General features: G+C 71.7%; 47 protein-coding genes and 2 pseudogenes. 16 read left to right on the top strand and 33 right to left on the bottom strand.

The annotated features are described in order from the left end of the window. Nucleotides 1-205: 205 nt before the first annotated feature. Genes ACZ573_RS04890 through ureA form a run of 4 tightly spaced genes read right to left on the bottom strand, consistent with a single transcriptional unit; the run spans nucleotide 206 to nucleotide 4,376 of the window. Nucleotides 206-826, bottom strand: coding sequence for a TetR/AcrR family transcriptional regulator (locus tag ACZ573_RS04890; RefSeq protein ID WP_301366306.1), 621 nt, complete (start codon nucleotides 824-826; stop codon nucleotides 206-208). Between the two features lie 29 nt (nucleotides 827-855). Further along, entirely contained in the window at nucleotides 856-1,905 is a 1,050-nt protein-coding gene (locus tag ACZ573_RS04885) for an agmatine deiminase family protein (RefSeq protein WP_471298952.1), read from the bottom strand. Between the two features lie 30 nt (nucleotides 1,906-1,935). Continuing rightward, a complete protein-coding gene (locus ACZ573_RS04880) occupies nucleotides 1,936-3,669 on the bottom strand; it encodes an urease subunit alpha (RefSeq protein WP_471298950.1) in 1,734 nt (577 codons plus the stop codon). Then, nucleotides 3,666-4,376 carry an urease subunit gamma gene (gene ureA / locus ACZ573_RS04875; protein ID WP_471298947.1) on the bottom strand — a complete coding sequence of 237 codons (711 nt, stop codon included), beginning with the start codon at nucleotides 4,374-4,376 and terminating at the stop codon, nucleotides 3,666-3,668. The genes ACZ573_RS04880 and ureA overlap by 4 nt, the downstream gene beginning before the upstream one ends. Before the next feature lie 155 nt (nucleotides 4,377-4,531). On the opposite strand from ureA, the gene ACZ573_RS04870 reads away from it, so the two are divergent. Then, complete coding sequence (locus ACZ573_RS04870; RefSeq protein ID WP_471298944.1) at nucleotides 4,532-5,959, top strand: cytosine permease; 1,428 nt, start codon at nucleotides 4,532-4,534, stop codon at nucleotides 5,957-5,959. A gap of 284 nt (nucleotides 5,960-6,243) precedes the next feature. Next, nucleotides 6,244-7,014 (top strand): cytochrome c biogenesis CcdA family protein, encoded by a 771-nt coding sequence (locus ACZ573_RS04865; protein WP_471299100.1) that lies wholly within the window; start codon nucleotides 6,244-6,246, stop codon nucleotides 7,012-7,014. Between the two features lie 167 nt (nucleotides 7,015-7,181). Here the strand turns inward: ACZ573_RS04865 and ACZ573_RS04860 are convergent, their stop codons facing one another. The 4 genes from ACZ573_RS04860 to ACZ573_RS04845 form a co-directional block, all read right to left on the bottom strand. Then, complete coding sequence (locus tag ACZ573_RS04860) at nucleotides 7,182-8,267, bottom strand: branched-chain amino acid aminotransferase (protein ID WP_109781535.1); 1,086 nt, start codon at nucleotides 8,265-8,267, stop codon at nucleotides 7,182-7,184. A gap of 223 nt (nucleotides 8,268-8,490) precedes the next feature. After that, nucleotides 8,491-9,531 (bottom strand): 3-isopropylmalate dehydrogenase, encoded by a 1,041-nt coding sequence (locus ACZ573_RS04855; protein ID WP_471298941.1) that lies wholly within the window; start codon nucleotides 9,529-9,531, stop codon nucleotides 8,491-8,493. A 90-nt stretch (nucleotides 9,532-9,621) separates the two neighbouring features. Next, nucleotides 9,622-9,750 (bottom strand): hypothetical protein, encoded by a 129-nt coding sequence (locus tag ACZ573_RS04850; protein WP_266379422.1) that lies wholly within the window; start codon nucleotides 9,748-9,750, stop codon nucleotides 9,622-9,624. A gap of 260 nt (nucleotides 9,751-10,010) precedes the next feature. Next, a complete protein-coding gene (locus ACZ573_RS04845; RefSeq protein ID WP_471299097.1) occupies nucleotides 10,011-10,418 on the bottom strand; it encodes a LysR substrate-binding domain-containing protein in 408 nt (135 codons plus the stop codon). On the opposite strand from ACZ573_RS04845, the pseudogene ACZ573_RS04840 reads away from it, so the two are divergent. Beyond that, nucleotides 10,299-10,934 (top strand): annotated as a pseudogene (locus ACZ573_RS04840) (zinc-binding dehydrogenase); the annotation flags it as partial. The gene ACZ573_RS04845 and the pseudogene ACZ573_RS04840 overlap by 120 nt on opposite strands. 119 nt (nucleotides 10,935-11,053) lie before the next feature. Continuing rightward, a complete protein-coding gene (locus ACZ573_RS04835) occupies nucleotides 11,054-13,084 on the top strand; it encodes a phosphocholine-specific phospholipase C (protein ID WP_471298937.1) in 2,031 nt (676 codons plus the stop codon). Nucleotides 13,085-13,134: 50 nt separating this feature from the next. Here ACZ573_RS04835 and ACZ573_RS04830 read toward each other — a convergent pair whose 3' ends face one another. Next, entirely contained in the window at nucleotides 13,135-13,674 is a 540-nt protein-coding gene (locus ACZ573_RS04830; protein WP_471298934.1) for a GNAT family N-acetyltransferase, read from the bottom strand. Between the two features lie 467 nt (nucleotides 13,675-14,141). Between ACZ573_RS04830 and ACZ573_RS04825 the strand changes: the two genes are divergently transcribed. Continuing rightward, entirely contained in the window at nucleotides 14,142-14,879 is a 738-nt protein-coding gene (locus ACZ573_RS04825) for a nitroreductase family protein (protein ID WP_471298930.1), read from the top strand. Here the strand turns inward: ACZ573_RS04825 and ACZ573_RS04820 are convergent. The 4 genes from ACZ573_RS04820 to ACZ573_RS04805 form a co-directional block, all read right to left on the bottom strand. Next, the gene (locus ACZ573_RS04820; RefSeq protein ID WP_390170485.1) at nucleotides 14,863-15,078 is read right to left on the bottom strand and encodes a hypothetical protein; all 216 of its coding nucleotides are present in this window, start codon (nucleotides 15,076-15,078) and stop codon (nucleotides 14,863-14,865) included. The genes ACZ573_RS04825 and ACZ573_RS04820 overlap by 17 nt on opposite strands. After that, the gene (locus ACZ573_RS04815) at nucleotides 15,072-15,929 is read right to left on the bottom strand and encodes a hypothetical protein (RefSeq protein ID WP_471298927.1); all 858 of its coding nucleotides are present in this window, start codon (nucleotides 15,927-15,929) and stop codon (nucleotides 15,072-15,074) included. Before ACZ573_RS04815 ends, ACZ573_RS04820 begins: the two co-directional genes overlap by 7 nt. 251 nt (nucleotides 15,930-16,180) lie before the next feature. Then, a complete protein-coding gene (gene pruA / locus ACZ573_RS04810; RefSeq protein WP_471298924.1) occupies nucleotides 16,181-17,812 on the bottom strand; it encodes an L-glutamate gamma-semialdehyde dehydrogenase in 1,632 nt (543 codons plus the stop codon). A 32-nt stretch (nucleotides 17,813-17,844) separates the two neighbouring features. Continuing rightward, nucleotides 17,845-18,771, bottom strand: coding sequence for a proline dehydrogenase family protein (locus ACZ573_RS04805; RefSeq protein ID WP_471298922.1), 927 nt, complete (start codon nucleotides 18,769-18,771; stop codon nucleotides 17,845-17,847). Nucleotides 18,772-18,930: 159 nt separating this feature from the next. Here ACZ573_RS04805 and ACZ573_RS04800 point away from each other — a divergent pair, with 159 nt between their 5' ends. Beyond that, nucleotides 18,931-20,199: a PucR family transcriptional regulator gene (locus ACZ573_RS04800; protein WP_471298920.1), complete on the top strand. Its 1,269-nt coding sequence runs from the start codon at nucleotides 18,931-18,933 to the stop codon at nucleotides 20,197-20,199. 149 nt (nucleotides 20,200-20,348) lie between these two features. Here ACZ573_RS04800 and ACZ573_RS04795 read toward each other — a convergent pair whose 3' ends face one another. Then, entirely contained in the window at nucleotides 20,349-20,930 is a 582-nt protein-coding gene (locus ACZ573_RS04795) for a TetR/AcrR family transcriptional regulator (protein WP_471298917.1), read from the bottom strand. Between the two features lie 89 nt (nucleotides 20,931-21,019). Here ACZ573_RS04795 and ACZ573_RS04790 point away from each other — a divergent pair, with 89 nt between their 5' ends. Then, on the top strand, nucleotides 21,020-22,576 hold the full coding sequence (locus ACZ573_RS04790; protein ID WP_471298914.1) for an MFS transporter: 1,557 nt from the start codon (nucleotides 21,020-21,022) through the stop codon (nucleotides 22,574-22,576). 89 nt (nucleotides 22,577-22,665) lie between these two features. On the opposite strand, the gene serA is transcribed toward ACZ573_RS04790, so the two are convergent. From serA to ACZ573_RS04760, 6 genes are all read right to left on the bottom strand, one after another. Then, nucleotides 22,666-24,255: a phosphoglycerate dehydrogenase gene (gene serA / locus ACZ573_RS04785; protein WP_471298912.1), complete on the bottom strand. Its 1,590-nt coding sequence runs from the start codon at nucleotides 24,253-24,255 to the stop codon at nucleotides 22,666-22,668. A gap of 318 nt (nucleotides 24,256-24,573) precedes the next feature. Next, complete coding sequence (gene ilvC / locus ACZ573_RS04780; RefSeq protein ID WP_471298909.1) at nucleotides 24,574-25,575, bottom strand: ketol-acid reductoisomerase; 1,002 nt, start codon at nucleotides 25,573-25,575, stop codon at nucleotides 24,574-24,576. A 128-nt stretch (nucleotides 25,576-25,703) separates the two neighbouring features. Further along, complete coding sequence (gene ilvN / locus ACZ573_RS04775; RefSeq protein ID WP_030010002.1) at nucleotides 25,704-26,228, bottom strand: acetolactate synthase small subunit; 525 nt, start codon at nucleotides 26,226-26,228, stop codon at nucleotides 25,704-25,706. Nucleotides 26,229-26,259: 31 nt separating this feature from the next. Then, nucleotides 26,260-28,146, bottom strand: a complete 1,887-nt coding sequence (locus tag ACZ573_RS04770; RefSeq protein ID WP_266379460.1) for an acetolactate synthase large subunit — start codon at nucleotides 28,144-28,146, stop codon at nucleotides 26,260-26,262. A gap of 204 nt (nucleotides 28,147-28,350) precedes the next feature. Next, a complete protein-coding gene (locus ACZ573_RS04765) occupies nucleotides 28,351-31,257 on the bottom strand; it encodes an EAL domain-containing protein (protein WP_471298906.1) in 2,907 nt (968 codons plus the stop codon). Between the two features lie 289 nt (nucleotides 31,258-31,546). After that, complete coding sequence (locus ACZ573_RS04760; RefSeq protein WP_471298903.1) at nucleotides 31,547-32,494, bottom strand: 2-hydroxyacid dehydrogenase; 948 nt, start codon at nucleotides 32,492-32,494, stop codon at nucleotides 31,547-31,549. Between the two features lie 73 nt (nucleotides 32,495-32,567). On the opposite strand from ACZ573_RS04760, the gene ACZ573_RS04755 reads away from it, so the two are divergent. The 3 genes from ACZ573_RS04755 (at nucleotide 32,568) to ACZ573_RS04745 (ending at nucleotide 35,203) form a co-directional block, all read left to right on the top strand. Beyond that, nucleotides 32,568-33,575: an aldo/keto reductase gene (locus tag ACZ573_RS04755; RefSeq protein WP_471298901.1), complete on the top strand. Its 1,008-nt coding sequence runs from the start codon at nucleotides 32,568-32,570 to the stop codon at nucleotides 33,573-33,575. A gap of 170 nt (nucleotides 33,576-33,745) precedes the next feature. After that, nucleotides 33,746-34,981 carry a PQQ-dependent sugar dehydrogenase gene (locus tag ACZ573_RS04750; RefSeq protein WP_471298898.1) on the top strand — a complete coding sequence of 412 codons (1,236 nt, stop codon included), beginning with the start codon at nucleotides 33,746-33,748 and terminating at the stop codon, nucleotides 34,979-34,981. A 42-nt stretch (nucleotides 34,982-35,023) separates the two neighbouring features. Then, nucleotides 35,024-35,203, top strand: coding sequence for a DUF6191 domain-containing protein (locus ACZ573_RS04745; protein WP_266353457.1), 180 nt, complete (start codon nucleotides 35,024-35,026; stop codon nucleotides 35,201-35,203). Here ACZ573_RS04745 and ACZ573_RS04740 read toward each other — a convergent pair. The 6 genes and pseudogenes from ACZ573_RS04740 to ACZ573_RS04715 all read right to left on the bottom strand — a co-directional run. After that, nucleotides 35,166-38,234: a helix-turn-helix transcriptional regulator gene (locus ACZ573_RS04740; RefSeq protein ID WP_471299094.1), complete on the bottom strand. Its 3,069-nt coding sequence runs from the start codon at nucleotides 38,232-38,234 to the stop codon at nucleotides 35,166-35,168. The genes ACZ573_RS04745 and ACZ573_RS04740 overlap by 38 nt on opposite strands. Nucleotides 38,235-38,293: 59 nt before the next feature. Beyond that, nucleotides 38,294-38,533, bottom strand: a complete 240-nt coding sequence (locus ACZ573_RS04735; RefSeq protein WP_471298895.1) for a hypothetical protein — start codon at nucleotides 38,531-38,533, stop codon at nucleotides 38,294-38,296. 136 nt (nucleotides 38,534-38,669) lie between these two features. Then, on the bottom strand, nucleotides 38,670-39,254 hold the full coding sequence (locus ACZ573_RS04730; RefSeq protein ID WP_471298892.1) for a hypothetical protein: 585 nt from the start codon (nucleotides 39,252-39,254) through the stop codon (nucleotides 38,670-38,672). A 121-nt stretch (nucleotides 39,255-39,375) separates the two neighbouring features. Beyond that, entirely contained in the window at nucleotides 39,376-39,930 is a 555-nt protein-coding gene (locus ACZ573_RS04725) for a GNAT family N-acetyltransferase (RefSeq protein ID WP_471298889.1), read from the bottom strand. Nucleotides 39,931-39,969: 39 nt separating this feature from the next. Further along, nucleotides 39,970-42,219, bottom strand: a complete 2,250-nt coding sequence (locus ACZ573_RS04720; RefSeq protein ID WP_471298886.1) for an MMPL family transporter — start codon at nucleotides 42,217-42,219, stop codon at nucleotides 39,970-39,972. A 237-nt stretch (nucleotides 42,220-42,456) separates the two neighbouring features. Further along, a pseudogene (locus tag ACZ573_RS04715) lies at nucleotides 42,457-42,825 on the bottom strand (cupin domain-containing protein); the annotation flags it as partial. A gap of 54 nt (nucleotides 42,826-42,879) precedes the next feature. On the opposite strand from ACZ573_RS04715, the gene ACZ573_RS04710 reads away from it, so the two are divergent. The 3 genes from ACZ573_RS04710 to ACZ573_RS04700 all read left to right on the top strand — a co-directional run bounded on the left by ACZ573_RS04710 (nucleotide 42,880) and on the right by ACZ573_RS04700 (nucleotide 44,722). Next, the gene (locus ACZ573_RS04710) at nucleotides 42,880-43,686 is read left to right on the top strand and encodes a GNAT family N-acetyltransferase (protein WP_471298884.1); all 807 of its coding nucleotides are present in this window, start codon (nucleotides 42,880-42,882) and stop codon (nucleotides 43,684-43,686) included. A gap of 55 nt (nucleotides 43,687-43,741) precedes the next feature. Then, a complete protein-coding gene (locus ACZ573_RS04705; protein WP_301366336.1) occupies nucleotides 43,742-44,242 on the top strand; it encodes a DinB family protein in 501 nt (166 codons plus the stop codon). A 207-nt stretch (nucleotides 44,243-44,449) separates the two neighbouring features. After that, nucleotides 44,450-44,722: a hypothetical protein gene (locus ACZ573_RS04700; protein WP_471298881.1), complete on the top strand. Its 273-nt coding sequence runs from the start codon at nucleotides 44,450-44,452 to the stop codon at nucleotides 44,720-44,722. 137 nt (nucleotides 44,723-44,859) lie between these two features. Here ACZ573_RS04700 and ACZ573_RS04695 read toward each other — a convergent pair whose 3' ends face one another. Further along, nucleotides 44,860-45,594, bottom strand: coding sequence for a siderophore-interacting protein (locus ACZ573_RS04695; protein WP_471298879.1), 735 nt, complete (start codon nucleotides 45,592-45,594; stop codon nucleotides 44,860-44,862). Between the two features lie 154 nt (nucleotides 45,595-45,748). On the opposite strand from ACZ573_RS04695, the gene ACZ573_RS04690 reads away from it, so the two are divergent. The 3 genes from ACZ573_RS04690 to ACZ573_RS04680 all read left to right on the top strand — a co-directional run bounded on the left by ACZ573_RS04690 (nucleotide 45,749) and on the right by ACZ573_RS04680 (nucleotide 50,492). Beyond that, nucleotides 45,749-47,875, top strand: coding sequence for a penicillin acylase family protein (locus ACZ573_RS04690; RefSeq protein ID WP_471299092.1), 2,127 nt, complete (start codon nucleotides 45,749-45,751; stop codon nucleotides 47,873-47,875). Then, nucleotides 47,872-48,483, top strand: a complete 612-nt coding sequence (locus tag ACZ573_RS04685; RefSeq protein WP_471298877.1) for a GNAT family N-acetyltransferase — start codon at nucleotides 47,872-47,874, stop codon at nucleotides 48,481-48,483. Before ACZ573_RS04690 ends, ACZ573_RS04685 begins: the two co-directional genes overlap by 4 nt. Nucleotides 48,484-48,614: 131 nt before the next feature. Then, nucleotides 48,615-50,492 carry a protein kinase domain-containing protein gene (locus ACZ573_RS04680; RefSeq protein ID WP_471298875.1) on the top strand — a complete coding sequence of 626 codons (1,878 nt, stop codon included), beginning with the start codon at nucleotides 48,615-48,617 and terminating at the stop codon, nucleotides 50,490-50,492. A gap of 37 nt (nucleotides 50,493-50,529) precedes the next feature. On the opposite strand, the gene ACZ573_RS04675 is transcribed toward ACZ573_RS04680, so the two are convergent. The 6 genes from ACZ573_RS04675 to ACZ573_RS04650 all read right to left on the bottom strand — a co-directional run bounded on the left by ACZ573_RS04675 (nucleotide 50,530) and on the right by ACZ573_RS04650 (nucleotide 57,155). After that, nucleotides 50,530-51,045 carry a hypothetical protein gene (locus tag ACZ573_RS04675; protein WP_471298871.1) on the bottom strand — a complete coding sequence of 172 codons (516 nt, stop codon included), beginning with the start codon at nucleotides 51,043-51,045 and terminating at the stop codon, nucleotides 50,530-50,532. A 124-nt stretch (nucleotides 51,046-51,169) separates the two neighbouring features. After that, a complete protein-coding gene (gene gatB, locus ACZ573_RS04670; RefSeq protein WP_471299088.1) occupies nucleotides 51,170-52,660 on the bottom strand; it encodes an Asp-tRNA(Asn)/Glu-tRNA(Gln) amidotransferase subunit GatB in 1,491 nt (496 codons plus the stop codon). Nucleotides 52,661-52,697: 37 nt separating this feature from the next. After that, entirely contained in the window at nucleotides 52,698-52,943 is a 246-nt protein-coding gene (locus tag ACZ573_RS04665; RefSeq protein ID WP_360903907.1) for a hypothetical protein, read from the bottom strand. Continuing rightward, nucleotides 52,940-54,433, bottom strand: a complete 1,494-nt coding sequence (gene gatA, locus ACZ573_RS04660) for an Asp-tRNA(Asn)/Glu-tRNA(Gln) amidotransferase subunit GatA (protein WP_266379515.1) — start codon at nucleotides 54,431-54,433, stop codon at nucleotides 52,940-52,942. Before gatA ends, ACZ573_RS04665 begins: the two co-directional genes overlap by 4 nt. 5 nt (nucleotides 54,434-54,438) lie before the next feature. Further along, the gene (gatC, locus tag ACZ573_RS04655; protein ID WP_030010586.1) at nucleotides 54,439-54,735 is read right to left on the bottom strand and encodes an Asp-tRNA(Asn)/Glu-tRNA(Gln) amidotransferase subunit GatC; all 297 of its coding nucleotides are present in this window, start codon (nucleotides 54,733-54,735) and stop codon (nucleotides 54,439-54,441) included. A gap of 230 nt (nucleotides 54,736-54,965) precedes the next feature. Then, the gene (locus tag ACZ573_RS04650) at nucleotides 54,966-57,155 is read right to left on the bottom strand and encodes a putative bifunctional diguanylate cyclase/phosphodiesterase (protein ID WP_471298866.1); all 2,190 of its coding nucleotides are present in this window, start codon (nucleotides 57,153-57,155) and stop codon (nucleotides 54,966-54,968) included. Nucleotides 57,156-57,216 lie beyond the last annotated feature (61 nt).

Here is a 57,216-nt window from a genome sequence, read left to right as displayed (position 1 = left end):
GCCGGCAGTCTGCCACAACGCCCGCGGTGGATGGACAGGCATCTCAGCATGCGGGCAGGCCCGCGCGCGGGCAGCCCCCGGCCGAAATGCCCGGGGCTCGGATCGCGCCCGGCCCGTCGGAAGTGACCGGCCGTGTGGTCCCGCTGCTCCGGACGGCCGACCCCGCAAGACCCAGCCCCGTCAACAACGCTCGTGCTCAATACACCTAGGAGCGTGGGGAGAGGGTCTCCGTCAGGAATTCCCTCACGTGGGTGAGGATCGCCGTGCGGTCCAGCGTCGGCAGGCCCACCGCCAGCTGGATGCTGAATCCGTCGAGCAGGGCCCGGACGCGGGTCGCCACGCGCTCGGCGTCCACCGGGCGGAACTCCCCGCGCGAGATGCCCTCGGCGAGCAGCGCGACCAGGTCGCGGTGCCAGGCGCCCTCGATGGCCGCCTGCCGGTCGCGCTCCTGGGGGCCGGCGTTCTGGGAGCGGTTCCAGACCTCCAGCCACAGCGTCCAGTGCGGGTCCCGGGCACGGGTGGGGACGTACAGGTCCACGTAGGCCTGCAGGCGCTCGCTCACCGGACCGCGGCGGGCGAGCAGAGCCCGCCGCTCGCCGCCCAGCTCCGCCTCGCTCCACTCCAGGGTCTGCAGCAGGAGCTCGTCCTTGCTGCGGAAGTAGTAGAGGAGGTGGCCGCTGCTCATGCCGACCTCGCGGCCCAGTCCGGCCATGGTCAGGCCTTCCAGGCCGCGCTCGGCGATCGTGGCCATGGCGGCGACGAGTACGTCCTCGCGCGGGGGCGCGTTCTTGCGCGCCGCCCGTACCGGTACTCCACCCGCCACCATGGGCCCACTCCTCGTCCGTGTCCCGAAGGTCAGACCTTCGGCTGCTGCTGGGTGATGCAGTGGATACCGCCACCCCCGGCGAAAATCGTACGTGCGTCAACGAGGGTCACGGTCCGCTCGGGGAACAGTCCGCGGAAGATCTCGGCGGCCTCCTCGTCGCGCGGGTCGTCGAACGCGCACAGCACGACACCGCCGTTGCACAGGTAGTGGTTGATGTACGAGTAGTCCACCCACTCCCCGTCCTCCTCCAGCACCGTCGGCGCCGGGACCTCCACGACCTCCAGCCGCCGGCCGCGGGCGTCGGTGGACGCGCGCAGGATGGCCGCGATGGTCTTGCAGCGCTCGTGGTCCGGGTGGGCCGGGTCGGGCTGGGTGTGGACCATGACGACGCCGGGGCGGGCGAAGGCGGCGACGATGTCGACGTGGCCCTGGGTGCCGTAGGTGCCGTAGTCGCCGGCCAGGCCGTACGGCAGCCAGATCGCCTTGCTGGTGCCGAGGTGGGCGTGGATCTCGGCCTCCACCTGCTGGCGGGTCCAGCCGGGGTTGCGGCCCTCCCCCAGCTGGACCGTGTCGGTGAGGAGTACGGTGCCCTCGCCGTCGACGTGGATGGCGCCGCCCTCGTTGACGAGCTCGGTGCTGTACGTGCGGGTGCCGGCCACGTCCGAGACGTGCCGGGCGATCTTCGAGTCGTGGTCCCAGCGGGCCCACTCCTGGGCGCCCCAGCCGTTGAACGTCCAGTCGACGGCGGCGAGCTCGCCGGCGTCGTTGGTGACGAAGGTCGGGCCGATGTCACGCATCCAGGCGTCGTCGAGCTCTTGCTCGACCAGCTGTACGTCGTCGCCGACGATCGCCCGGGCGCTGTCGGCGTCGCCGGGCGAGACCACGAGGGTCACCGGCTCGTACGCGCGGACCGCGCGGGCGACGGTGCCCCAGGCGGCGCGGGCCTCGGCGAGCTCCTGCTCGTTGGTGAAGGTCGAGTTGGGGCTGGGCCAGGCCATCCAGGTGCGCTCGTGGGGCGTCCACTCGGCGGGCATCCGGAACCCGGCGTCGACCGGCTTGGCGGTGTGATGGGCGGTCATGGCAGGCAGGTCCTTACGGGCTGTGCTGACTTACAGGAAGTACAGGCGGTTGAGGGAGACCGATTCGGCGGCTTCGGAGCGCAGCGGTGCCCCGTCGAGGGAGACCAGTCCGCTGCGCGCGTCCACATCGACCGCGCCCACCCGGGAGTTGAGCAGGAGGTCCTTGGGGCCGATACCCCGGGTGCCGCGGACCGCGACGCGGCGCCTGCGGGTCGGCATCTCGTCGCTGCCGAGGGCCGCGGCCGCGGCGGATACGAAGGCGACGGAGATGTCGGCGGCCGTGGCCCCGTACGAGCCGAACTGCGGGCCGAGGACGAGCGGTTCGCAGGTGTCGGTGGCGGCGTTCGGATCGCCGGTGACGCCGTAGGCGGGGAAGCCGGACTTCAGTACGAGCTGGGGCTTGGCGCCGAAGAACTCAGGGCGCCAGAGCACGATGTCGGCGAGCTTGCCGACCTCGATGGAGCCGATCTCGTGGGCGAGTCCATGGGCGATGGCCGGGTTGATGGTGAGTTTGGCGATGTAGCGCAGGACGCGGGCGTTGTCGTCGCCCTCGCCGTCGCCGTCCATCGGGCCGAGCTCGCCCTTCATCTTGGCGGCCATGGCGAAGGTCCGGCGGATGGTCTCGCCCGCACGGCCCATGCCCTGGGCGTCGGAGGAGGTGATGCCGATCGCGCCGAGGTCGTGGAGGACGTCCTCGGCACCCATCGTCCCGGCCCGGATGCGGTCGCGGGCCATGGCGGCGTCGCCGGGCAGGTCGGGCTTGAGGTCGTGGACGGAGACGATCATGCCGTAGTGCTCGGCGACCGCGTCCCGGCCGAAGGGCAGCGTGGGATTGGTCGAGGAGCCGATGACGTTCGGCACGCCGGCCATCTTCAGGACGTTGGGGACGTGTCCGCCGCCGCAGCCCTCGATGTGGAAGGCATGGATGGTCCGGCCGTCCAGGACCCGCAGGGTGTCCTCGACGGAAAGGCACTCGTTGAGGCCGTCGCTGTGCAGGGCGACCTGCACGTCATGCTCCTCGGCCACCCGCAGCGCCGTGTCCAGGGCCCGGGTATGGGCGCCCATGTCCTCGTGCACCTTGAAGCCGGACGCGCCGCCCTCGGCGAGCGCCTCGACCAGCGGGGCGGCGTCCGAGGAGGAGCCGCGGGCGAGGAAGCCGATGTTGACGGGCCAGGCGTCGAAGGCGTTGAAGGCGTGCTTCAGCGCCCATGGGGAGTTGACGCCGACGCCCCACACGGGGCCGAACTCCTGGCCGATGATCGTGGTGACACCCGCGGCGAGCGAGGCCTCCATGATCCGCGGGGAGAGCAGGTGGACATGGGTGTCGACGGCCCCGGCGGTGGCGATCAGGCCTTCGCCCGACACGATCGAGGTGCCGGTGCCGACGACCACGTCGACGCCGTCGAGGGTGTCGGGGTTGCCGGCCCGGCCGATCGCGTGGATCCGGCCTTCGCGGATACCGATCGACACCTTGCGGATACCGAGAACGGCATCGATGACCAGCACGTTGCTGATCACCACGTCGCAGGTCTCCCGGACGGCGGCGGCCTTCAGGTGCAGGCCGTCACGGGCCGTCTTGCCGAAACCCGCCAGGAACTCGTCGCCCGGCTTCTGCGCGTCGTACTCCACCCGGACGGTCAGCCCGGAGTCACCGAGCCTCACCCGGTCCCCGGCTCGGGGGCCGAAGACCGACGCGTACTCGTGCGGATCGATGTGCCGGCTGCCCGGCGCACAGTGGTCGCTGTGCGGGGTCTTCTTGCTCACGCCCGGTCTCCGTCCTCGTGTTCGGCACTGACGCCGAGGTAGCCGCAGGCCGCCGCGCGGCGCAGGGCCTCGTCCTTGGCCCCGGGAGCGTCCAGCGGCCCGTCGACCAGGCCCGCGAAACCGATCGCGATCCGGTCCCCGCCGATGGGGACGAGGCCGACCTCGCCCTCGCCGTGGGGGTCGAACCGTACGGACGAGCCCGCCGGCACGCACAGCCGCATCCCGTAGGCCGCGGCACGGTCGAAGTCGAGCCGCGGGTTCGCCTCGAAGAAGTGGAAGTGCGAGGTCACGCTCACCGGCACGGCGGCGGTGTTGCGCACGTGCAGGTGCAGGACCGGCTCCGGCTGGGGGGCGCCGGGTCCGGGAACGACCGCGCCCGGGGCGTCGTCGCCGAGCGGGATCGCGCCCTGGATGGGGGACGAGACCACCGCGAGGCGGGATCCGTCGTCGAAGACGGCCTCCACGTGCACCTCGGCGACCACGTCGGCGACGCCCGGCAGGACATCGGCCGGGCCCAGCACGCTGCGGGCCTCCTCGATGGCCTCCGCGAGCCGCTTGCCGTCGCGCGCCGCCTCGCAGACCGTGTCCGCGATCAGAGCGGTGGCCTCCGGGACGTTCAGTTTCAGGCCACGGGCCCGCCGGGCCCTGGCCAGCTCCGCAGCGCTGCGGAGCAGCAGCCGGTCGCGCTCCGTAGGGGTCAGCCGCACGCCGATCCACCACCTCTTGAGTCGATGGGTTAGAGCATCACTCTAACTCTTCATTTCGAAGGAGGGAATCATTGACCTGAGGGCAAGCCTTGAGTCACATTGAGTGTCGCTCAAACAAAGCGCAACCACCCCCCGCCCTGCCAAGGGAGTCCCCCATGCCCATCGAACAGCGCGGCGTCGACACCATCCCCGAGGACGAGCGGACGAGCGGTCCCCGTGACCTGATCTCGATCCTTCTCGGCTCCAACCTCTGCCTCGGTGTGATCGTCTTCGGCTGGCTGCCCCCGTCCTTCGGACTGGGCCTGTGGCCCTCGGTCACCGCCATCGTGACCGGCACGCTCGTCGGTATCGCCTTCACCGCGCCGCTGGCGCTCGTCTCCTTGCGCACCGCGACCAACCTCTCGACGTCCAGCGGCGCACAGTTCGGCGTCCGCGGCCGGCTCGTGGGTTCGGTGGTGGGTCTGCTGCTCTCGCTCGGCTACACCGCGCTCACCCTGTGGATCGGCGGCGACGTGATGGTCGGCGTCCTCTCGCGGCTCACCGGGCTGCCGGACACCGGTGCCACGCGCGGCCTGATGTACGGCGCGCTCGCCGCGTGTACCGTCGTGGCGGCCGTCTTCGGCTACCGGCTGCTGCTGCGCATGAGCAAGATCCTCGCCATCGGCATGGTGGTGCTGCTGGCCGTCGGCGTCTTCGCCTACTCCGGGGACTTCACCACCGCCGCCCCGCCGGACACCGCGTACCTGCTCGGCTCGTTCTGGCCGACCTGGATCCTGGCCGCCGTCGCCGCCGGGCTCAGCGGCCCGGTCGCCTTCATCACCCTGCTCGGCGACTACACCCGCTACATCTCCCCGCACCGGCACAGCTCCCGCAAGGTGCTCTGGGCCACCGGGTTCGGACTGCTCTTCGGCCTCCTGATCCCGCAGCTGTTCGGCACCTTCACGGCGCTCGCCGCCCGGGCCGGGGCCGAGTACGCCGGCCCGCTGGTGGCGGCCTCGCCCGTCTGGTACCTGATCCCGCTGCTCGCCGCCGCCGCGGCCGGCTCGGTCGGCAACGCCGGGCTGATGCTCTACTCGATGGGCCTCGACCTCGACGCCATCGTGCCCAGGGCCACCCGGACCACGGCCACCCTGGTCGCCGCGGCGGTCTCCACCGCCTTCGTCTTCATCGGCTCCTTCGAGTGGGACGTGCAGTCCGCGATGACCTCGTTCGTACTGGTGCTGACCGCGGTCGGCACCCCTTGGGCCGTGATCACCCTCATCGGGTACGTACGCTGCCGCGGCCGTTACGACGCCGACGCGCTCCAGGTCTTCAACCGCCGCTCGGTGGGCGGGATCTACTGGTACCGCTCCGGCTGGAACGTCGCCGCCACGGCCTCCTGGGCGATCGGCGCGGGCATCGGCCTGCTTGCCGTGACCACCCCCTTCTACGAGGGCCCGCTGCTCGCCCTCACCGGCGGCGTGGACTGCTCCTTCGTCCTGTCCGGCCTGACGGGCGGCCTCGTGTACACCGCCCTCACCGCCCGCCGCTCCCCCGCCCCGGTCCCGGCGGTCGCCGCCGCCGAGGAGCCGGCGAACGCCTGAGGTCCGCCCGCGAGCGCAGGCCCGCGCCCCGGAGATTCCGGGACGAGGGCCTGCGTACGTCAGGTATTTCCCGGCGGCCATGTCGCGCCAGGACATATCCCTGCCAGCTCATTCCTGCCGATCTTCAATTCCTTTTCCTATAGCGCGGCAGGCCCTTTTGACCAAAGGCCGGCCACTCGGCCGCGCACCCTCACCCTGACCGCAGCCGCACAGATGCTGCGTGCCACACTGGGGACACCTACCGTCTGCGCACGTGCCTCGACCGGGCCGCGAACAAGGAGGCCCTGGTGGTCCTGGCATCGACAACGTCGGTGGTGACGAGCGGCACCCTGGTCGCCGCCGTGCCGGTGGCCCTCCTGGCCGGCGTCATCTCGTTCTTCTCCCCCTGCGTGCTGCCGCTCGTCCCGGGATACCTCGGCTACGTCACGGGCCTTTCCGCCTCCACGCTGAGCCCCGAGGCGCGCGAGGAAAAGCGTGGCCGGATGCTTCTGGGCGCGCTCCTCTTCGTGCTCGGATTTTCGGCTCCATTTGTCACCCAGGGCGCTTTCTTCGGTTACTTCGGCAGCACTCTTTCCGCATACAAGGACACGCTCGACATCATTCTGGGAAGCCTGACGATCCTGTTCGGGCTCGCCTTCATGGGATTCCTCCCCGGTTTCACCCAGCGCGACTTCCGGATCCACCGGAAGCCCGGAGCCGGACTGCTCGGCGCACCGGTTCTCGGCTTCACGTTCGGACTCGGCTGGTCGCCTTGCATGGGCCCGACCCTCGGAGCCGTGATGAGCCTGTCCATGGGGCAGGAGAGCCCGGGCCGGGGCGCACTCCTCGTGTCCTTCTTCTGCCTGGGCCTGGGCGTGCCCTTCATCCTCGCCGCCGTCGCCTTCCGCCGGTCGATGAAGGCATTCGGATGGGTCAAGCAGCACTACGCACTGGTGCTCAGGATCGGCGGAGGATTCCTCATCGCGGTGGGAGTGCTTCTCGTCACCGGGCTGTGGAGCGATTTCGTCTACCAGCTGCAGATCTGGCTGCCCGCCTCCAACGCGGTCGGGATCTGAGCGGGGGCGACGTCGCCCGCGAGTGTGTGACCGGCCCTGTGCGCCGCTTCATGTGAAAGCGCCTCCGACGGGGCGGGAACGAGGACCTCGACGGTCCTCGCTCTCGCCGGTCGGAGGCGCTTTCCGGTTTTCTCACCGCCCGGGGGCCGGCCGGGACTGGCCCAGGACTAGCCCAGCGGGTGCATCCAGCCGTGGGTGTCGGCGCTGTGGCCGGTCTGGAGTTCCAGCAGCGCCTTGCGCAGGCGCATGGTGACCTGGCCCGGCTCGCCGTCGCCCTGGGTCCAGTTGGCGCGCTCGGACTTGACCGAGCCGACCGGGGTGATGACGGCGGCGGTGCCGCAGGCGAACACCTCGGTGAGGGTGCCGTTCTCGTTGTCGCGCTGCCAGTCCTCGGTGGTCAGGCGTCCCTCCTCGGCGGTGTAGCCGAGGTCGCGGGCGATGGTGAGGAGGGAGTCGCGGGTGATGCCGGGAAGGAGCGAGCCGGTGAGCTCCGGGGTGACGATGCGGTCGCCGTACACGAAGTACAGGTTCATCCCGCCCATCTCCTCGATCCAGCGGTGCTCGACGGCGTCGAGCCAGACCACCTGGTCGCAGCCGTGCGAGGCGGCCTGGGCCTGCGCGACCAGCGAGGCCGCGTAGTTGCCGCCGGTCTTCGCTGCGCCGGTGCCGCCCTTGACCGCGCGGACGTAGTCCTCGGAGAGCCAGACGGAGACGGGCTTGACGCCACCGGGGAAGTACGCGCCGGCCGGCGAGGCGATGACGATGAAGAGGAACTCGTTCGCCGGGCGGACGCCGAGGCCGACCTCGGAGGCGAACATGAAGGGCCGCAGGTAGAGGGAGGCCTCGCCGGAGTCCGGCACCCAGGCGCGGTCCTGCTTGATCAGCGCGTCACAGGCCTCGATGAAGAGCTCGGTCGGCAGCTCCGGCATCGCCATGCGGCGCGCGGAGGACTGGAAGCGCGCCGCGTTGGCCTCGGGCCGGAAGGTGGCCACGGTGCCGTCGGGCTGGCGGTAGGCCTTGAGGCCCTCGAAGATCGTCTGCGCGTAGTGCAGCGTCATGTTCGCCGGGTCGATCGCGAGCGGCGCGTAGGGGACCAGCTCGGCATCGTGCCAGCCGCGACCCTCGGTCCACTTGATCGTCACCATGTGGTCGGTGAAGTGGCGGCCGAAGCCGGGGCTGGCCAGGATCGCCTCGCGCTCCGCATCGGACAGCGGGTTCGAGGAGGGCTTGAGCTCGATCGTGGGCGTCGTCATGAGTGCTTGTCCTTCACCGGTTGTGTATGGCGGACCGCGCTCACGGCGTACTAGGACGTCCGAGCTTCCCCGCATTCCGCGGCCTCGCGTTCGATTATCGCGCGCGGGCAGGCTTCGGAGAAGCGGGGAGCGGCCCAGGGGAGATGGTGGCACCCGGGGCCGCGCAGGAGAAGCCGCCGGGTCCCATTGTGCCCCGGCGGCTTCCTGAGGTGGAGCTGCCGGGTCAGCCGGCTACGCGGGCGGCGAGGGCGTCGCCGATCGCGTCGGTGGAGCGGAAGGTCCCGTCGCGCTCCGCCAGGTCGGCGGAGACCGCGTCCTCGATGCGGACGGCCTGGGTCTCGTAGCCCAGGTGACGCAGCAGGAGGGCGACGGAGAGGATCGTCGCGGTCGGGTCGGCCTTGCCGGTGCCGGCGATGTCCGGGGCCGAGCCGTGGACGGGCTCGAACATGGACGGGAAGGCGCCGGTCGGGTTGATGTTCCCGGAGGCGGCGAGGCCGATCCCGCCGGTCACGGCGGCGGCCAGGTCGGTGAGGATGTCACCGAAGAGGTTGTCCGTGACGATGACGTCGAAGCGCTCGGGCTGGGTGACGAAGAAGATCGTCGCGGCGTCGACGTGCAGGTAGTCGGTGGTGACCTCGGGGTACTCCTGGCCGACCTTGTCGAAGATGTTCTTCCACATGTGGCCCGCGTACACGAGGACGTTGTTCTTGTGGACCAGCGTCAGCTTCTTGCGGGGGCGGGCGTTCGCCCGCTCGTACGCGTCGCGGACGACGCGCTCGACGCCGTACGCGGTGTTGATGCTGACCTCGGTGGCCACCTCGGCGGGGGTGCCGGTGCGCAGGCTGCCGCCGTTGCCGGTGTACGGACCCTCGGTGCCCTCGCGGACCACGACGAAGTCGATCTCCGGGCGGCCGGCGAGCGGGGTGGCCGTGTTCGGGAACAGCTTCGACGGGCGCAGGTTGATGAAGTGGTCGAAGGCGAAGCGGAGCTTCAGCAGCAGACCGCGCTCCAGCACGCCGGACGGGACGGAAGGGTCGCCGATGGCGCCGAGCAGGATCGCGTCGTGGTGCTTGAGGGCTTCGAGCTCCGCTTCCGGGAGGGTCTCACCGGTGCGGTGCCAGCGCTGGGCGCCGAGATCGTATTGCTTGGTCTCCAGCTTCACATCCTGGGGCAGGACCGCGGTAAGGACCTTGAGTCCCTGAGCCACGACTTCCTGGCCGATGCCATCACCGGGGATCACTGCGAGATTGATGCTGGTCGACATGACGGAACCGTACTCCGTGTCCCAGCCCTCAGACATTCCGCGTCCACCATGTGGACGTATATGAACGCAGAATGTCTCGGGCGGCGTAGGTCAGTGGCCGGTCGACCCGCCGTTGTCACGGCGGTCGAGGGCGCGCTGCAGAGCGGCGGCGGCGTTCTTGCGGTCGTCGGCCGAGGCGGAGGTGTGGCGGACGCGGCGGGTGGCGGTGGAAGCGGTCATGGTGATCGACTCCTTGAGATCACGGCGTGGCGGGGCCACGGATGAGGGGTTCCTTCAAGGCGCCGGAAGAGGCGGGGAGCGGTGCGCCGCAGGGGTTGCCTGCCAGGGGCGCGCGCTCTCGACCGCCATTCGCCTGATCGGCGAGACGTTCGGCTTCTACAAAGCTAGGCCAGGTCCGGTTGTATGTCTCGGCAATTACTCGGGCTTCCTACTATCTGAGACGCGCGGTCCCCCGGAAAGCCCCGTCCGGAGGGTCCGTTTCAGCCCTTCTCGGAACGAAGTTCCCTGATCAGAGCCCGTACGGCCAGAGTTGAGGCCGCTTCCGCCGTAGTGACGTATCCCACCTGTCTCACCGGCCCCCCGGGGCCCAGATCGGTGATGTCCACCGCCGCGGTCGCCTCCCTCAGGGACAGCTCGGGCATGATCGCCATGCCGAGCCCGCGGCCGACCATGGTCAGCACCATCGCGTCGTCCTCCGCCTTGACCGTGGCTCGCGGGATCCAGTCCTGGGCCCGCCACCAGGAGCGGGTGCAGGAACCGCAGTTCTCGTCCTGGGCGGCACCGGCCTGACCGCGTACGCGGCCCTCACCCGGACGGCGGCCCTGCGCAGCGGTGAGGACCTCTTCGTCTCCGCCGCCGCGGGCGGGGTCGGCACGGCCACCGGCCACATCGCCCGGCTGCTGGGCGCCCGGCGGATCATCGGCAGCGCGGGCTCGGCGGCCAAGGTCCGCCACCTCACCGGCGTGCTCGGCTTCGACGCGGCCTTCGACTACCACGACGGGCCGGTCGGCGAGCAGCTGGCGCAGGCCGCCCCGGACGGTATCGACGTCTACGTGGACAACGTCGGCGGGGACCACCTGGAGGGGGCGATCGACGCGCTGCGCGAGTACGGGCGGGTCGCCTGGGTGGGCGCGATCTCGATGTACAACGGGGACCGCTCGCCGGCCGCGCCCCGCAACCTCTTCGAGGTCGTACACAAGTCCCTTCGCCTGGAAGGGGTATTGGTTCGCAATCACACCAATCTGCAGGATGAGTTGGAGGACTTCCTCGTCCCTCATCTGCGCAGCGGCCGGATCGGTACCGACACCACCGTTGTCCAGGGCTTTGACCGGACGGTGGAGGCCTTCCTGGGCATGCTCCGCGGGGACAACCTGGGCAAGATGCTGGTCCGGATCGACGGCTGATTCCAGCCACCTCTATGTTCACCGATTTCTTACCGCACGGATGTAGACCTTTGATCCGGGCGCCGCCACTCTTGCCGTCGATGTGCCGCCGGGGCACTTGAGTTGGAGGCGAGAAGCCAGTGACACCGATCAGCCGCAGAGGTTTCGTGGGAATCGGCGCCGGGCTCGTGGCGGGCGCCACCCTGCCCGCCGTCACACCGACGACGGCGGCCGCGGCCGCCGCGACCGGCACCATCACCGATGTGAAGCACGTGGTGATCCTGATGCAGGAGAACCGCAGCTTCGACCACTACTTCGGCGGGCTGAAGGGCGTCCGCGGGTTCGGCGACCGTGCCGCCGGCAACATCCCGGGCGGCTGGGGCATGTTCAACCAGCCCGACTGGGGCGGCCGCCAGTACCCGTGGAAGCTGTCCGCCACTCCGCCGGCGGGCGGCGCGGACGGCGAGACCCTGGCCCAGTGCACCGGCGACCTCCCGCACAGCTGGACCTCGCAGCACGCCGCCTGGAACAAGGGCCGGATGGACAACTGGGTCACCGGCGTCGGCAATGTCCGAACCCTCGGCCACCTGGACCGCGGGGACATCCCCTTCCACTACGGCCTCGCCGACAGCTACACGATCTGCGACGCGTACTTCTGCTCCGCCCTCAGCGCGACCGGCCCGAACCGCACCTTCCTGTGGAGCGGCAAGATCGACGCCACCAGCAAGGACGGCGGCGACGAGTCCGGGCTGACCTGGGAGACGTACGCGGAGGCCCTGCAGCGGGCCGGGATGACCTGGAAGGTCTACCAGAACGCCCAGGACAACTACGGTGACAACGGTCTCGCCTACTTCAAGAACTTCACCGACGCGGCCCCCGGAAGCCCGCTGTGGGACCGGGGCATGGGATCGGTCCCCAAGGTCACCGGCTCCACCCCGGACGACATCGCGGCCGCGATCCGCGCCGACGTCGTCGCGGGCACCCTCCCCCAGGTGTCCTGGGTCGTGGCCAACGAGGCCTTCTCGGAGCACCCGTACGCCCCGCCCGGCGACGGCGCCCACTTCGTGGACCTGGTCCACCGCGCCCTCGCCGCGAACCCCGAGGTCTTCGACTCCACCGTCCTGTTCCTCAACTACGACGAGAACGACGGATTCTTCGACCACGTCCCGCCGCCGGTCGCCCCGCCCGGCACCCCCGGCGAGTACCTCGACGGCCTCCCGATCGGCCTCGGCTTCCGCGTCCCGATGATCGTGATGTCCCCCTGGACCCGCGGTGGCTGGGTGAGCTCGGAGGTCTTCGACCACACCTCGGTGCTGCGGTTCATGGAGAAGTGGACGGCCGCCCTCGGCACCCCCGCCACCTGCCCGAACATCAGCGCCTGGCGCCGGAAGGTGGTCGGCGACCTGACCGGCGTCTTCGACTTCGCGCACCCGGTCTACGGGGTCCCCGCGGGTCTCCCGTCCACCGCCAAGGTGATCGGCCAGGCGACCTGCGCCCCGCTCCCCAACCCCGCGCCGCAGAACAACGCCCTCCCGGCGCAGGAGCCCGGCACCCGCCCGGCACGGGCCCTCCCGTACCAGGCGAACGGCAACCTGGACCGCTTCGAGTTCGGGCCGGCCGGCCAGATCACGGCCTGGTTCTCGATGGCCAACCAGGGCGCCGAGGCGAAGCGGGCGGCGCACTTCTCGATCCACCCGCACCAGTACCGGGACACGACGGCCTGGCAGTACACCGTCGACCCGGGCGCCACCGGCAGCGACTACTTCCACATCGGCCTCGGCCACGGCTCGGGCAAGTACGACATCTCGATGCACGGGCCGAACCGCTTCCTGCGCCGCTTCATCGGCGACGCGTCGAAGCCGGGCAAGGACATCGAGGTGGCGGCCCGCTTCGCGATCGAGCCGGGCACCGGCAAGCAGGCGGTCTACTTCAAGATGAAGAACTCCTCCGGCTCCCCCGTCACCTTCACGATCCGCGCGAACGCCTACCGCACGGACGGCCCGTGGACCTACACGGTCCCGGGGAACTCCTCGCGCGAGGACTTCTTCAACGCCGTCGCCTACAGCAAGGGCTGGTACGACTTCACGATCCTGGCGGACTCCGACGGCACCTGGTCGCGCCGCTACACGGGCCACATCGAAACGGGCGCGCCCAGCATCTCGGGCTCGTAGCGTCCCGGGCACGCGCGTACCGGGCCGCCGCGCCCGGGACGACACACCCGCTAGAGCACGTCCCCGTCCCGCCAGTCGAAGTCGAGCCGCCCGGCCGGGTCCAGCCGGATCCCGCCGGGCGGCGCCCACACGTACGTGGACCCCTCCTCCTCGGGGAGCCTGACCGGACCGTACGGCGAGAGAGCTCCCACCTCGCCCGGCCACACCGCCCAGCCGCGGCCGAGGTAGAGCCCGGCCCCTTCCTCCGACGCCGACAGCGCGCCCAGCACGTAGGCCCCCGCCACGACCTCCTCAAGCCGGGCCATGACCTGCCCGCCGAGGCCGCGGCGCCGCGCGTCGGCCCGTACGGCCACGGCCTCGACGTACCCGGTGCGCAGGGCCCGCCCCCGGTGCACGACCCGCCGCATGACCACGCTGCCGTGCGCGACGAGGTCCCCGCGCGCGTCCCGGACCAGCGCGTGCATCCCGCCGAGGGCGTGCTCGAAGTCCTCGTCGGCGAAGTCGCCGTCGAAGGCCCCGTCGAGCAGGGCCCGGATCTCGCGGAGCTCCGTACCGGTCAGCTCCGCCGTGTGCCGTACGAGGTTCTCCATCGGGCGACCGTATCAACGCGCACCGGCGGCCCGGGGCGGCCGCGAAAGGCCGGAAACAGTCGAGGGGTTCGAATCCCGGAGTGCTGCCGGGCCCGCGCCGCCGGTGGCGTCCATGGCCGTGCCCGGTCGGGCGCGCACCCGGCCTGCGGGCCCGGGCGGGACCCGGTGGTCCACCTCGGCCGCGCCGGCGCCGCCCAGTCCGCCGAAGGTACGCACGGCGGGCGGGGGCGGGGTGGTCCACCCGCGCCCGGCGTTCGCGGACGGCCGCCGGGGCAGGGGCGCGGGCGCTGCGCGCCGTCGCCGCCGGGTCCACCGGGCCCCAGGTCACCTCGGTGGAGGAGGGCGTTCCGCAGGAGGAATCGACCGGTGATCACCGGCTCCGAAATCACCTGAGTCCTCGCATACCGGTCACCGGGGTCACGTATGGCCCTGGCGGCGGGCCGCGCGGCGGCGTGAAGATCTGCTCCATGTCGCCTGAGACCACACCTGAGACCGCCTCCGGGACCGCTCCTGAGACCAGGCAGTGGACCCCCACCCACGGTGATCCGTACCGCCCGGTCGTCTACCGCCCCGCACGGATGCCGCAGCCGGAATCCCTCGCGCGTGCCGCCGAGTTGCGGGCCCGGATGGACGAGCGGCGGACCGTACGCCACTTCTCCCCCGACCCGGTGCCCGAGCAGGTGGTCCGGGACGCCATCGCCTGCGCCGCGACCGCCCCCTCCGGGGCGCACCAGCAGCCGTGGACCTTCGTCCTGGTCAAGGACCCGGCCGTCCGGCAGCAGATCCGCGCGGCCGCAGAGCAGGAGGAGCAGCTGTCCTACGACGGCCGGCTGGGCGACGAATGGCTCGCCGCCCTGCGTCCCATCGGCACGGACGCCGTGAAGACCCACCTCACGGACGCCCCGGCGCTGATCGTGGTCTTCCAGCAGCGCTACTGGCTCGGCCCGGACGGCACCAAGCGCAAGCACTACTACGTCGACGAGTCGGTCGGCATCGCGGTCGGCATGCTCCTGTCCGCCCTCCACCTGTCCGGCCTGGCGGCGCTGATCCACACCCCCAGCCCCATGCGCTTCCTCGGCCACGTCCTGGACCGCCCGGAGAACGAGAAGGCCTTCGCCGTCATCCCGGTGGGCTACCCGGCGGACGACTGCGAGGTCCCGGATCTCCTGCGCAAGTCCCTGGACCAGGTCATCGTGGAGGTGTGACGGCCTCCCCGGCGGGCGGCTCCGGGGCGGGCCCGGACTGCCCGCCGCCCAGCGCTTCCGCGAGCCGCATCCCGATCCGCACCCGGTCCTCGGACGTACCGGCGTCCATGGCAGCCCGCACCTGCCGCAGGATCAGCCAGTCCCGCACCACCTTGGCGACCCCGAGCACGGCCGCCGTCACGATCGCCGCGGTCAGCATGCGCCTGCCCTCGCGCTGAGCGCCGACGGCACCAGCCCGCAGGGTCCCTTCCGCACGATGACCGCCGCGTCGCCGAAGGTCAGGCGTCGGCTGCCGCTCTGGGCCCGGCCGTCCTGGCCGGCGGTGAGCCCACTGCGGCGCAGCCTCCGGGCCAGGTCCTCCACCTCGACGGAGCAGCACCACTCGATGAACACCTCCCGGTCGCCGCGGCTGTAGGCGTTCGCCCAGCCGTGTGCCGTGCCCGTCGCGTTGACCAGCGCGGTCCGCCGGATCAGCCGGCTGAGCAGCAGGTCCCGGTCGGGGTCCGGCTCCCTCGGCCCCGCGTGCCAGGTGGCCTCGTCCGGATGCATGCGGTCGCGGTGGTGCCACCAGATGTGCTCCTGGCAGGCCGGCGCGTCGAGGTAGTCGGCCCAGTCCGGATCGGGGTGGACGAGCACGACCGAGGCGTTGCGGCGCAGACTGCGCAGCCGCACCCGGCGGCCCTCCCGTACCGGCCGAAGCCCCGGCAGCCCGTGTCCCATCCGGTACGAGTCGATGCGGGGCAGCAGCACGGACAGCACTCTGCTGCCCATCGCCGGATGCACCCAGAATTCCGCACCCTCGGGGCGCGGTACGGCGCGTACCAGTCCGAGGACGGCCCCGCCGAGCTGCTCGTGGCGCAGCCCGTTGGCGAGGTTCACCAGCAGCTCGGCCTCGAGGGCCCGCTGGTCCGCCCCTTCGGCGTCGGGCACCGGCAGGGTACGGCTGATCAGGCCGTCGGCGGCCCACTGCATGCAGGTGTGGTGCGGGAGTCCCGTCGCTTCGCGGCAGATCGTGGCGACGCGGTGGCGGTTGTCGGTGCGCTTGGACATACGTCTCCCCGGCTGCGCCCCGGCTCGGCAGCGTAGAGGTGTGCGTATCTCCCAGTGGTGTGGCCCCGCCCCGTACGGGAACTCGTCAGAGCCCTGCGCTCCCCCGGGAAGCCGGGCCCGGGTTCTGGAGCGTGTCGCCGTACACGACAACTGCGCTTAGATTACCAGGACTTGTCGGAGGGGAAATGGATACCGCCCCCGCTCCGGACTTGGGGGTGCCGGAGCGGGGGCGGGGTCACTGGGGGCCGGGATCAGCCCATGTGGGGGTACGCGTAGTCGGTCGGCGCGACCAGCGTCTCCTTGATGGAGCGGGTGGAGGTCCAGCGCATCAGGTTCGACGCGGCGCCCGCCTTGTCGTTCGTACCCGAGGCGCGGCCGCCGCCGAAGGGCTGCTGGCCGACGACGGCGCCGGTGGACTTGTCGTTGATGTAGAAGTTGCCCGCCGCGAAGCGGAGCTTCTCCATCGCGTCCGCGGCCGCGTACCGGTCCGCCGCGATGATCGAGCCGGTCAGGGCGTACGCCGAGACGGACTCCATCTGCGCCAGCATCGCGTCGAAGTCGGCGTCCTCGTAGACGTGGACCGCCAGGATCGGGCCGAAGTACTCGGTCGTGAAGACCTCGTTCTCCGGGTCGGTGCACGCGATGACGGTCGGGCGGACGAAGTAGCCCTCCGAGTCGTCGTAGGTGCCACCGGCGATGATCTCGCAGGTCGGGTCGGCGATCGCGCGGTCGATCGCGGCCTTGTTCTTCGCGAACGAGCGCTCGTCGATGACGGCGCCGATGAAGTTGGTCAGATCGCGGACGTCACCCATGGTGATGCCGTCGACCTCGGCCGCGAAGGCCTCCTTGAAGCCGTCGTTCCAGATCGAGGCCGGGACGTAGGCGCGCGAGGACGCCGAGCACTTCTGACCCTGGAACTCGAAGGAGCCGCGGGTCAGGGCGGTCTTCAGGACGGCGCGGTCCGCGGACGGGTGCGCGACGACGAAGTCCTTGCCACCGGTCTCGCCGACCAGGCGCGGGTAGGACTTGTACTTCTCGATGTTGTTGCCGACCGTCTTCCACAGGTACTGGAAGGTCTTGGTCGAGCCGGTGAAGTGGATGCCGGCCAGCTCGGGGTGGTTCAGGGCCACCTCCGACACCGCGATGCCGTCGCCGGTGACCAGGTTGATGACGCCCTTGGGCAGGCCGGCCTCCTCCAGGAGCTCCATGAGGAGGATCGCGGAGTGGGTCTGCGTGGGGGACGGCTTCCACAGGACCACGTTGCCCATGAGGGCGGGGGCGGTCGGCAGGTTGCCCGCGATGGCCGTGAAGTTGAACGGCGTGATCGCGTAGACGAAGCCTTCGAGCGGGCGGTGGTCGCTGCGGTTCCACACGCCGGCGGAGTTCGCGACCGGCTGCTCGGCCAGGATCTGGCGGGCGAAGTGGACGTTGAAGCGCCAGAAGTCGACGAGCTCGCAGGGGGTGTCGATCTCGGCCTGCTGCGCGGTCTTCGACTGGCCCAGCATGGTGGAGGCGGCGAGCTTCTCGCGCCACGGGCCGGACAGCAGCTCGGCGGCGCGCAGGATGATCGCGGCGCGGTCGTCGAAGGACATCGAGCGCCAGGCCGGGGCGGCGGCGAGGGCGGCGTCGATGGCCTCCTGCGCGTCGGCCTCGGTGGCGTTGGCGTAGGTGCCGAGCACCGACTTGTGGTCGTGCGGCTGGACCACGTCGAAGCGCTCGCCGCCGCCCATCCGCTTGACGCCGTTGATCGTCATCGGAAGTTCGATCGGGTTCTCGGACAGCTGCTTGAGCTGCGCTTCGAGCCGCGTGCGCTCCGGGGTGCCCGGGGCGTACGAGTGGACCGGCTCGTTGACCGGCGCGGGGACCTGGGTCACAGCATCCATGGGGCTGGTAACTCCTTGAGCTAGTGGGGTGCCTAGTTCTTGGTGATCATCGAGCGGACGAAGAAGAGCAGGTTGGCCGGCTTCTCCGCGAGGCGGCGCATGAAGTAGCCGTACCAGTCCGTCCCGTACGCGGTGTAGACGCGCATCCGGTGACCCTCGGCGGCGAGCCGCAGGTGCTCCTCGCTGCGGATGCCGTACAGCATCTGGAACTCGTACTCGTCCAGCTTGCGCCCGGCCTTGCGCGCGAGCTCCTGGCCGATGGCGATGAGGCGCGGGTCGTGGGACCCGATCATCGGGTAGCCCTCGCCGTCCATGAGGATCTTCAGGATCCGGACGTACGCCTTGTCGATCTCCGCCTTGTCCAGGTACGCGACCTCGGCGGGCTCCTTGTAGGCGCCCTTCACGATGCGGACGCGGCTGCCGGCGGCGGCGAGGCGGCGGGCGTCGGCCTCCGTGCGGAAGAGGTACGCCTGGATCACGCAGCCGGTCTGCGGGAAGTCCCGGCGCAGCTCCTCGTGGATGGCGAACATCGAGTCGAGGGTGGTGTGGTCCTCGGCGTCGAGCGTCACGGTGGTACCGATGGCGGCCGCGGCCTCGACGACCGGGCGGACGTTGGCGAGCGCCAGCTCGTGGCCGCCCTCCAGGGCCTGGCCGAACATCGACAGCTTGACGGACATCTCGGCCTTCTCACCGAGACCGAGCTCCGCGAGGCGCTCGATGAGCTGAAGGTAGGCGTCCCGGGCGGCGTAGGACTGCTCGACCGCGGTGATGTCCTCGCCGACGACGTCGAGGGTGACCTCGAGGCCGGCGCGCGTGAGCTCCTCGACGATCGGGATGACCTGATCGACGGTCTCGCCGGGGATGAACCGATTCACCACGGGCTTGGTCACCGGGGCGGCGGAGACGATACGACGCATCTTGTCGCTGCGCGAAGCGGCGAGGATCACGGGACCCAGCACGGGGCACCTCCAGCGGGTGGCAGAAGAAAAGCGCAAGTGAAACCACCGTGAAACCTAAGGATCGCTTCGATCCTCTGCCATCGACAGCTGTCACGCATCCGTGTCCCGGATCTCATACATCTGTCTGAAGGGTCCGCTCCGGAGTGGGAGAATGTCCGCGTGAAGGGCGATTACCAGGACCTGGTGGACGAGATCTCCGCGCTGCTCGGCGCCCCGGCGACCCTGGAGAACCGGGACTTCCGCCTGATCGCCTTCGGCGCCCACGACAGCGACGACGATCTCGCCATGGACCCGGTACGGACCCGCTCGATCCTGACGCGCCAGTCGACGGCGGCCGTCCGGTCCTGGTTCGAGGGCTTCGGCATCGCCCGAGCCACCGGCCCGGTCCGGATCCCGGCGGCGCCCGACGCCGGGGTGTTCCGGGGGCGGATCTGCCTGCCCGTGCGGTACCGGGGCATCGTGCAGGGCTACGTATGGCTGCTGGACCAGGAGGCCGGCAAGCCCGGGCCCGAACCGGCGGCGCTGGACGCGGCCATGGAGGTGGCCCAGCGCATCGGGGTGCTGCTCGCCGAGGAGGCGAAGGCCGGGGCCGACCTGTCGCGGGAGTTCCTGGCGGTGCTCACGGCCGGCCGGGGCTGGCAGCAGGACATGGCGGTGGCCGCACTGCGGGTCGCCCTCGGCCCGGGCGGGGACGGGCTGCACGCGGCGGTCTGCGTGGCGCCGTGGCCCGGGGAGGCTCCGGCGTCGGTACCGGGCGCGGCGGCGGTGTGCGTCGTACCGCGGCGGGGCGGGGGCGAGCCGGGCGGCGGCGCCGGGCCCGGTGCGGCCGCGGGGGCGGGGGCGGGGCCGGAGCCCGCGGGTGAACCGGCTCTGGCGGTACTGCTCCGGCTGCGCTCGGCGGACGCGCTGGCTCCGGCCCTGGCGGCGGTGGCCCGGCTGCTGCCGCGCGCGGCGGAGGCGACGGGAACGGGCGGGAAGGGCGGCGCGGGCGGGGGCTCCGCGACCACCGCACACCGGGTGACCGCCGGCGTCGCCGACCCCGTACGAGGCCTCGCGGACCTGCCCGCCGCCTGGGAGCAGGCCGTCGCCGCCGCCCGGGCGGCCGCCGCCCAGCCCCGCTTCGGCCCGGTCGCCCAGTGGTCGGGGATCGGCCCGTACCGGCTGCTGGCGACGCTCGCCGCCGATCCGGTGGACGACCCCGCGGCCCGCACCCTGCTGACCCCGGCCAACCGCGAACTCGCCCGCACCGCCGAGGTCTTCCTGGACTGCGCGGGCCAGGCGGGCCGCGCGGCGGCCGCCCTGGGCATCCACCGGCAGACCCTCTACTACCGCCTGGCCCGGGTGGAGCAGCTGACCGGCCTCGACCTGGACGAGGGCGAGGACCGCCTGCTGCTCCACATGGTCCTCAAGGCCTCCCGCCTGACCTAGTGCTGTGACCGGGAAGGTTCACCGGGTCACGACGCCCGGCGAACCTTCCCGGTCACAGCACTAGGGGGCGGTAAGGGTCGGCCCGTCGTCGCGTCGGTGACGATCCGGCACCACCGCGCCGACGCCCTCCTCGACGTCCACGGTTGCGGTCAGCCCTCCTGCGGGCGGGTCATCGCCTCCGCGGCCCGGCGCATGCCCTCGGTGAACTCCTCGGCGCTTGAGGCCGACTCCGGGTCGAAGAGCCACTGGATCATCAGGCCGTTCAGCAGCGCCTGGTAGAAGCCGCCCAGCGTGCGTACGTCCCGCTCGTCGAGCTGGTCCTCCGGGGTCCCGGTGAGCATCGAGATCAGCCCCCGGCGCCCCTCGGCCTGCGAGGCCGCGAGCATGGACCTCAACTCCGGCCGCTGGTCCCGGCCGAGCGCCACCTCCAGGCTGGCCGCCCAGATCGGCCCCGACTTCTCGTGCTGCGCCAACACCCCTTCCCACAGGGCGCGGAAGCGCTCCAGCGAGCCGCCCTCGCCGTCGAGTCCGTCCTGGAATACCGCTCCCCACTCCTCCATCAGGCCGATGAAGGCCTGGGTGAGGAGGGCGTCCTTGGAGCCGTAGTGGTAGCCGATGGAGGCCAGGTTGGTCCCGGAGGCACTGACGATGTCGCGCGCGGTCGTGCGCACGAACCCCTTTTCGACCAGGCACTTCTTGGCGCCCTCGAGCAGATCTTCGCGATGTCCCATGGCCACACCGTAGCAAGACAAGCGTCCCAGACAACAGTTCTAGACAGCTGTCATAGACGGATGTGTAAGACGCGTGTATGTTCCTGCTCATGACGAACCCCGCCGCCACAGCGCGACTCGCCGGCCGCCGCGAATGGACCGCCTTCACCGTCCTCCTGCTGCCGCTGCTCCTGGTCTCGATGGACGTCTCCGTCCTCTACTTCGCCATCCCGGCGATCACCGACCAGCTCGACCCGAGCGCCACCCAGCAGCTCTGGATCTTCGACAGCTACGCCTTCGCCCTCTCCGGCCTGCTCGTCACGATGGGCTCGCTCGGCGACCGGATCGGCCGTCGCAAGCTGCTGCTGATCGGCGCGACCGCATTCGGCCTCGCCTCGATCGGCGCCGGCTACGCCACCAGCGCCGAGATGCTGATCGCGGCCCGCGTGCTGCTCGGCATCGGCGGCGCCACCCTGATGCCCTCCACGCTGGCCCTCGTCCGCAACCTCTTCCAGGACGACAGGCAGCGCGGCAAGGCCATCGCCATCTGGTCCGGTGCCATGACCGGCGGAATCGCCCTCGGCTCGGTGCTCAGCGGAGTGATGCTGAACCACTTCTTCTGGGGTTCGGTCTTCCTCATCAACGTGCCCGCGATGCTGCTCCTGCTGATCCTGGTCCCGGTCCTGGTCCCGGAGTTCAAGGACCCGGCCCCCGGCCGCTTCGACCTGCTGGGCGTCCCGCTGTCCATGGCCGCCGTGCTGCCGGTCGTCTACGGCCTCAAGGAGATCGCCGCCGAGGGCTTCGAACCCCTCTACCTGGGCTGCCTCGCCGCCGGCCTGGTCTTCGGATACGTCTTCGTCCGCCGCCAGCGCACCCGTGACGACGCCATGGTGAGCCGGGCGCTGTTCCAGGGCCGCGGATTCGGCGCGGGCATCGGCCTCAACACCATCGCCGCCTTCGCCATGATGGGCTCGGCCTACTTCACCACCCAGTACCTGCAGTCCGTGCTCGCTATGGGCCCCCTGGAAGCCGCCCTGTGGAGCCTCGCCCCTTCGCTCGTCATCGGCGCTTCGGCCCCGGTCGGCGCGGCCCTGGCCCAGAAGCTGGACCGGGCCTACGTGATCGCCGGCGGGTTCGTCCTCGCCGCCGCCGGGTTCGCCCTGATCGGCCTGGTCGGGACCGATTCCCTGTGGCTGCTGCTGATCGGCGCCGGGGTACTGGCCTCGGGCATCGTCACCGTGATGTCCCTGGTGTCCGACATGGCGCTGGCCTCGGCCCCCGCCGAGAAGGCAGGTTCCGCCGCCTCCCTGCTGGAGACCGGCCAGGAGTTCGGCGGCGCCCTGGGCATGGCGGTCCTCGGCAGCCTGGGCACCGCGGTCTACCGCAGCGACCTGGCGGACTCCGGGCCCGCGGTACGGGAGACCCTGGGCGGCGCCGCCGCCACCGCCCACCACATCGGCGGGCCGGCCGGGGAGCGGGTGCTGGCCCTGGCCCGGGAGGCCTTCGTCCACGGAATGCAGTACGCGGCCTGGGGCGGTACGGCGCTGCTGCTCGGGGCGGCCGTGCTCGCCGCGGCTGTGATGCGCGGGATCGAAGCACCCGCCCCGCCCGCGGCGGAGCCCGCGACGGGTACCGAAGACCGCGCCCACGAGGCGACGTACCACTGAACCGGCCGCCGCGGCAGGCGGCCGGAGGAACGCGGAAGGGCCCGGGGGTGTCCCCCGGGCCCTTCCTTCACGTCGTCACCCTGGCGGGCTCAGGCGAGGCTGACCGTGCGCGCCGAGACGGCGCCGATCTCGGTGGCGATGTCCGCGAGGACGTCTCCCGGAACCGGCGCGTCGACGGTGAGGACGGCGAGCGCCTCACCGTGCTCCTCGGCCCGGGCGACCTGCATGCCCGCGATGTTCAGACCGCCCTCGCCGAGGACGCGGCCGACGGCGCCGACCACGCCGGGGCGGTCGGTGTAGCGCAGCACGACCATGTGGTCGGCGAGCGCCAGGTCCACGTCGTACTCGCCGATGCCGACGATCTTCTGAAGGTGCTTCGGGCCCGCGAGCGTGCCGGAGACCGAGACCTCCTGGCCGTCCGACAGGGTGCCTCGTACGGTCACCACGTTGCGGTGGTCCGGGGACTCCGAGCTGGTGGTCAGCCGGACCTCGACGCCGCGCTCCTGCGCGAACAGCGGGGCGTTGACGTAGGAAACCGTCTCGTCTACGACGTCCTCGAAGACACCCTTGAGGGCGGACAGTTCCAGCACCTTGACGTCGTGCTGAGTGATCTCGCCGCAGACCTCCACGTCGAGGCGGACCGCGACCTCGCCCGCGAGGGCGGTGAAAATGCGGCCGAGCTTCTCGGCGAGCGGCAGACCGGGACGGACGTCCTCGGCGATGACACCGCCCTGGACGTTGACCGCGTCCGGCACGAGCTCACCGGCGAGCGCGAGGCGCACCGACTTGGCGACCGAGACACCGGCCTTCTCCTGGGCCTCGTCCGTGGACGCGCCGAGGTGCGGGGTGCAGACGACCTGGTCGAGCTCGAACAGCGGGGAGTCCGTGCAGGGCTCCTTCGCGTACACGTCGAGGCCGGCGCCGGCGACGCGGCCCTCCTTGATGGCCGTGTAGAGCGCGGCCTCGTCGACGATCCCGCCGCGGGCGGCGTTGACGATGCGGACCGACGGCTTCACCTTGTGCAGGGCCTCGTCCCCGATGAGACCGAGGGTCTCGGGGGTCTTGGGCAGGTGCACGGTGATGAAGTCGGCGACCTCGAGGAGCTCGTCCAGAGCCAGCATCTTGACGCCCATCTGGGCGGCGCGCGCGGGCTGTACGTAGGGGTCGTACGCGACGATCTTCATGCCGAAGGCCGACATGCGCTGGGCGACCAGCACGCCGATGCGGCCGAGGCCGACGACACCGAGGGTCTTCTCGCTGAGCTCGACACCGGTGTACTTGTTCCGCTTCCACTCGCCGTTCTTCAGGGCGGTGTTGGCCTGCGGAATGTTGCGGGCGGTGGCGACGAGCAGGCCGCAGGCGAGCTCGGCCGCGGTCACGATGTTCGAGGTCGGCGCGTTGACGACCATCACGCCGGCCTTGGTGGCGGCGGAGACGTCCACGTTGTCCAGACCGACACCGGCACGCGCGACGACCCGCAGCTTCTTGGCCAAGGCGATGGCCTCGGCGTCGACCTTGGTGGCGGAGCGGACGAGGATCGCGTCGACGTCGACGATCGCGGGCAGCAGCTCGGCGCGGTCCGCGCCGTTGCAGTGCCGGATCTCGAAGTCCGGGCCCAGCGCCTCGACGGTGGCGGGCGACAGCTCTTCGGCGATGAGTACGACAGGTTTCGAGCTCACGTGGGTCCTCACAAGTCCAGTGCGGACGGCCGTCCCGACGGCCGCAGGCGGTGGAGGGGGTAGCCGCGTGGAAGACGCACGACACTGTGGGCCTGACGCGTATGTGTTGAGCAGTGTAGTGGCGCTGACGGGCCAGATTTCCGCCTGTACGGAAGGATCACCCATCCGTGGTTGGCCGGGGTGGACAAGCCGCGCCCGTGAGGGCCGGTTTCCCGGCACCCCGGATCCCCTGCACCCCGTCCGTCCGAACGGCCGGGGTCCTGCGCCGGTGCACGGCGGGGCCGGGACTTCACGTGTCCCGGCCCCGCCGTCACGAGATCAGCTCTCGTCGCTGTCGACCCAGCTCATCAGCTTGCGCAGCTTCTTGCCGGTGGTCTCCAGCAGGTGCGCCTCGTCGGCCTTCTTGTACTCGTTGTACTTCGGCAGACCGGCCTTGTACTCGGCCATCCAGGTGTTGGCGAACTCGCCGCTCTGGATCTCCGCGAGGACCTTCTTCATCTCGGCCTTGGTGGCGTCGGTGATGATGCGGGGGCCGGTGATGTAGTCGCCCCACTCGGCGGTCTCGGAGACCGACCAGCGCATCTTCTCCAGGCCGCCCTCGTACATCAGGTCCACGATGAGCTTCAGCTCGTGCAGGCACTCGAAGTACGCGATCTCCGGCTGGTAGCCGGCCTCGGTCAGGGTCTCGAAACCGGCCTTGACCAGGGCGGAGGCGCCACCGCAGAGGACGGCCTGCTCACCGAACAGGTCGGTCTCGGTCTCCTCGGTGAAGGTGGTCTTGATGACGCCGGCGCGGGTGCCGCCGATGCCGGCCGCGTACGAGAGCGCGAGCGCGAAAGCGGAACCGGTGAAGTCCTGCTCGACGGCGGCGATGCACGGAACGCCGCGGCCCTCCTCGTACTGACGGCGGACCAGGTGGCCCGGGCCCTTGGGGGCGACGAGGGCGACGTCCACGTTGGCCGGGGGCTTGATGAAGCCGTAGCGGACGTTGAAGCCGTGGCCGAAGAAGAGCGCGTCGCCCTCCTGGAGGTGCTCCTTGATGGACTCCTCGTAGATCTCGGCCTGCAGCGGGTCCGGGGTGAGGATCATGATGACGTTCGCCCAGGCGGCGGCCTCGGCCACGGGGACGACCTTCAGACCCTGCTCCTCGGCCTTGGCCTTGGACTTCGAGCCCTCCTTCAGACCGACGACGACGTCGACGCCGGAGTCACGGAGCGACAGCGCGTGGGCGTGGCCCTGGCTGCCGTAACCGATGACCGCGACCTTGCGGCCCTGGATGATGGACAGGTCGGCGTCGTTCTCGTAGAACAGCTCGGCCACTGGGATATCTCCTTGGTGCGCTGGTGTTGCTCCCACCGTACGGCGGGGAACGGAATCTGAGTTTCTCGGTCTCGCTATGCGAGCTGAGCGTGTCCCGCCCGGCTCACGTGTCCGCCGGGCCGGGCGGGTCAGGCGCTGCGGTCGAGCGCGCGCAGACTGCGGTCCGTGATGGACCGGCCGCCACGCCCTATGGCGATCGTGCCGGACTGGACGAGCTCCTTGATGCCGAAGGGCTCCAGCATCTTGAGCATCGCGCCGAGCTTGTCGGAGCCGCCGGTGGCCTCGATGGTGACGGCCTCCGGGGAGACGTCGACCGTCTTGGCGCGGAACAGCTGGACGATCTCGACGATCTGCGAACGGGTCTCGTTGTCGGCGCGGACCTTCACCAGGACGAGCTCGCGCTCGATGGCGTTGTGGGACTCCAGCTCGACGATCTTGAGCACGTTGACCAGCTTGTTCAGCTGCTTGGTCACCTGCTCCAGCGGGAGGTCCTCGACGTTGACGACGATGGTGATGCGGGAGATGTCGGGGTGTTCGGTGACACCGACCGCGAGGGAGTCGATGTTGAACCCGCGTCGGGAGAACAGGGCGGCGATCCGGGCGAGGATGCCGGGCGTGTTCTCGACCAGGACGGAGAGCGTGTGCTTGGACATGTGGGGCGTTCTCTCTCTCGGCTCTCTCGGCTCAGTCGTCTTCGTTGTCGCCGAAGTCGGGACGGACGCCCCGGGCTGCCATGACCTCGTCGTTGGAGGTGCCGGCGGCGACCATCGGCCACACCATGGCGTCCTCGTGGACGATGAAGTCGATCACGACGGTACGGTCGTTGATCGCGTTGGCCTCGGCGATGACCTTGTCCAGGTCGGCCGGGTCCTCGCAGCGCAGCGCCACGCAGCCCATGGCCTCCGACAGCTTGACGAAGTCCGGGACGCGCGTGCCCTTGCGGGGCGCGATGGACTCGCCGAGCTGGGAGCCGACCGTGTCGTGACCGGTCTCGTCGGCGTGCAGAACGGTGTTGGAGTACCGCTGGTTGTAGAACAGGGTCTGCCACTGGCGGACCATGCCCAGCGCGCCGTTGTTGATGATCGCGACCTTGATCGGGATGTTGTTCAGGGCGCAGGTGACCAGTTCCTGATTGGTCATCTGGAAGCAGCCGTCGCCGTCGATCGCCCAGACCGTGCGCTCGGGCATGCCGACCTTGGCGCCCATCGCGGCCGGGACCGCGTAGCCCATGGTTCCGGCGCCGCCGGAGTTCAGCCAGGTGCGGGGCTCCTCGTACTTGACGAAGTGCGAGGCCCACATCTGGTGCTGGCCGACGCCGGCCGCGAAGATCGTGCTCTTCGGCGCGAGCGCGCCGATCCGCTCGATGACCTGCTGCGGGGAGAGGCTGCCGTCGGCCGGCAGGTCGTAGCCCAGCGGGTAGGTGTCGCGCCAGCGGCTGAGGTCGTTCCACCAGGCGGTGTAGTCGCCCGCGTTGCCCTCGGTGTGCTCGGCCTGGACGGCCTGGATCAGGTCGGCGATGACCTCGCGGGCGTCTCCGACGATCGGGACGTCGACCGCACGGTTCTTGCCGATCTCGGCGGGGTCGATGTCCGCGTGGATGATCTTGGCGAAGGGGGCGAAGCTGTCCAGCTTGCCGGTGACGCGGTCGTCGAAGCGGGTGCCGAGGGCGATCAGCAGGTCCGACTTCTGCAGCGCGGTGACGCCGGTGACGGAGCCGTGCATGCCCGGCATGCCGACGTGCAGCGGGTGGCTGTCGGGGAAGGAGCCCAGCGCCATCAGGGTGGTGCAGACGGGGACGCCGGTCAGCTCGGCGAGGACCTTCAGCTCGGCGGTCGCGCCGGACTTCATGACACCGCCGCCGACGTACAGGACCGGGCGCTTGGCCTGGCAGATGAGCTTGGCGGCCTCGCGGATCTGCTTGGCGTGCGGCTTGGTGACCGGCCGGTAACCAGGGAGGTCCTGGGTGGGCGGCCACGAGAAGGTGGTCTTCGCCTGCAGGGCGTCCTTGGCGATGTCGACCAGGACCGGGCCCGGACGGCCGGTGGCCGCGATGTGGAACGCCTCGGCGATCGTCCGCGGGATGTCCTCGGCCTTGGTGACCAGGAAGTTGTGCTTGGTGATCGGCATCGTGATGCCGACGATGTCCGCCTCCTGGAAGGCGTCGGTGCCGATGGCCTTGGAGGAGACCTGACCGGTGATCGCGACGAGCGGGACGGAGTCCATGTGCGCGTCGGCGATCGGGGTGACGAGGTTGGTGGCGCCCGGGCCGGACGTGGCCATACAGACGCCGACCTTGCCGGTGGCCTGCGCGTAGCCGGTGGCGGCGTGGCCGGCCCCCTGCTCGTGGCGGACCAGGATGTGACGGACCTTCTTCGAGTCCATCATCGGGTCGTACGCGGGGAGGATGGCGCCGCCCGGAATACCGAAGACGGTGTCGCACCCCACCTCTTCGAGAGAGCGGATGAGGGACTGCGCACCCGTGACGTGCTCAACTGCGGCGGACTGCTGTCCGCCGGAACGGGGCCGCGGCTGCGGATGGTGGGCCCCGGTGGCCTGCTCGGTCATCGGCATTCTCTTCTCGAAGCTGAGGGTTTTACGCGGATTCGACTCTGTGCCAGTGCAACAAAAAACCCCTCGTGCCAGAAGGCAAGCGAGGGGAGCGCGTCGGGGGTGTTGAGCGGGGACATGCAGGTCCCAGCTTCAGCCGACGCGCTTTCCAAGTACGAGAATTCGGGTGCGCATGGCATTGACCCTCCCTCTGGCGGGAGGGTGATGTCAAGTAGGTGGGACGGGCGTCTCATTATGTGAGCCTCTACGGATGGCCATCGATCCCCCGGGGGAACCGCCGGCCAGTGCTGGCTGGGCCGCTCCGCCCGGTACTGGGAACGTACCGCGCACCAGCGCACGGCGCAGCCTGTACTCGTCGAGCGGGCCGGAAAAGGCCATTCCCTGGCCGTGCGTGCACCCCATCGCGCGCAGCGCCAGGACCTGCTCGGGCAGGTCCACCCCGTCCGCCACCGACCGCATGCCCAGGTCGTTTGCGATCCGCAAGAGACCGGCCGTGATCTTGTGCAGCCGGGCGGACTCGACCACTCCCTCGACCAGGCCGCGGTCCAGCTTGAGCATGTCCACGGGGAGGCGGCGCAGGGCACTGATGGCCGCGTAGCCGCTGCCGAAGCCGTCCAGGGAGATACCCACCCCGAGTCGGTGCAGGGCGGTCAGACGGCGCTCCAGGTCGTCGAAAGGCACTCTGGGGTCGGATACGGCGAGCTCCAGCACCAGGGCCCCGGACGGCAGCCCGTGCCGGGTCAGCAGGGCCTCCACGGAGCCGAGCGGCATGGACCGGTCCAGGAGCCGCTGGGCGGTCATCCGCACGGCCACGGGTACGTCGTGCCCGGCCCGGTGCCGGTCGGCGGCCTGCTCCACGGCCTCCTCCAGCAGCCAGCGGCCCAGCTCGGCGGTGCGCGAGGCGTCGTGTCCGGGTCCGCCGGGTCCGCCGGGTCCGCCGGCCCCACCGGCACCGCCCTCGCTGTACTCGGCGACCCGGAGGAACTCCGCCGGGGTGAAGAGGATCCCCTGGGCGGAGCGCCAGCGGGCGTGCGCGGCGACGGCCGACACCTCACCGGTGGCCAGCGAGACCACGGGCTGGTGCAGCAGGGCGAACTCGCCCTCGTGCAGTGCCGTCCGCAGCCGGCCGGCCAGCTCGGCCTTGCGTACGACTTCGGCCTGCATCTGGGGGGCGTACATCTCGACGCGGTCCTTGCCGCCGGCCTTGGCCCGGTACATCGCGAGATCCGCGTTGCGCATCAGGTCCGAAGGGGTGATGCCGGGGTCGGCGAAGGCCGCCCCGATGCTCGCGGCGACCCGGACCTCGCTGCCGCCGATCCGGTACGGCTGGGAGAGGGTGGTGCGCAGCCGGTCGGCGATCTCGCGCACCTGGTACTCGCGGGCGCCGGGGTCGCGGTTGCCGTCGCCCAGGATCAGCGCGGCGAACTCGTCGCCGCCGAGGCGGGCCGCGGTGTCCCCGGCCCGGACCGAGTCCTGCAGCCTGCGCGCGGCTTCGACGAGCAGTTCGTCGCCGGCCTGGTGGCCGATGGTGTCGTTGACCGCCTTGAAGCCGTCGAGGTCGATGAAGAGCACGGCGGTGCTGTGGTCGCCCGCGCGCCGGCCGGTCAGGGCCTGGCGCACGCGCCGGGTGAACAGGGCCCGGTTGGGCAGGTCGGTCAGCGGATCGTGTTCGGCGCTGTGCTGGAGCTGGGCCTGGAGCCGGACCCGCTCGGTGACGTCCCGGCTGTTGAGGATGAGCCCGCCCTGGTGGCGGTTGACGGTGGACTCCACGTTGAGCCACTCGCCACCGCCCGATTTGAAGCGGCACTCGATGCGGGTGGTGGGCTCCTCGGTCGGCGGTGCGGCGAGGAAGCGGCGTACCTCGTGGACCACCCGGCCGAGGTCGTCGGGGTGGATCAGGGTGGCGAGCTCGGTGCCGACCAGCTCCTCCGCCTCACGGCCGTAGACCCCGGCGGCCGCGGGGCTGACGTAGCGCAGGGTTCCGGTGGGCGCGGCGATCATGATGACGTCGCTGGATCCCTGGACCAGGGAGCGGAAGTGGTTCTCTTTCTGGGCCAGTTCCTGGGTCAGCGCGATGTTGTCGAGGAGCATGATGCCCTGCCGGATGACGAGGGCGAGCACGACCGTGCAGCCGGTGAAGACGACCATCCGGTCCACCTTCCGGCCGTCCACGACGTTGTACAGGATTCCGAGGGTGCACACGGCGGCCGCGAGGTACGGGGTGAGGGCGGGCAGCGAGCCGGTGATCGGGCGGCTGTGCGCCCGGTCCGCGCGCGGGCGCACAGCCGGCTCCGGGCCCGGGTGGAGGCGCCGGGCGCCCCAGGGCGCGTACGCGAGGAGCAGCGAGCCCGCGAACCAGCCGGCGTCGAGCAGCTGTCCGGACTGGTACTCGGCGCTCAGCAGGGGCGAGGTGAACAGGGCGTCGCTGAGCACGGTCAGGGCCAGCGCCGCGATGGCGGTGTTGACGGCGGAGCGGTTGGTCTCGCTGCGCCGGAAGTGCAGGACCAGGACCATCGAGACGAGCGCGATGTCCAGGAGCGGGTAGGCGAGGGAGAGCGCCGCACGCGGGACGCTGCCGGGGGCGCCGGACTGGGCGGTCCGCGCCGCGTGGGCCAGGGCCAGGCTCCAGGAGAGCGTGAGCAGGGAGCCGCCGATGAGCCAGGAGTCGAGCCCGAGGCACACCCAGCCGGCGCGGGTGACCGGGCGCTTGGCGAGGACGAGCAGGCCCACGATGGCGGGCGGGGCGAAGCAGAGGAAGGCGAAGTCGGCGAGCGAGGGTTTCGGCACTTCCTCGCCCAGGATCACCTCGTACCAGCCCCACACGGCGTTGCCGCTTGCGCCCATCAGGGAGGAGAAGGCGAAGAGCAGCCAGGCGGGGCGTTCGCGGCTGTCGATCGCCCTCGCGTAGGAGTAGCAGGAGACCGCGGCGAGTAAGCCGGCCGCGCTGAGCCCGAAGTCGCCCATGATCTCCGCGACTTCCTCCGAGCCCCAGTTGAGAGCGGCGCCGACGGCGTACCCGCCGCTGACCACCGCGAGGAGCAGCTGCATCGCCAGGCCCTTGCCTCCGCCCGAGACGGACGGCCGGTTCAGGAGCGCCGCCCCCGGGGGACTCACCGGTCCCCCTCGCCGACTGGTTCCGGTGCAGCCCAGTCTCGGCAGCGTCGCCTCCGGCGGCTGTGCCGCGTCGGATCCTTCGTCCATTGGCCGTGCATCGCCCGTCGCCCCCCAAAGTGTCCGATCACTCCCCAGCGCCAGACGTTCGTGGCGCAGCCCCTTCTTCCGGACGATACACCACTTTCGTCACTCAGGGACATAGTCTCTCTACTCTCCGTTACCGATCGGGGAGTTGCGCACACTCAGAGCATTCGAGTGACTGCGGAGCGTATGCATCACCCGTCACGCGTCACTCGGTGATCAACACCGTGTGCTCCACCGGCTCACCGGCGGCGAACCGGGTGAGCTGGCGGGCCAGCAGGCGCTTGGCCCTCGGCTCGAACGCCGAGCTGCTGCCGCCCACATGAGGGGTGATCAGGACATTCGGAGCATGCCAGAGCGGGTGGCCCGCGGGCAGCGGTTCCGGGTCGGTGACGTCGAGTGCCGCGCGCAGCCGGCCCGACTCCACTTCCGCCAGCAGGGACTTGGTGTCGACGACGGGACCGCGCGCCACGTTCACCAGCAGGGCGCCGTCCTTCATCCGGCCGAGGAAGTCGGCGCCGACCAGCCCCCGGGTGGCGTCGGTCAGCGGTGTCACGAGGATCACCACGTCCGCCCGGGGCAGCAGCCCGGGCAGGTCGGCCAGGGTGTGCACGGGCCCGCGTGCGCAGGCCCGCGCCGTACGCGCCACCCGTGCCACCGGGCCGCATTCGAAGGCCACGAGGCGGTCCTCGACGGCGGAGCCGATCGATCCGTAGCCGATGATCAGAACCGACTTGTCGGCGAGGGCGTCGTAGAACCCGGAACGCCACTCCTCGCGGTCCTGGCCGCGGACCATGCCGGGGATGCCGCGCAGGGAGGCGAGGGTCAGCGTGAGGGCGAGTTCGGCGGTGCTGGCCGTGTGGACCCCGACGGCGTTGCACAGCCGTACGCCGGGGCGCAGGTCGCCGAGGCGGCCCAGCACGTCGTCGATGCCGGCGGTCAGGGTCTGGACGACCTGGACCGCGGACATCGCCGCCAGCGGGCGCACGGTGACCTCGGGGGACTTCATGTAGGGCGTCACGTAGAAGACGCAGTCGGCCGGATCGGCCGGGAACGCGTCCTCGCCGTCCCAGAGGCGGTACCGGAAGGAGTCGGGGAGGCCCTCGATCTCCTCGGCAGGGAACGGGAGCCAGACATCCGGGGTCATTGCAGTCATGATCACGAGGCTATGCCAAGGCATACGGATCAAGCCGTTAGTTTGAGGTCCGGAGCCGGAGGGGGACGCAGGGGTGGAGCGCAGGTCGATCGGGGCGGGGGCGCTGACGGTGGGCGCCGTCGGCCTCGGCTGTATGCCGATGAGCTGGGCGTACGCGCCTTCGCGGCGGCGGGGGCAGGAGTCGCTGGCCGCCGTGCACACGGCGCTGGACCTGGGGTCGAACCTGCTGGACACGGCCGACGTGTACGGGCCGTTCACCAACGAGCTGCTGCTCGGACGGGTGCTGCGGGAGCGGCGGTCCGAGGCGTTCGTCTCGGCCAAGGTGGGACTGCGGGCGGGTGACCAGCACGTGGTCGCCGACGGGCGGCCCGGCTACCTGCGGCGGGCCTGCGACGCCTCGCTGCGGCGGCTGCGGACCGATGTCATAGACCTCTACCAGCTGCACCGGGTGGATCCGGACGTGCCCGTGGAGGAGACCTGGGGAGCCATGGCCGAGCTGGTGGGGGCGGGCAAGGTGCGCGCGCTCGGGTACTGCGCGCTGGGCGCCGGGGCCGGTCCCGGGGCCGGGCGGAGCGGGGACCGGGCGTACCGGACGACCTTGCGGCACCTGGAGCGGCTGCAGCAGGTGTTCCCGGTGAGCGCGGTGCAGGCGGAGCTGTCGGTGTGGTCGCCGCAGGCGGCGTGGCAGCTGCTGCCGTGGTGCGCGGCGCGCGGAGTGGGGTTCCTGGCGGCGATGCCGCTGGGCAGCGGGTTCCTCACGGGGACCCTCACGCCGGGCGAGGGGTTCGAGCCGCAGGACGTGCGGGCCCGGCACCCGCGGTTCACGGCGGAGGCGATGGCGGCGAACCAGGTGCTGCTGGCGGGGCTGCGGCAGGTGGCCCGGCGGCACGGCCCCGAGGTCACGGTCGCGCAGGTGGCCCTGGCGTGGGTGCTGGCGCAGGGGCCGCAGGTGGTGCCGGTGCCGGGGGCCGACCGGGCGCCGTGGGCGGCGGAGAACGCGCGGGCGGCGGAGGTCCGGCTCTCGGCCGGGGACCTGGCCGAGATCGCGGCCCTTCCGGTCGAGGTGGGAGCCTGGGACTGATCCGGCACCGGCGCGGGACGGGGCGGGGTCGATGCGGGGTCCATCCGGGGCGGTCCGGGCGCGGCTCGACAACCACTCGATCGAGTGTACGAGTGATGGAACTTCGGGAACTGCCGGAGCTGTTGAGAGGGATGAAGGGCAGGATCGGAGGACCGGAAGGGAGCAGGGCGATGCGATACGGAAGTTCTCCCGGGCAGGCGGGATCCGACGGCGCGGGCGGGCGGCGCCGGGGTGTGCTGGCGGCGCTCGCACTGGCCGGCTGCGGCGCTCTGCTGGCGGCGGGGTGCTCGCCGGAGGGCGCACCGGGCGCGGGGTCGGACGGCTCCCCACCGAGCGCGGCCCCCGGGGGCTCCGGGTCGCCGGGGCCGTCGGGGAGACCGTCCGTGTCGCCGGAAGCCACCGGCCCACCGGCGAAGGGAACCGTGACGGTGACCGGCGAGGTGGCCAAGGGGCTGGAGTCGCCGTGGGGCGTGGCCCCGCTGCCGGGCGGGGATCTGCTGGTGGCCTCGCGGGACAAGGGGACGATCAGCAGGGTCGCGACGGGTTCGGGCGCGGTGACCCAGATCGGCAAGGTACCGGGGGTGGCTCCGGGCGGGGAGGGCGGGCTCATGGGCCTCGCGCTGTCGCCCACCTTCGCGTCGGACCGGCTGGTCTACGTGTACTTCACGACCGAGTCCGACAACCGCATCGCCCGGCTGCGGTACGACGAACAGAGACCGGCCGGGCAGCAACTGGGCGCTCCGGACACGGTGTTCCGGGGGATTCCCAAGGGCCTCATCCACAACGGCGGCCGGATCGCCTTCGGCCCGGACAAGATGCTCTATGCCGGGACGGGCGAGACCGGTGACACCGGGCTCGCGCAGGACAAGAACTCACTGGGCGGCAAGATCCTGCGGATGACCCCGGACGGGGATCCGGTCCACGGCAATCCGGAGGCGGATTCCGTCGTCTACTCCTATGGGCACCGCAACGTGCAGGGCCTCGCCTGGGACAAGGACAAACGGCTGTGGGCGGCCGAGTTCGGCCAGAACACCTGGGACGAGCTGAATCTGATCGAGCCCGGCGCCAACTACGGGTGGCCCGAGGCCGAGGGGAAGGCGGGAAAGCCCGGATTCCGGGATCCGGTGGCGGTATGGAAGACGGACGAGGCCTCGCCGAGCGGGATCGCGTGGGCGGAGGGTTCGGTGTGGATGGCCGGGCTGAAGGGCAAGCGGCTGTGGCGGATCCCGCTGGCCGGGACGCAGCTGGTGGCGGAGCCCGAGCCTTTCCTGGAGGGCGAGTACGGGCGGCTGCGGACGGTGGTGCCGCTCGGCGGGGACCGCATGCTGCTGGTCACCAGCGAGACGGACGGACGCGGGTCCCCGGAAGCGGGCGACGACAGGATCCTGACCCTGACGGTGCGATGACCGGCAAGTCCCTGGTGGGGGACGGAAGGTGCGGTGGGCACGGTGTTCAACATGATCGAGGAGCTGTTCAACCCGGGACGCAAGCACACGGACGAGGAGAAGAAGCGGCTGGAGCTGTCCCGGACCGACGTCAATGACAACGATCCGGGACGGGGTCCGATAGACCTCGACTCCGGCAAGGTGCTCATACGCCTGGACGAGCAGCCTCCGGACGGGGGCTGACCGGGACGGGCGCGGCGAAGAGACGCAGCCGGTGGGCGAGGGCGGCCGCCTCGCCGCGGCCGGCGACGCCCAGCTTCGCCAGGATGTTCGAGACGTGCACGCTCGCCGTCTTCGGCGAGATGAAGAGCTCCTCGGCGATCTTCCGGTTGGTGCTGCCGGCCGCCACCAGGCGCAGTACGTCCCGCTCGCGGCTGGTCAGCCCGAGCGCCTCGGCCGGGTCGGTCTCCGGGACCGGCGGGGCGGCGGCGCTGTCGGCGCCGGTCAGCGGGAGGCGGGCGCGCTGGGCCAGCAGGGCCAGGTCCTCGCGCAGCGTGCGTGAGCCGATCCGCTCGGCGGTGGCGTAGGCCTCGCGGAGCAGGGTGGCCGCGGGCTCCCGGTCACCGGCGGCCAGCAGGGCCTCCGCGAGCCGGTGGCAGGCCCTGGCCAGCAGGTACGGGCGCTCCAGCGGGCGGACGGCTTTCTCGACGGCGGTCCAGTCGGCGAGGGTGTCCCGGGCCTCGGCCCGGCGCAGCTCGGCCCGGACGTACTCGGCGTAGGCGGTCCACACCGGGACCGGGGTGGCGAGGGAGCGGGCGGCGGTGCGCAGCACGTCCAGGGCCGCGTCCCGGCCGGCCTCGGCGGCCGGGAGTCCCCGGGCGTCCGCCTCCGCGGTGGCGGCGGCGAGCAGCAGCGGCCAGGCGTAGCGGTGCTGCCCGAGCGGGAATCCGCAGGCGGCGGCAGCGGACGTCTCGGCGCGCACGTCGGCGAGCCGGCCCTCGGCCGCGGCCACGCCGATCGCCAGGCGGTAGAGCGGGATCCGGTGCTGGGGCTGGGGCTGGGTCTCGTGGTTGCCGAAGTGGGCGTGGGCGGCGGCCAGCTGGTGGGCGGCCTCGGTCAACTCGCCGCGGGCCAGGGCCAGGTAGGCCAGTCGTGCGGAGGCGGATCCGCGCGGGGCCGCGCTCTGGCCGACCAGCAGGGTGCGCCGGGCCGCCTCGGCGGCCTCGTCCCAGCGGCCGAGGCTGTAAAGACTCTCGGCCTTGTTCCCGCAGACCCAGGCCTCGCTGTCCATGAGCCGGGATCTGCGGACCAGTTCGGCCCCTTGTTCGGCCAGTTCCACGGCTTCGCGGGACCGGCCCAGGCTTTCCAACTGAGAGGTGAGATTGATATGAGCACGCCCTGCCAGCATGGTGAGCCCGAGTTTCGTGGCCCGTTCCCGGACCGCGTGCATCTCGGCGAGACCGCCCGGAGCGTCCCCGGAGTCGGTGAGCAGAGCTCCGACCGTGATCCGGGCGTTGAGCTCGGTCTCCTCGGCGCCGACCATCCGCGCGTACTCGACGGCGCGTTCGGCGGCGGCGAGGTTGCCGGGGCCCGGCTTGTGGAGCATTCCCCAGCTCGCGGCCCGGACCAGGACCTCGGCATGCACCTGGGACGGGGGCAGCCCCCGGACGAGGTCCTGCGCCCTGGCGATCTCCTCCCAGCCGTCGCCGCGCCCGAGGCCGGCGATCAGCCGGGAGCGCTCGGTCCAGAACCAGGCGGCCCGCAGCGGGTCGTTGTCGTCCTCCAGCAGGCGCAGCGCCGTCTTCGTGATCTTCAGGGCGCGGTCGCGCTCGCCGCCGTAGCGCGCCGCCACGGTGGCCTCGGCCAGCAGGTCGAGCCGCTGGAGCGCGGTGGTGGCCGGGTCGCAGCCGCACGGAGGGTACACCTCGGTGTAGTCCGCCGGGCGGAGCGCCTCGCGGACGTCCTCCGGGGCGCTGTCCCACAGGTCCATGGCCCGTTCCAGCAGGCGCAGTTGCTCCGAGTAGGCGTGCCGGCGGCGGGCCGCCACGGAGGCGGCCAGTACGGCGGGCAGCGCCTTGGCGGGGTCGTTCGCGTGGTACCAGTAGCTGGCCAGCCGGATGACCCGCTCCTCGGCCCGGACCAGCGACCCGTCGGCCTCCATGGCCTCGGCGTAGCGGCGGTTGACGCGGGCCCGCTCCCCGGGCAGCAGGTCGTCGCTGACGGCCTCGCGGACCAGGGAGTGCCGGAAGCGGTAGCCGTCGCCGTCGGGGGTGGCGAGCAGGATGTTGGCCCCGACGGCGGCTCTCAGTGCCTCGATCAGCTCGTCCTCGGTGAGCCCGGCGACGGCGTGCAGCAGCGGGTACTCCACGGTGGAGCCGCCTTCGGCGACGATGCGGACCAACCGCTGGGTCTCGTCGGGGAGCACCTCGACACGGACGAGGAGCAGGTCGCGCAGGGATTCGGTGAGCCCGGTGCGGCAGCCGCTCGCCTTGGAGGCGACGAGTTCCTCGACGAAGAAGGCGTTGCCGTCCGACCGGTCGAAGACGGAGTCCACGAAGTCCTCGTCGGGCTGCGCGGCGAGGATGCCGGCGAGCTGGCGGCGTACCTCGGCCCGGTTGAAGCGGGACAGTTCGATGCGCTGGACGGTGCGGAGCCGGTCGAGTTCGGCGAGGAGCGGGCGCAGCGGGTGACGCCGGTGCACGTCGTCCGCGCGGTAGGTGGCGACGATGACGAGGCGGCCGCTGGTGAGGGTGCGGAAGAGGTAGGAGAGCAGGTGCCGGGTGGAGGTGTCCGCCCAGTGCAGGTCCTCCAGGACCAGGACAACGGTGCGGTCGGCGGCGAGGCGCTCCAGCATCCGGGCCGTCAGTTCGAAGAGCCGGGCGGTGCTCTCCTCGTCGTGCGGGCCGCGCGGGGTGTCGCCGAGTTCGGGGAGGATGCGGGCGAGTTCGTCCTCCTGTCCGGCGGCAGCGGCGGCCAGTTCCCCGGGCAGCAGCCGGTGCAGGGTGCGCAGGGCCGTCGAGAACGGGGCGAAGGGAAGGCCCTCCGCCCCGATCTCCACACAGCCTCCGACGGCGACGACGGAGCCGCGGCGGTCCGCCTCGCAGAGGAACTCCTCGGTGAGGCGGGTCTTGCCGACTCCAGCCTCTCCCCCGATGAGCATCGCCTGCGGTTCCTGCCCGGCGGCCCGGGTCAGTGCGTCGGTGAGTACGGCCAGTTCATCGGCTCGGCCGACGAACACCGGGCTGACAGATCTGGTCTCCACGCCGCCGAGCATCGCACAGACGTCCTGCCCGGCGGCACTCGCGGCCGGTGCGCTTCTCATCACCTGTCAGTTCACGCGGTGCGCGGCGCGGAGCACGCCGTGCGGGCCAAGCGGGCCGAGCGGGAGAACCGGCTCCGGAACGTTTTCACCCGCTTTCGGTGTTCCTGGTCCGGCGAGGAGGCACGGTGCGCCTGCCCCGCCGCCCGGGCCGTGCGGTACTCGGCCGCCTCACGGAGGAGGTCGGCGCTGCGGACTGCGTTGGCGATCTCGTACTCGTACATCTCTGCTCCCTGGTCGCGTTGCTCGGGCACCTCATTCGGTGTGATCCAAGATTCGCGCCCCAGGGGGTACCGGCACATCGGTCGCATGCCGCATCTGCCGGGGGCAGGGGGCCTTAGTCCGGGACCGGGGAGCTCCGGGCCGGTCCGTGAGGACCTAAGGCACCGCCTAGACGCCGGCTCCGGCCGCCTTGGGAACGGCGAGGAGGAGGTCGAAGTACATGAGGACGAAGAGCAGTACGCCTAGGGCGCCCAGTCCGACGCCCGCCCAGGAGACCGACCGTACCCAGGTGGGGAGGGTGCGCTCGGGGCTGCTGAAGGCGGGTAGGGCCAGCACGAAGATGGCGATGATCAGGGCGAGGGCGGAGAAGATGCCGTTCACCATCGCGGTGGTGTGCCACGGGTCGACGAACTGGGCGGCGATCTGCGCGTTGGCGTCGGCGGCCTGGGTCAGCTCCAGCCGGGCGGCGATGCTGGCGCGCTCGGACACGATGCCCGCGATCCAGCTGCCGCTGAGGGCGACGGCGCCGAGACCCGCGGCGATGATCGCGAAGGCCGCGGAGCCGACGTGGCTCGGCTCCCTGTCCTCGGCCAGGTCCTCGGCGAACGCCTCGTCGTCCAGGTCCGCGTCGGTGACCTCGTCGGTGACCGCGGAGTCGGCTTCGGCCGGCTGGGGGGTCTCGGCCTTTTCGAGGTCGGCCGGGGTGGCGTCCGCCTCGGCGGCGTTCGGGGCGGGGGTCTTCGTGGTGTCCATGCGGGGCACCGTAGGCGCCCTGTCTGAGAGTTTTCTGAGAATCCTCGGGTTCCGGCCACGGTGGGCTCCGCGGTCGGCGGAGGCCCTGCCCGGGCGCCCCCGGGCGGGGTCCGGAGGGGGCTCAGGCGGACCGGGTCGCGGCCCACTCGTGGGAGAGGATCGACCATACCTCGGTGTCCTGGCGGACTCCGCGGTGGAGGTAGTTCTCCCGCATGACGCCCTCACGGGTCATACCGAGGCGCGCGGCCACGGCGAGGCTCTTCTTGTTGCCGGAGGCCGCGTGCCACTCGACGCGGTGCATTCCGCGCTCGCCGAAGGCGTAGTCGATCAGGACCTGGCAGGCCTTGGTGACCAGGCCGCGGCCGGCTGCGCCGGGCTCCAGCCAGCAGCCGATCTCGCAGTTGCCGTGGTGCGCCTCGAACACCGGGAAGAGGACCCCGCCCACCAGGGTGCCGTCGAGCCGGATACCGAAGAACCGGGCGCCGTCCTCCCCCGCCGTCGCCGCGTACTTGGCGAGCAGGGCCCTGGCGGAGTCGAGGTCGGTGGCCCGGTCCGGGAAGCCGACGTACTGGCCTATGAATTCGCGTCCGCGCTCGATGTGCGCGAAGAACTCCTGGGCGTGCCGGGCCTCGAGCGGGAACAGCTGGGCATCTTCGGCGAGGTCTATCGAGAACATGCTCGGTCTTCCTTGGGACTCGTGCGGCGGGTGGCCGGATCACCGGGAGGTGGTGGCGGGCTCGGCGCTGTCCTCGCTCGTGGCAAGGTCCGCGGCGGGCCGCTGCCTCGGAAGTCTCGCATGCGGGTGGCGTTCGGGGGGCTCGATGCTGATGCGGGGCAGACACCGGTCGAGCCAGGCGGGCAGCCACCAGTTGGCCCCGCCGAGCATGTGCATCAGGGCCGGGACCAGGAGGGTGCGCAGCACGAAGGCGTCGAGGGCCACGGCCGCGGCGAGCGCGATGCCGAACATCGCGATGATCCGGTCGCCGCTGAGTACGAAGGCCAGGAAGACGGAGATCATGATGACGGCCGCCGAGTTGATGACCCGGCTGGTCTCGGCGAGGCCCACGCGCACGGCCCGCCGGTTGTCGCCGGTCTCCAGCCACTCCTCGTACATCCGGCTGACGAGGAAGACCTGATAGTCCATCGACAGTCCGAAGAGGACGGACACCATGATCACGGGCAGGAACGGTTCGATGGGGCCGGCGCGGCCCAGGCCCAGCAGCTCACTGCCCCAGCCCCATTGGAAGATCGCGACCACGACGCCGAAGGAAGAGGCGACGGCGGCGACGTTCATGGCCGCCGCCTTGAGCGGGATGCCGATGGACCGGAAGGCCAGCAGCAGGAGCACGCAGCCGAGGGCGATGACCACACCGACGAAGAGCGGCAGCTTCCCGATGATGACCTCGGCGAAGTCGTCGTAGGCGGCCGTCACACCGCCGACGTGGACCTCCATGGAGTTGCCGTGCCCGGCGGCCGGGATGACGTCCTGGCGGAGTCTGTCGACGAGGTCGCTCGTGGCCCGGGACTGCGGGGCGGAGTCCGGTACGACGGTCAGGACGGCGGTGTCGCCGCTGCGGTTGAGGACGGCGGGGCCGGTGGAGGCGACGCCCTCGGTCGTGCGCAGGGCCCGCGCCAGCTGGTCCACGGCGAGCCGGTCGCCGGCGCCGTCCAGCCGGGCGACGACGGTGAGCGGACCGTTGGTACCGGGGCCGAAGCCCTCCGCCAGCAGGTCGTAGGCCTGCCGGGTGGTGGAGGTGGCGGGGTTGTTGCCCTGGTCGGACGTGCCCAGATGGAGGGAGAGGGTGGGCAGGGCCAGCACCAGCATGACCACGCTGGCGACCAGGCCCAGCAGCTTGGGGTGCCGCTCGACGAAGACGGACCAGCGGGCGGCGAAGCCGGAGGCCTGCTCGGGACGCGGTCCCTCGGCGGCGAGCTTGCGGCGCTCGCGGCGCGAGAGGGCACGCATGCCTATGTACGAGAGGAGGGCGGGCAGCAGGGTGACCGAGGCGGCGACCGTCAGGACCACCGTCACGGAGGCCGCTATCGCGACGCCGTTCAGGAAGTTCAGCCGCAGCACCAGCATGCCGAGCAGGGCGATGCAGACGGTGGCACCGGCGAAGACGACGGCCCGGCCGGTGGTGGCGACGGCGTTCGCGGCCGCCTCCTCGACCGTGCTGCCCCGCGCCAGGCCCTTGCGGTGCCGGGTGACGATGAACAGCGCGTAGTCGATGCCCACGCCGAGGCCGATGAGGGTGCCGAGCATCGGGGCGAAGTCGGCGACCGGCATCGCGTGCCCGAGCAGGGTGATGCCGAAATAGGCGGTGCCCACGCTGACCAGGGCGGTCGCGATGGGCAGCAGGCTCGCGGCGAGCGAGCCGAAGGCGAGGAAGAGGACCAGGGCCGCGACGGCGACACCGATGACCTCGGCGAGGTGCGCGGTGGGGGCCTCGGTGAGCTGGATGGCGCGGCCGCCCAGTTCGACCTGGAGTCCGCCGGCCTCGGTGGTGGGGTTCTTCGCCGCGTCGACGACCGCTCGGGCCTGGGCCTTGGGTACGGAGTCGGCCTGCTGGTCGAAGGTCACCACCGCGTAGGCGGTCCGCCCGTCGGGGCTGATCCGTGCGGCGCTCTCGGGGGCGGGACCGTAAGGTCCGGCGACCGATCCGACGCCGGGGAGCCCGGCGACGTCCGCCAGTGCCCGGCTCATGCGCTGCTCGATGTCCGGGGTACGCACGTTCTGCCGGTCCGGGGCCCGCCACACGATGGTGTCGGTGTCGCCGCCCTGGCCGTGGAAGGCCTCGCGCAGGAGGGCGTTCGCCTTGCCGGACTCGGTGCCGGGGACCTCGTAGTTGTTGGAGAACGCCGACCCGGCGGTCACCGCGGCCGCTGCGGTCCCGCCGAGCGCGAGCAGCCAGATCAGGACGGTGAGGAGGCGGTGGCGCATGCACCAGCGTGCGATTACAGCCAACGGACGTGCTCCCTGGTGGTTCGGATCTTTACCGGGAGGCAGCCCGTCGCAAAGAACGCATGAACGCGTGAAGGCCCGGCCGAGGGGCCCGGGGGATCACCCCGGGAAGGCTCGGCCCAGATGGTCTACACCCTCCACGATCTCAGCGTTTCGTGATCGTTGGCCCGTTTCGTGTGCATCGTCACAGCGCGGGACGGCGCCCTGGGTGTAGGACCCGGCCTGCAGCTGGGTTTCGGGCTCGTCCACCCGGTAGCCCGGGATCGACGGCCACCGGACGGTGAGGACGACGGCGTCCTCCTCCGCGTACCAGGAGTGGTCGACGCCGCGCCCCCAGAGCACGTAGTCCCCCTGCTCGGCGAGGACGACGGTGCGCCCCGGGAACTCCAGCCGGAAGCGCCCGCTGATCAGCACCAGCAGTGCGGTGCGCTTCTCGGCGGTCGCCCACCGCTCCCGTTCGTCGCCCTTCGGGTGGACACCCCATTTGATCTCCACGTCCTCGCTGTGACGGGGATCGGAGGGGTCCTTGAAGTGGCCGAGGAGCCAGCCGCGGTCGGCGGCGGCGTCGGGGGTGGCCTTACCGGTGTAGATGGTGGAGTCGTGGTTCACGGGGGTGAGGCTAATGCAGTTGTGGCGGCCGCCCGACACTGGTGAGCTGGGACGATGACGATCGATCTGGATGAACTGATGAAGGTGCGCGCCCGCTTCGACGCCGAGGTGCGCGAGGGTGCGCAGGCGGACGCCCCGCCGGCGAGCGTGGAGCGGGCGGGCGCCGTCGTACGGCACGTCGCGCCCGCGCTCGGGTGGAACGGTGTGCTCTGGTCGGACCTCGACGAGGGGACGGCGGACGCGGAGATCGCGGCGCAGGTGGCGTTCTTCGCGGGGCGCGGCTGTGCGGAGTTCGAGTGGAAGCTGTACGACTACGACCGGCCCGCCGACCTCGGGGACCGGCTGCGGGCGGCGGGGTTCGTACCGGAGCCGCCCGAGACCCTGATGGTGGGCCTGGCGTCCGAGCTCGCGAAGCTGCCGGTGGAGCCGCCGGAGGGGATCACCCTGCGGGTGGTGACGGACGAGGCCGGCGTCGACCTGATGATGCAGGTCCACGCGGGCGCCTTCGGGAGGGAGCGGCCGCGGCTCCGGGAGCAGTTGCTCGGCAAGCTGCGTGAGGAGCCTGAGACGATCGCCGCGGTGCTCGCGATGGCGGGCGACACCCCCGTGAGCGCGGCCCGCATGGAGATGCGGCCGGGCCTGGCCTTCGCGGGCCTGTGGGGCGGCGGCACGATCCCCGAGTGGCGCGGCCGGGGCCTCTACCGCCTGCTGGTCGCCCACCGCGCCCGGCTGGCGGCGGAGCTCGGTATCGCCTACCTGCAGGTGGACGCGTCGGACGACAGCCGCCCGATCCTGGAGCGGCTGGGCTTCGGGGTCCTGGGCGTGACGGTGCCCTACATGTGGACCGACGGCGCCTCGTAGAGCGGGGCGGGACGGGCTCTATGCCGGCCCGCGGACAGCGGGCAAGATCACTGCCATGGAACGTATCAGCCCGCCCCTGACCGGGGACGAACGCGAGACCCTCCGGACCTTCCTGGACTACCACCGGGCCACCCTCGCCTGGAAGTGCGAGGACCTCACCGACGAGCAGCTGCGGCGCGCCTCGATGCCCCCGTCCACGCTGTCCCTGCTCGGGCTGGTCCGGCACATGGCCGAGGTCGAAAGGCACTGGTTCCGCCGCGTCCTCGACGGCGAGGACCTCCCGCACCTGTGGTCGGACACCCACGACTTCCAGGCCGCCTACGACGCCTCCGGATCCAGCCGCGCCGAGGCGTTCACCGCCTGGCAGGAGGAAGTCGCGCACGCCCGCCGGATCGAGGCCGCGGCCGAGTCCCTGGACGTGACGGCGTACGTGCCGAGCTGGGAGGAGGAGGCATCGCTGCGTCTGGTGATGCTTCACCTCATCCACGAGTACGCCCGCCACAACGGCCACGCCGACTTCCTCCGCGAGGGGATCGACGGCGCCACCGGCGCCTGACCGGGCCGAAAGGCTCCTGCGGGTGCGGGCGGCAGGGGGCTGCTCTAGCGTCGGACGCAGGAGGGGAATCCCTGCCGAGCCGGTCCGGGCGGGGGACCCGGTCCTGGCGGCCGGACCCCGGCCGCGGGCGCTCGGCGCTGTTCCCGCGCGGATCCGGCACTTCCGGGTACCGGGGCGCGCGACGATCCCGGAGAGCAGGTGCGTCCCATGCGCACGTCGACCCGTATCGCAGGTGTCCTCAGCGGCCTGACCCTCGTGCTCGGTGGCGCGGCCTTCGCGGCCCCCGCCGCCCACGCGGACGTCTCGGCCTGCATCAACCAGGTCGAGCGGGAGCTGCAGGGCGGCGAGGCGCCGGAATCCGTCCGCGCGGCGTGTTCCGCCGGGTACTCCGGTCAGCACGAGCAGTGCGTGAGCGGGCTGACCAAGGGCGGTGTGACCAACGGGACCGCGGTGAGCGCCTGCAAGGCCTCCGCCCAGTAGCCGGCCCGCGTCGCCGGCCCGGCTGGCCGGCCCGCGTCGTCGGCCCCCGTCGTCGGCCCGGCCACCTGTGCGGCCCGTCCGCACCACCGGTGCCGGACGGGCCCGGAGGCCGCGGGCCGCGGACACCGCTGGCCGTCTCAGGCCTGCGGCCGCCAGTAGCCCAGCGCGTTCACCCGGTGCTTGGGCAGGGCCAGTTCCTTGCGCAGGTACGCCGTCAGGGCGCGCGTCGTCACCGTGTCGCAGGCCAGCCAGACGTACGCCGCCTCCGGGTCCGCGGCCAGCGCGGGAAGCTCGGCGCGTACCCGGTCGGCCAGGTCCGTACCGCTGCGCCGCACCCGGCGGATGTCGTGCCGGCCCGGTTCCACCCGCATCGGCAGCCACTCGTCCGAGTCGTGCTGCGTCTCGAACCAGATGGTCGCCGGGGTCTCGGGGTACGTGTCCAGCAGCGAGTTGACCGCCGGAAGGGACGCGGAGTCCCCGATGACGAGCAGCCGCTCCGGGGCCGGTGCCGGTGCCGTGAATCCGGTGCCCTGGACGGTGGCCTCGACCGTGTCGCCCGGCTTGGCGTCCCGTGCCCAGGCACTGGCGACCCCGTCGTGCAGGGCGAACTCGAAGCTGAACGTGCCCGCTTGCGGATCCGGGTCCACCAGTGTGTAGGCCCGCTGGTGCGGCTTGCCCGCGCCCTGGAACCAGACGCGTACCCACATCGTCGGGTGCAGCGATTCGCCCGCGGCCGCGAGCAGCCCGCCGTCCGTGAAGCTCACGCGGCGGTAGTGCTCCGTGAGGTCTTCCGCTCCCGTCACCGTGAACGTGAAGTCCTTGCCCCGCATGAGCTTGAGGACCACGCCCTCCCAGCCCTTGCCGACAGCCATGCCCAACCCCTCCCCTGACACCCCTATAGTTAGGTCAGCCTAACCTAAACGCGCGTCGGGGAAGAGTGTGAGCAGCGTGAGCAGTGCCAGCAGCGAGAGCGGCGAGGCCCGGTCGTACGGGGCGGACCGGGACGAGCCCCCCGTGGACAGCCCTGTGGAGACCCCTGTGGAGACCCCGGAATCCTACGGTGTCTTCCGCGACCGGTGGGGCATCCCCCACCTGCGGGCATCCGACGAACTCGGCCTCGTCCACGCCCAGGGCCGCGTCACCGCCTTCGACCGCGCCTGGCAGCTGGAGGTCGAACGGCACCGTTCCGAGGGTTCCAGCGCCTCCTTCCTCGGCGCGGACGCCGTGACCTGGGACCGCTTCGCCCGCCAGGCCCGGCTGGCCGACACGGCCCGCCGCTGCTACGAGGCCATGGAGGCCGGCGACCCCGGCACCGCCGCCTGGGTGCGCGCGTACGTGGACGGCGTCAACGACGGCCTCGCCGCCGGCGCCGCCCGTGACGAGCGCTTCGCGCGCACGGGTCTGACCCCCACCCCCTGGGAACCGTGGGTGCCGCTGGCCATCTGGATCGCCACGCACATCCTGTTCGCCGGTTTCGCCACCAAGCTGTGGCGCGAGCGCGTGGCGCGCGCCCTCGGCGACGAGGCGGTCACCCTCTTCGCGACCGACGGCCCCGGCACGGCCGGCAGCAACGGCTGGCTGGTGCCGGGCGACCGCACCACCACCGGTTCGGCGATCATCGCGGGTGACCCGCACCGCTTCATCGAGGACCCGGGCGTCTACCAGCAGATACGTCTCTCCTGCCCCGACTACGACGTGCTGGGCCTCGCCGTCCCCGGCGTCCCCGGCCTCGGCCACTTCGGGCACACCGGCACCGCCGCCTGGGCGATCACCAACGCGATGTCCGACTACCAGGACCTGTACGTCGAGCAGTTGCGCCGCGGTGACGGCGGCGCCACCTGGGCCCTCGGCGCGGACGGCGCCTGGGAGCCCGTCTCCCGGCACACCGAGACCATCACCGTGGCCGGCGGCGACGACGTCGAGGTGGAGATCCTGGAGACCCCCCGCGGCCCGGTGATCATCCACGCGGACGGCGACCCCGGCGCCGACCCCGACGCCGGGGGGCACGCCGACGGCAGCGCCCAGACCCTCTCCCTGCGCTACCCGCCGCGGGTCCGCCTGGACCTCGGCTTCGCCGCCCTCCCCGCGCTGCTGCGCGCCCGCACCGTCGCCGACATCGACCGCGCCTTCGACGGCTGGGCCGAGCCGGTCAACGTCGTCCACGCCGCCGACTCCGCGGGCGGCCTGCTGCACCGCGTGGCGGGCGCCGTGCCGCTGCGCCACCGCACCAACCGGCTGCGTCCGGTGCCCGCCTGGGACCCGCAGCACGCCTGGCAGGGCTGGGCCCCGACCCCCGCGGAGCCGGTGCAGGGCTTCGCCGTGATGGCGAACGCGCGCGGCATCGCCTCCCCGCTCGGCGTGGAGTTCGCGCCCCCGCACCGCGCCAACCGCATCCGCGAGCTGCTCAGCGGCTCCGCGGACTGGTCCCCGAAGGCGATGGCCGACGTACACCGGGACACGCACCTGGCCTCGGCCGCGCCCCTGCTCGCGCTGCTGCCCGGCTTCGAGGACCTGACCCCGGCGGCGCAGGCCCTGCGCACCCGGCTGCTGGCCTGGGACCGGCACATGGCGGCCGACAGCACCGACGCCACCGTCTTCTCGGCCTTCCGCAGCGCGACCGTACGCCGCTTCGCCGCCGACCCCGTCTTCGAGGGCCTGTGGGGGGCGCCCACCGGGCCTGCGGTCTTCCACCCGTGGCTGTACCTGGTCCCGCGAATCGGCTACGCCCTCGAAGGGCTGCTCACCACGTCCCTCGTTCCCGGCCTCGACCGTGCGGGGCACGTGCGGGCCGCCCTGGAGGAGACGGCCGCGGCCGACACCCCCGACACCCCCTGGTCGCAGGTGCACCGCCTGACCCCCTGGCAGGCCGTGCCCGACCTGGAGGCCACGGACTGGCCCGGTCTCGGCGGCGACCACGACTGCGTGAACGCCACCTCCACCGTCCCCGGTTTCACCGACCTCACCGCCCGCGCGTCGGCGGCCCGTTACGTCTGGGACCTCGCCCGACGCGAGGACAGCCTGTGGGCGGTCCCGCTGGGCGCGGACGGCGTCACCGGCTCGCCCCACCACCGCGACCAGCTGCCCCTGTGGGCACAGGGCGAACTCGTCCCCGTCGTCACCGACTGGGCCCGGCTCACCAAGGAATCGACATGACCTCCGCCATTTCCGTCGGACAGCCCGTATTCACCCAGGTCGTCGAGGGCTTCGGCACCGTCACCATCACCCCCGTCGACCCCGCGGCCGACTCCGCGCTGATCCACAGCTGGGTCACGCAGGAGCGGGCCCGTTTCTGGGGCATGGGCGAGGCCAGCCGCGAACTGGTCCAGGAGATCTACGAGGACGTCGACCGCCGCACCACCCACCACGCCTTCATGGTGAGCCGCGACGGCGAGCAGGTGGCACTGTTCCAGACGTACGACTGCGCCGAGGACCGGGTCAGCGAGTGCTACGAGGTCCAGCCCGGTGACGTCGGCGTGCACCTGCTGATCGGCCCGACCACGGGCGCGCCGGAGCACGGCTTCACCGGCTGCCTGATGACCGTCTTCATCGCGTTCGTGTTCTCCGACGACGCCGCGCGGCGCGTGGTCGTCGAACCGGACGCCCGCAACACCAAGGCCATCTCCCTCATGGAGCGCACCGGCTTCGTCCTCGGACCGGAGGTCGTGCTCCCGGAGATCGACCTGCCCGAGGTCTACCTCCCGGCCAAGCCGGCCCGGCTGGCCTTCCTCACCACTGCGGAGGCCGCGCAGGCGGCGGGCTGACCGGAGCCGCCCCTTCCACCGGGCGCCCGGTGGAAGGGTGAACCCCGATGGGGATTCCCGATTCCCATTGACCGCGTGCGCCTCCCCCCTGGAAGCTGATGCCCTCTCAAAGCACCTTGAGGTGGGGGACATTGACCAGTCAGAACCTGCACATCGGTCCGGACGCGGCGGCCGACCGGTACCGCCTGCTCCGCTCGATCGGGCGCGGCGGGGAGGCCGTGCTCTATCTCGCCGAGATCGAACTCGCCGGCGGAGCCGAACCCGTGGTCGTCAAAGTGCTCGACTCCAAGACGACCATCACGCCGGACGTCTTCGACCGGATCAGCCAGAAGTGGAACGAGCAGGCCGAGCTGCTGCGGTTCGTCCACCGGCCCGGTGTCGTGGGCGTGCGCGAGCACTTCGAGGGGCCGCCGATCCACCGGCCCGGGGAGTCCTCGACCCTGACCGGGCGGGCGCTCGTCCTCGTCATGAACCACGTCGACGGGCTCGACCTGCGGGACTGGCGGGCCGAGCGGACGCTGGCCACCGCCGCCGAGCGGCGTGAGGTGATGCGCACGCTGGAGCAGCTGGCGGACGTACTGGACTGGCTGCACTCGGGCAAGGCCACCCCGTCCGGGCGCCAGGTCGTCCACGGCGACCTCTCCCCCGGCAATGTGATGGTCGACGCGCATGGGCAGGCCACCCTGGTGGACTTCGGCCTCAGCAAGCTGACCGCCGACCACCAGACGGCCGAGGTCTGGTTCACCCCGGGCTACGCGGCGCCCGAGGTCTTCGACGGCAAGCGGACCCCGGGCACGGACCGGTACGCCTTCGGGGCGATCGCGTACTTCCTGCTGAGCGGGGAGTCCCCGCCCGCCACCCCGGAGCAGCTGGCGCAGGCGCTGACCGCGCTGCCGCAGATCGCCGTACTGGACGCCGAGCAGCGGGCGCGGATCACCGCGATCTACTCGGCCGACCCGGGGAAGCGGCCGGTGAACCTGGCCGGCTGGATGAAGGACATCCGCCACGCGGTGGTGTCCACGACCACCGCCACCTCGCAGCGGGCCGCCCAGGAGGCCCCGCCGCGCCCGGCCGCCCCGCCGCAGCCCGTGGTCCCGCCGCAGCCCGCGAGCCCGCCGCCGGTGGCGGCGGCGCCGCCCGCCCACACCCCGATCGCGCACGCGGTTCCGGCGGCGCCCCGGGAACCCGTGCCGGTACCGGACCGGGCGACCGCCCCGGAGACGGTGCCGGATCCGGCGGCGACGGCCGCGGCGGAGCCCGTCCCGGCGGCCGTGCCCGCCGGGTACGGGCCGACGTACAACCTGAACCCGGCACCGGCACCGCCCCCGGAGCCCGTGCGCCCGAAGAAGCGGCGGACCGGCCTGGTCCTGGGCTCGGTGGCCACGGTGCTGGTACTGGCCGCCCTCGCGGTGGCCGGCGTGCAGCTGCTGGCCGACAAGGACCGGGACACGGGGCAGGCCTCGGGCGCGGACGGACCGGTGGCCGCCGCCTCCAGCCGGCAGCCGTCCTCCCCGGACGCGACGCCGACGCCGACCGCCGGAAGCCCGTCGGCCTCGGCCGACACCCTGGTGGAGCCCACCGCGACCGCGTCGAAGCCCGCGAACGGCACCGCGCCCGGCGTCAACGCGGCCGATCTGACCGTCATGAACCCCGTGAACGGCCTGGGCGAGTTCGCGGTCGGGGCGGCGAAGATCAACACCAAGCAGTACGGCGCGGCGTTCATCGCCGACCTGGGCTGCAACGGCGATGCGATCGCGGAGTTCGACCTCAACCGCGAGTGGAAGTTCCTGGACTTCACGGCCGGGATCGACGACGGTTCCACCAACGAGAAGGGGCGCGTCAGCATCTCGCTCGACGGCCAGCCGGCCGCCTTCTCCGAACTCGTCGCCCTCGGCAAGCCGATCACCAAGAGGGTGGAGGTGAACGGTGCCCTGCGGCTGCGCATCAAGGTGGACGCCGGCTGCGACATGGGCAAGGTGGTCATCGCCGCCCCGCAGCTGACGCGCTGACGAAGCGGCGGCCCCCCGAGCGGGTCCCGGTCCGGTCTCAGCCCACGCCGAGGTCGGCGCGCATGGCCTCTCGCATCACCCGGAGCGGGTCCCAGATCTCCTGCTGGGCCCGCGCCGCCGTCTCCATCGATTCTCCCGGCGCCGGCGCGCCCCGCTCCAGGCGCTTGACCTGCCCGTAGACCGCGGTCAGGGCGTGGTGGACCAGCGTCGCCGGCGCGAGGACCGGATCGGGGGCGACCATCTGCGCCTCCGAGTAGCGGTCCCGGAAGGCGTCCTTCGCGGCGTCGAGCGCGGCCCGGTCCGCCGTGTCGACGGTGCGTTCCCGCAGGGTGTGCAGGTGCTGGTTGAGTGCGGTGGTGAACTGCCGGGCGTCCCGGTTGAGGTTCGCGTAGCACGTGCGCCGCAGCGCCCGGTTCTCCCGTAGCTCGTCGTGGGCGCGCACGAGCTCGATCTCGCGGCGCTTCGCGCGCTCCGCACCCCGCTGGGTGAGCAGCGCGCCGCCCAGCGTTCCCGCGACACCCGCCACCGCGATGACCATCGCACCGATCTCCACCGGTCCACCCCCTGCGTCCGACGATCGCGCGCCCCTCGCGCGCGATCACCCCGGACACAGTCTGCACGCACGGCGGCCCCGCACCGAAGGTTCCGGTGCGGGGCCGCCTGTGCGTGCGGAAGGGTTACTCGGAGACGCCCAGGCGCTCCAGGATGAGTTCCTTGACGCGGGCCGCGTCGGCCTGGCCGCGGGTGGTCTTCATGACCGCGCCGACCAGGGCGCCGACGGCGGCGATCTTGCCGCCGCGGATCTTGTCCGCGATGGCCGCGTTGCCCGCGATGGCCTCGTCCACGGCCGCGCCGAGCGCGCCCTCGTCCGAGACGACCTTCAGGCCGCGCTTCTCGACGACCTCGTCCGGGCTGCCCTCACCGGCGAGGACGCCTTCGAGGACCTTGCGGGCCAGCTTGTCGTTGAGCGAACCGTCGGCGACCAGGGCCGCGACCCGGGCCACCTCGGCCGGGGTGATCGGCAGCTCGTCGACGACGACGCCCTGCTCGTTGGCGTTACGGGCCAGCTCGCCCATCCACCACTTGCGCGCGGCGGCCGAGTCGGCACCGGCCTCGATCGTGGCGACGATGGAGTCCACCGCGCCCGCGTTGAGGATCGACTGCATGTCGTGCTCGGTGACGCCCCACTCCTCGCGGAGCCGGTTGCGGCGCACGCGCGGCATCTCGGGCAGACCGGCGCGCAGCTCCTCGACCCAGTCGCGGGCCGGGGCGACGGGGACCAGGTCGGGCTCCGGGAAGTACCGGTAGTCCTCGGCGTTGTCCTTGATGCGGCCGGCCGTGGTGGAGCCGTCCTCCTCGTGGAAGTGCCGGGTCTCCTGCACGATCGTGCCGCCCGACGAGAGCACCGCCGCGTGGCGCTGGATCTCGAAGCGGGCCGCGCGCTCCACGGAACGCAGGGAGTTGACGTTCTTGGTCTCCGAGCGGGTGCCGAACTCGGACTCGGGGGTCGGGCGCAGCGACAGGTTCACGTCGCAGCGCATCTGGCCCTTGTCCATGCGGGCCTCGGAGACGCCGAGCGCCTTGATGACCTCGCGCAGCTCGGCGACGTACGCCTTGGCGACCTCGGGGGCCCGCTCGCCCGCACCCTCGATCGGCTTGGTGACGATCTCGATGAGCGGGATGCCGGCGCGGTTGTAGTCCAGCAGGGAGTGGGACGCACCGTGGATACGGCCGGTGGCGCCGCCGACGTGCAGCGACTTGCCGGTGTCCTCCTCCATGTGGGCGCGCTCGATCTCCACGCGGAAGATCTCGCCGTCCTCCAGCTGGACGTCCAGGAAGCCGTTGAAGGCGATGGGCTCGTCGTACTGGGAGGTCTGGAAGTTCTTCGGCATGTCCGGATAGAAGTAGTTCTTCCGGGCGAAGCGGCACCACTCGGCGATCTCGCAGTTCAGCGCGAGGCCGATCTTGATGGCCGACTCGACGCCGATCGCGTTGACGACCGGCAGGGAGCCGGGCAGGCCGAGGCAGGTCGGGCAGGTCTGCGAGTTGGGCTCGGCGCCCAGCTCGGTGGAGCAGCCGCAGAACATCTTGGTCTTGGTGCCGAGCTCGACATGGACCTCGAGGCCCATGACGGGGTCGTACGAGGCGAGAGCGTCCTCGTACGACATCAGTTCGGTGAAGGTGGTCACGGTGAAACTTTCCCTCTCAGCCCAGCAGGACGTCGTCGTCGCCCAGGCGCTTCAGCTCGCGGTACAGGATCGCGAGGCCGGTGACGATGGCGGCGGCGGACACGGCGGCGTCGACCAGCTTCAGCACGTCGTGCTCGCTGCGGGCCTTCTTGACCTGCTTGATCACGCTGATCGCGCCGAAGGCGGTGGTGCCGATCGACAGGTAGGTCCCGGTCTTGGACTTCTTGAAGCCCTTGGCCTTGGACAGTGCACTGGTGCTCACAGCGACGGTGCCTCCTCAAGCAGCGGGTGACCCCAACGCGCGACGAAGGCCGCCTCCACGGCGGCACCGACCTTGTAGAGCCGGTCGTCCTTCATCGCCGGGGCGATGATCTGGAGCCCGACCGGGAGACCGTCCTCCGGTGCCAGGCCGCAGGGGAGCGACATGGCGGAGTTGCCGGCCAGGTTGGTCGGGATGGTGCACAGGTCCGCGAGGTACATGGCGAGGGGGTCGTCGGTGCGCTCGCCGATCGGGAAGGCGGTGGTCGGGGTCGTCGGGGAGACGATCACGTCGACCTTCTCGAAGGACTTCTCGAAGTCCTGGGTGATGAGCGTGCGGACCTTCTGGGCGGAGCCGTAGTACGCGTCGTAGTAGCCGGAGCTGAGCGCGTACGTGCCGAGGATGATGCGGCGCTTGACCTCGTCGCCGAAGCCGGCTTCGCGGGTCAGGGCGGTGACGTCCTCGGCGGACTTCGTACCGTCGTCGCCGACGCGCAGGCCGTAGCGCATGGCGTCGAAGCGGGCCAGGTTGGAGGAGCACTCGGACGGCGCGATCAGGTAGTACGCGGCCATCGCGAGGTCGAAGGAGGGGCAGTCCAGCTCGACGATCTCGGCGCCGAGCTCCTTGAGGAGCTCCACCGACTCGTTGAAGCGCTGGACGACACCCGCCTGGTAGCCCTCACCGGCGAACTGCTTGACCACACCGACGCGCATGCCGGCGACGGAGCCGTTGCGGGCGGCCTCGACGACCGGCGGGACCGGGGCGTCGATGGAGGTGGAGTCGAGCGGGTCGTGCCCGGCGATCACCTCGTGCAGGAGCGCCGCGTCCAGGACCGTACGGGCGCAGGGCCCGCCCTGGTCGAGGGAGGAGGAGAAGGCGACCATGCCGTAGCGGGAGACACCGCCGTACGTGGGCTTCACGCCGACCGTGCCGGTGACGGCGGCGGGCTGGCGGATGGAGCCGCCGGTGTCCGTGCCGATCGCGAGCGGGGCCTGGAAGGCGGCGAGGGCCGCCGCGGAGCCGCCGCCGGAGCCGCCGGGGATCCGGGTGAGGTCCCAGGGGTTGCCGGTGGGGCCGTAGGCGCTGTTCTCGGTGGAGGACCCCATGGCGAACTCGTCCATGTTGGTCTTGCCGAGGATGACGACGTCGGCTTCCTTCAGCTTGCGCGTCAGGGTGGCGTCGTAGGGCGGGATCCAGCCTTCGAGGATCTTCGAACCGACGGTGGTCGGGACCCCGACGGTGGTGAAGATGTCCTTGAGGGCGAGGGGTACGCCGGCCAGCGGGCCGAGCTTCTCGCCGGCCTCGCGCTTGGCGTCGACGGCGCGGGCCTGGGCGAGCGCGCCCTCGCGGTCCACGTGCAGGAAGGCGTTGACCTTCTCGTCGGTGGCGTCGATGCGGGCCAGGTGGGCCTCGGTCACCTCGACGGCCGTGAGCTCGCCGGAGGCGATCTTCTCGGCGGTCTGGGCGGCCGTGAGCTTGATGATGTCGACCATGGTTGTTAGTCCTCCCCCAGGATCTGCGGCACCTTGAAACGCTGCTGCTCCTGGGCGGGAGCACCGGAGAGCGCCTGCTCGGGGGTGAGCGACGGACGGACCTCGTCCGCGCGCATGACGTTCGTCAGCGGCAGCGGGTGGGAGGTCGGCGGGACGTCTTGGTCGGCGACCTCGGAAACGCGGGCGACCGCGCCGATGATGTCGCCGAGCTGTCCGGCGAAGTGATCCAGCTCGTTGCTGGACAGCTCAAGGCGCGCCAGCCGAGCGAGGTGGACGACCTCCTCGCGCGTAATGCCAGGCATGCAGCGATCCTCTGGGGGTGGGTGGATGTGTAGTTTCGGTCCCAATCCTATGGGGCCGGGCCCCCGGCCAGCGAAACGGTTTGGCCCGGACCACTGCGCGAAGCCGGCAGACGCTGCCCGGTCCCGCGCCTCGATCGCCGGCGAGGCTGCAAGATCCAGCCCCGCCGGCGTTTGAGGCGCGGGGGCCGAGCCCCCGGCAGCGGCGCCGCGCCCGGCCGGGCCGACGGCGGTCAGACCGCGTCGGCCTCGGCGGCGGCGAGTTCCGCCGTGATGTCCGCCGGGCGGCGCCAGCCGCGTTCGCCGCGGGCCAGCAGCCAGGCGGTCGCCTCCTGCGGCGGCATGGCGGCGGCGACGAGCCAGCCCTGGACGGCGTCGCAGCCCAGGTCCCGCAGCCGCTCCCACGTCTCGTCGTCCTCCACGCCCTCCGCCACGACCAGCAGGCCCAGCGAGTGCGCGAGGTCCACCGTGCAGCGGACGATCTCCGCGTCCTGCGCGTCGACCGCCAGCCGGCCGACGAACGACCGGTCGATCTTCAGCTCGCTGACCGGCAGGCGGCGCAGGTGGACGAGGGAGGAGTAGCCGGTGCCGAAGTCGTCCAGGGACATCTTCACGCCGTGGCCGGTGAGCCCGGCCATGGTGTCGGCCGCCCGCTGGGGGTCCTCCAGCAGGACGTGTTCCGTTATCTCCAGCTGCAGCCCGCTCGCCGGGACCCCGTGGCGGGCCAGCCGCGCGGCGACCGCGCCCGCGAAGCCCGGGGTGTGGACGTCGCGGGGCGACACGTTGACCGCCACCGGGACCTTGAGGCCCTGGGCCCGCCACCGCGCCACCTGGGCGAGGGCCGTCTCCAGTACGTACTCCGTCAGGTGCGGCATCAGCCCGGAGGTCTCGGCGATCGCGATGAACTCGTCCGGGGACACCCGGCCGCGTTCCGGGTGCACCCAGCGCACCAGGGCTTCGAGCCCGGCGACCTGGCCGTCGAAGCGGACCTTCGGCTGGTAGTGGAGTTCCACTTCCCCGGCGTCGAGGGCCCTGCGGAGGTCGCCGAGCAGGCCCAGGCGGTCGGGGGTGTTGCTGTCCCGCTTGGACTCGTACACCTCGACACCCGTACGGTCGCGCTTCGCCTGGTACATGGCCACGTCCGCGCGCCGCAGCAGCCCCTCCGCGTCGAGCGCGTGGTCGGGGAAGACGGCGAGGCCCGCGCTGGCCTCCAGGACGAGCGTGAGGCCGTCCAGGTCGAGGGGGGAGCTGAGCTCCGCGACCAGGTGGCGGGCGATGCGCTGGGCGCTGGTGGTGGAGTCGGCGAAGGGGAGCAGGACGGCGAACTCGTCGCCGCCGAGCCGGGCCGCCTCGGCGTCCTCGGGGAGCGCCTGGCGCAGCCGCTCGGCGATCTGGAGCAGCAGCCGGTCGCCCGCCAGGTGCCCCAGGGTGTCGTTGACCGCCCGGAAGCGGTCCAGGTCGATGAGCACGAGAGCGGCCCGGGTGCCGGAACGTTCGGCCTCGTCCAGGGCGGACCAGGCCCGCTCCAGCAGCCACTGCCGGTTGGGCAGCCCAGTCAGCGGGTCCCGCAGCTGTTCCTCGGCGCGGGCCCGGGCGATCCACAGGGTGGAGTCCAGTGCGATCAGCGGTACGGCGAACAGCGGCAGCAGCACCGGCTGGCTGACGGCGACGACGCAGATCAGGGGGGCGATGCCGAGCAGCGCCACGGCTACTAAGGCCTGCCGGAGCAGAGCGGTGCGGGCGACGGTGGGCAGCCCGTCGCCGCGCGGGGCCCGCGCGATCCAGAGCAGGAACCGGGTGGCGAGCAGGTAGGCGACGGCGACGAGGACGATCTCGGGGACCGCCTCCAGCCCCCAGGAGGCCGGGAGCCAGGGGGTCTCGACGGAGGGCGCCTCGCCGAAGGCGGCGAGCACGAGGGCCCCTGCGCCGATGCCGAGGATGTCCACGGAGCCGTGCAGCAGCCCCTGCCGCCAGCGGTGCCGGCGCGCGGCCCCGACCAGGGAGACCACGGCGAGCGAGACCAGTCCGGCGGGGACCCATCCGTAGAGGATGAGCACGCCGAGGGTGAGCGCGGCGCCCGATCCGGTGCCGCCCCACCAGCGGTCGCGGCCGAGGGCGACGAGGTGGCCGACGATGATGCCGGTGAGGAGGGCCAGGGCCCAGCCGACCGGCCCGCCGGGGAACAGCGCATGACGACCGCTCAGTGCGGAGATGATGCCGGTGGTGAGCGCCGTGACGGCGAGGCCCACGACGAGGAAGGGCAGCGCACCGCGCCGCTCCTGCCCGCCCGCACCGGTGTGGACCGGTCGGGTCTCCGGGGTCCTGGCACCCAGGACCCCGGGCCTGCCCGCCCTGCCCGCCCGCATGGACGGGAGTTCCCCGCCGAATTCAGGTGACGGGTCGGCGCTTTCGGTGGGTTTCATGCCCGTACCTCTCACAGCCGGCGATGCCGATGTCACGCGATGGCCCCGATGTCATGCCACC

The sequence above is a fragment of the Streptomyces sp. NPDC040545 genome (assembly GCF_055595065.1).
This window is presented reverse-complemented; position numbering and strand designations above follow the sequence as displayed.

Coding starts and splice junctions, on each gene's coding strand:
- ACZ573_RS04820 (WP_390170485.1), bottom strand. CDS start 15,078: ATGCTGACCGCGGCGATCGTGACGGCGGCCGTGCTCGGGGTCGCCAAG.
- ACZ573_RS04695 (WP_471298879.1), bottom strand. CDS start 45,594: ATGGCTGTCGGCAAGGGCTGGGAGGGCGTGGTCCTCAAGCTCATGCGG.
- ACZ573_RS04685 (WP_471298877.1), top strand. CDS start 47,872: ATGACCTCCGCCATTTCCGTCGGACAGCCCGTATTCACCCAGGTCGTC.
- ACZ573_RS04770 (WP_266379460.1), bottom strand. CDS start 28,146: ATGCCGATGACCGAGCAGGCCACCGGGGCCCACCATCCGCAGCCGCGG.
- ACZ573_RS04860 (WP_109781535.1), bottom strand. CDS start 8,267: ATGACGACGCCCACGATCGAGCTCAAGCCCTCCTCGAACCCGCTGTCC.
- gatB (WP_471299088.1), bottom strand. CDS start 52,660: ATGTCGTACGAGGACGCTCTCGCCTCGTACGACCCCGTCATGGGCCTC.
- ACZ573_RS04700 (WP_471298881.1), top strand. CDS start 44,450: ATGCGCACGTCGACCCGTATCGCAGGTGTCCTCAGCGGCCTGACCCTC.
- ACZ573_RS04890 (WP_301366306.1), bottom strand. CDS start 826: ATGGTGGCGGGTGGAGTACCGGTACGGGCGGCGCGCAAGAACGCGCCC.
- gatC (WP_030010586.1), bottom strand. CDS start 54,735: ATGCCTGGCATTACGCGCGAGGAGGTCGTCCACCTCGCTCGGCTGGCG.
- ACZ573_RS04850 (WP_266379422.1), bottom strand. CDS start 9,750: ATGACCGCTTCCACCGCCACCCGCCGCGTCCGCCACACCTCCGCCTCG.
- ACZ573_RS04815 (WP_471298927.1), bottom strand. CDS start 15,929: ATGTCCAAGCGCACCGACAACCGCCACCGCGTCGCCACGATCTGCCGC.
- ACZ573_RS04760 (WP_471298903.1), bottom strand. CDS start 32,494: ATGACTGCAATGACCCCGGATGTCTGGCTCCCGTTCCCTGCCGAGGAG.
- ACZ573_RS04725 (WP_471298889.1), bottom strand. CDS start 39,930: ATGTTCTCGATAGACCTCGCCGAAGATGCCCAGCTGTTCCCGCTCGAG.
- ACZ573_RS04885 (WP_471298952.1), bottom strand. CDS start 1,905: ATGACCGCCCATCACACCGCCAAGCCGGTCGACGCCGGGTTCCGGATG.
- ACZ573_RS04705 (WP_301366336.1), top strand. CDS start 43,742: ATGGAACGTATCAGCCCGCCCCTGACCGGGGACGAACGCGAGACCCTC.
- ACZ573_RS04710 (WP_471298884.1), top strand. CDS start 42,880: ATGACGATCGATCTGGATGAACTGATGAAGGTGCGCGCCCGCTTCGAC.
- ACZ573_RS04750 (WP_471298898.1), top strand. CDS start 33,746: ATGCGATACGGAAGTTCTCCCGGGCAGGCGGGATCCGACGGCGCGGGC.
- ACZ573_RS04795 (WP_471298917.1), bottom strand. CDS start 20,930: ATGGGACATCGCGAAGATCTGCTCGAGGGCGCCAAGAAGTGCCTGGTC.
- ACZ573_RS04825 (WP_471298930.1), top strand. CDS start 14,142: ATGTCGCCTGAGACCACACCTGAGACCGCCTCCGGGACCGCTCCTGAG.
- ACZ573_RS04730 (WP_471298892.1), bottom strand. CDS start 39,254: ATGGACACCACGAAGACCCCCGCCCCGAACGCCGCCGAGGCGGACGCC.
- pruA (WP_471298924.1), bottom strand. CDS start 17,812: ATGGATGCTGTGACCCAGGTCCCCGCGCCGGTCAACGAGCCGGTCCAC.
- ACZ573_RS04855 (WP_471298941.1), bottom strand. CDS start 9,531: ATGTCGACCAGCATCAATCTCGCAGTGATCCCCGGTGATGGCATCGGC.
- gatA (WP_266379515.1), bottom strand. CDS start 54,433: ATGGTCGACATCATCAAGCTCACGGCCGCCCAGACCGCCGAGAAGATC.
- ACZ573_RS04740 (WP_471299094.1), bottom strand. CDS start 38,234: ATGCTCGGCGGCGTGGAGACCAGATCTGTCAGCCCGGTGTTCGTCGGC.
- ACZ573_RS04870 (WP_471298944.1), top strand. CDS start 4,532: ATGCCCATCGAACAGCGCGGCGTCGACACCATCCCCGAGGACGAGCGG.
- ACZ573_RS04790 (WP_471298914.1), top strand. CDS start 21,020: ATGACGAACCCCGCCGCCACAGCGCGACTCGCCGGCCGCCGCGAATGG.
- ACZ573_RS04830 (WP_471298934.1), bottom strand. CDS start 13,674: ATGGAGAACCTCGTACGGCACACGGCGGAGCTGACCGGTACGGAGCTC.
- ilvN (WP_030010002.1), bottom strand. CDS start 26,228: ATGTCCAAGCACACGCTCTCCGTCCTGGTCGAGAACACGCCCGGCATC.
- ACZ573_RS04650 (WP_471298866.1), bottom strand. CDS start 57,155: ATGAAACCCACCGAAAGCGCCGACCCGTCACCTGAATTCGGCGGGGAA.